The sequence below is a fragment of the Mesorhizobium sp. B2-6-1 genome (assembly GCF_006440475.1).
GTDB lineage: Bacteria > Pseudomonadota > Alphaproteobacteria > Rhizobiales > Rhizobiaceae > Mesorhizobium.
The window spans coordinates 341,359-399,029 of record NZ_VFUH01000004.1; the positions used below are offsets into that span (position 1 = coordinate 341,359).

Here is a 57,671-nt window from a genome sequence, read left to right on the forward strand (position 1 = left end):
CCTTCCAGGTCGGGTTCGAAATCATGGACGATGGGATAACCCGGCGCCGCGGCCTCGACCTCGTGCAGCGTGCCGCATTGCGGACAGATGAACTCGCGGATTTCCATCCATTCGGGATCCGGCAGGTCGCTGTTGGGATAGATCTCGCGCAGCGCCTCCTCGCTGTCGCGCACGATGATCGAAGCCTTCAGCTTCCAGTTCTTGCGGTAGTCGCCGAAGGAATGGCCGCATTCGCAACGGGTTACCCGCTCATCGCCGCTCTGGCAGATGAAGAGGTGGTCGCCAACAGGGAGCAGTATCGGATCGCTCCAGCCGACACGGTCCTGCAAAACCGCGACATATTTGAAGAACCGGTCGTCGTCCTTGTAGGCGCTCATGACGCGGCGCGTCTGCGGCCAAGGCAGGGTGCCCGCGACCAGATCGGCGATGACTTCCTTGCTGTATGAGGTCATGGTCCCTACTCCACGCCGAAGGTCGATTTGGCATCGACATCCCAGAAGCTTGAAAAATCCCTGGTGAAGCGCGGCGAAAGCTTGATGGCGCTGGCATACATCTTCTTCACCTCGGGCGCGAAATCGGCCGCCTTCACCCGCTCGCGCTCCTTGGCCATCCACTCCGAGACCGGCCTGGCCCGAGCGAGCCGGCGCGACCGCATCTCGGCGCGGTGGCGCTTGGTGGCTTCGAGATTGCCGACGGGATAGCCGTCCTCGTCCTCGTCAAGCACGATCCCGAAGACATTCTCGGCAGCTTCCCTGGTGAGATAGCCGTTCTCGACGTCCGATGCCGTCTTGAGCGGGTCGCGCTCCAGCACGTCGCCATAGCCGCCACCGCCATTGTAGGAATGGGTGAACACGTCGCCGGTTTTGTGGGGCGCGGTGATATAGGGCCCTTCCATCGTCACGTGCTGGCCTTCGAGCCGGACCTCGAGTTCGGAACGATAAGGATTGGTGCCGGTATGGTGCGCCAGCGGCGCGCCCTTTTGTGCGAGCTCGAAGATGTTGCTGTCGCGCACCGCACGGTGTTTCTGGCAGGTCGGCGCCGGATAGCCGCCGCAGAGCCCGCCATTGTCGAAGACGCGCGAGGAGTGTTCCGAGGTGACCAGCCGGAGATGGTCGGTCTTGCTGACCAGCCAGGTCGACAGGAAGGCGCAGCCGCCGCGATATTTGCCGGCGCCGCCGGAATTGGCAACGATCGAGCGGCCGATATAGACCATCGGCATGTTCTGTTCCCAGATCTCGATGTTGCCCATGTCGGATTCAGGGTTCCAGCCGACATAGGCGGTGTCCAGCCCGTCCTTGATGGCAAGCGCGCCGGAACCGGCGGCCGCGCATTCGAAATGCGCCATGCCGAACAGCGTGCCGTACTGGCTGGTTCCCCCCATCTCGATCATCGGGCTGTTGACCTGGCCGACGAAGGCCTCCTCGACGAAGCCGCGGGCGATGAATGATCTCGACAGGAGCCGCTGGAAGACGCCATAAGCCGGCAAGAGCAGCGCCCAGGACGTGGCGGTGGCCACCATCTCATTGTCGGGATTGGTCCAGGTGCCATGCGGCAGCTTGAGCTCCGTTGCCATCCAGGCGCCGTCATTGACCAGGCCTTCGAAATTCATGTGCTGGGTCAGCGTCACGAACATGCCGCCATCCATGCCGGCCGGCGTGCAGTTCATGGAATGGTAGCCCCAGGGCTGCGTGCCCTCGAAATCCATGATGATCTTGCCGCCCGTGGTGATCTCCATTTCGATCGGAATGTTGTAGAGCCAGTCGGGGTCGCCGAGCGGCTGGTAGCCCGGCTTGCCCTTGGTGACGTGACCGTAAAAAGTATGCCCCCGATAGATGCCGGGAACGGTCAGTTGCCGCGTGCGGGCGAGTTGCGCGCGGCGGCCCTCCTCGATGAATTCCTTGGACACCTTCATCCAGTAGTCGAGGCCGATCTCGTCGATCAGCGCCTTGACGCTTTCGCGCATGTCGATGCAGGAGGCGACCTTGGCCTTCTCGTCCAGCACCCAGTAGATGGGCATGCGCAGATTGCGCTCGCAGCGGATCACGTAGTCGCGCCGCAGTTCGTCGTTCTGGCCGACTTTTTCGGCACAGACGAACAGGCCTTCGGTGAAGCGCTCCTGGGCCAGCGCCACGTCGCCGCCCGGCGTGATGCCGCCGGCCTCCAGCTCATGGCAGACGGCGCCGGCCCAGCCGACGAGCTTGCCCGAGTGGAAGATCGGCACCACGTCCATCACGTCGGGCACCTGCACCGTGCCGATGAAGGCGTCGTTGTTGGCGAAGATGTCGCCGTCGACGATGCGGGGATTTTCCTCGTAGCCCTGTCTGATCATCCATTTGATGAAGCGGCTCATCGTGTGCACATGCACCATGATGCCGTTGGAGAGCGCGATCGCGTCGCCCTCGGGCGTGTAGATGGCGACGACCATCTCGCCGACCTCGCGCACGCCGGGCGAAGCCGAGATGCGACGCGCCATCTCGCGCGCCGAGACGCAGTAGGCGCGCAGCTTGGTGTGCAGCGTCTCGAATTTCAGCGGATCCTGGTTGCGCAGTTCGAGATCGGTAATGCCGTCATAGCAGCCGGTCTCGTCCATGAGCCGTTCGGATTCGATCAGCCGCTCGCGGAGGCGCAGGGCGGAGGCGGGTTTGTCCAGCATGGCGTTCGCCCTCTCAAGCGTGGGAGTAGTGGAGCAGCGTCCATTCGTCGACGAAGACACGGTCCCGCGGATGGACGACGAGGGTGGTGGCGGGGTGTTCGATGATGGCCGGGCCGGTCACCTCATGCCCCGGCAGCAGAAGATCCATCTCGTAGAGATCGGCCTTGTGCCAGCGGCCGCCAATATAGGCCTCGCGCACGCCCTTGTGCGCGGATGCGGGGTTTGAGGGGCCGAGCGGCCGCTTGAGCAGCACGGGCTTGACCTTGTCGGCGGTGGCGATCAGGCCGAGCTCGGTGATCGAGAAGCCGGCTTCGCCATAACGCGAGACGCGATGGTTGACCTTGGCGTAGACCGCCTCGAACTCGTCGATGACCTTGCACATGTCGCCGGCCGAATTGATCGCCGAGAGCGGCGCCATCACCTCGACGTCCTCGAGCTGGCCGGTATAGCGCATCATCAGGAACGGCACCGTCCTGATCTTGTCCAGCGCATGACCGTCGGCCACCATCTCGTCGACCGCGGCCCTGGTGAGATCGTCCCAGACCGCAGTCACTCTGGCACCGAAGGCCAGCAGCTCGGCCTCACTCGCCCGCGCGCCGATGTCGATCTGGGTCGATACCGAATGCCGGCGCATGAAATCCGCCGTGGTGCAGCCGAACGCGGAGAAGGCGGCGGCGAACTGGAAGGTGATGATATCCTTGAAGCCGATGCCCCTGGAGCAGCCGGCCAGATGCAGCGGCCCCGAGCCGCCATAGGAAAGCAATGTGAACTCCGAAGGGTGGATCCCCTGGCCGGAGATGACGCGGCGCAGCGCGTTGTTGGCGTCGGCCTCCAGCATATCGATCATGCCTTCGGCGGCTTCCTCCACGCCGACGCCGAGCTGGCTGGAGCACTTTTCCTCGAAGGCCTTGCGCGCCTTCTCGACCTGCAGCACGACCTTGCCGCCGAGGAAATAATGCGGGTTCAGCCGGCCAAGGATGGCGTCGCAATCGGCGATGGTCGGCTCGGTGCCGCCCCTGGCGAAGCAGATCGGGCCGGGATCGGCACCGGCGCTTTCCGGCCCGAGCGAAACTTTCTTCGTCAGCGGATCGACTTTGAGGATCATGCCGGCGCCGGCGCCGATCGTGTCGAGATGCAGCGTCGGCACATTGAGCTTGAACCGGTCCATCAGCGGCTCGTTCTCGATCCGGGTCTGGCCGCGCGTGATGACGCCCATGTCGAAGGAGGTGCCGCCCATGTCCGAGCAGATCAAGGAATCATTGCCGATCAGCTTGCCGACATAGGCCGCGCCCAAAATGCCGCCGATCGGGCCGGAGATCATGGTTTCGTGCAGGCGCGGATGGTTGATCGAGGTGAGGCCGCCGAAGGAGAGCAGCGTCTGGACGCCATATCTGAAGCCGTATTTCTTCGAGACGTCCTCGATCCCCTTGAGCTGCTTGCGGCCGCGCGAGGTGGCGTAGGCCTCGATCAGCACCGAGTTCAGCCGCGACTGCTCGCGGATGACCGGGCGCACCTCATGGCTGCTGTAGACGAGGATGTCGGCTCCGGCGGCGGCGATCTCCTCGCGGCAGATCTCGGCGATGCGCTTCTCATGCACCGGATTGACATGCGAGAAGATCGTCATGATGCAGACCGCCTCGACCTTGTCGGCGATCAGCTTTTTCGCCGCGGCACGGACCTCATATTCGTAGAGCGGCAGGATGATGTCGCCGAACTGATCGATGCGCTCGGTGACGCCGTGAGTGCGGCGGCGCGGCACCAGCGGATCGGGATGATGATGTGTCACAGCGTGCAGCCGGTCGGCATAGGAATAGTCGGCCCAGGCCTGCAGGCCGCGACCCATCAGGATCATGTCCTCAAGGCCCTTGGTGGTGATCAGGCCGAGTTTCCTGCCGGTGCGCGACAGCAGCGTGTTGAGCATGCCGGTGCCGGAATAGAGCACCACATTGACGCCCGAAAACAGGGCCTCGAGCGAGATGCCCCAGGCGTCCGCCGCGTCCTCGGCCGAGGCGAGGAACCCCTCGGCCTCGTTCTTCGGCGTCGTTGCCGACTTGCCGATCTTGAAGCGGCCGTCCTGATCGACAAGGATGGTGTCGGTCATGGTGCCGCCGGCGTCGATGCCGATGACGATGGGATTGGTAGAGATATGGTCCACGGGTCGCCTTCCCTTGCCGAGCATGACCACAGGCTAGATTCGCGGGACCGGATCGCGCCATATGCCTAAAGGCACAATGACGGGCGGGAGCTCGTCGCCGAAAAAGAGGCATGCGCATGGGCAACATCTGGGCGCCGCTCGCCATGGCGATCGCCGCCACCGGCACCGACAGGCATGTCGACTGCCTGATCGACCTGATCGGCGCCGACATCGCGCATGACCTGGTGACGGTGACGCGCTACTCGGCGACGCAGACGCCGCAATTCGTCAAGCACCGGCGCTTCTCCGACGAGATGGTGCGGCGCTATCTTGATAATTACTACGTGTTCGACCCCTTCTACGCTTCCTGGCGGCGCGAGCGCCGGCTGGGCATCATGCCGCTCAAGCGACTGGCCGACGACGAGGCGAAACGCGGCCAGTACATAGCCGGCTTCCTCGCGCAATCGGAGATCTGCGATGAAGTCGGCATCATGCTGGCCGATGGCGGCGACTGGTGCCTCGGCATTTTCCTCGATCGCTCGACGACGGCGTTCAAGGACAGCGAGATCGCCCTGCTGACCGAGCGGCTGCCGGTGTTCGAGGCGCTGCACGCGCTCGACATCAAGGCGCGTGGAAGCGATTTCTCGCGCAGTTCGGCGCCCTCCAGCCCCGGCGCCTCGCCGCGCCAGCAGCCCACAATTCCAGCGAGCCTGTGGCCGGAACTGTCGCTCAGGGAAAGGGAGCTCGTGCAACTGATCCTGGCCGGCCATCCGACCGCCAACATTGCCGAGCGGCTCGGCATCACCGTCGGCACGGTCAAGAACCATCGCCGGCGCATCTATGAGAAACTCGACATCACCACCGAGCGGGAATTGTTCCTGCAGTTCTTCCTGTACCGCTCGGACAAATAGGCCTGGCGCTGGTGCAAGCGCTGGACAGGCAGATCGAGGGGAGCCCGGCATAACGCGCCTCAGGGATTGGCCCAGACGATCGAGGTGCATGCCGGCTTGAACTTGGCCGGCGGCGACCTCACAGTCACCCCCGAACATGGTTTCGCCGAGCGGAGCCGATTTGCGCCAGGACAGGGGAAAATGAGATGCCGACGATTTTCGCGGAACGGTTTGCCGGACGCTCGGCGGTGATTACGGGCGGCGCATCCGGCATCGGCCTCGCCGTCGCACAGAGGCTGATCCAAGAAGGCGGGCGCGTTTCGGTTTGGGACCGCGATCCCGCCCAGATCGAAGCGGCCAGGGCTTCGATCCCAGCGCTGCATGGCCAGACCGTCGATGTCGCCGACCCGGCGGCGGTGGATCGGGCGGCGCGGTCGACGATCGAGGCGCATGGCGGGGTCGACATCCTGATCACCAGCGCCGCCATCACCGGTCCCAACATGACCGCCTGGGACTATCCGGTGGAGGACTGGCGTCTGGTCATCGACATCAACATCAACGGTGTCTTCTACTGCAACAAGGCGCTCGTCCCGCACATGCTGGAGCGCAATTACGGCCGCATCGTCAACATCGCCTCGATCGCCGGCAAGGAAGGCAATCCCAACGCTTCCGCCTACAGCACATCCAAGGCCGCGGTGATCGGCCTGACCAAATCGCTCGGCAAGGAACTGGCCAAGACCGGCATAACCGTGAACTGCGTCACGCCGGCGGCGGTGCGCACGGCGATCTTCAAGCAGATGAGCCAGGAGCATATCGATTTCATGCTCTCCAAGATACCGATGGCGCGCTTTGGCGAGCTCGACGAGGTGGCGGCGCTGATTTGCTGGATCGCCTCGGAGGAATGTTCGTTCACGACGGCTGCCGTCTTCGACGTCTCCGGCGGCCGCGCCACCTACTGATGTGGTGCGGCGCTTTCCGGCTGGCGGCAAGCCACTACAATTGCGCGTGAGGAAGCAACCAACGGAGCTGGACAAGCGTACAGTGGCCGAAGCCGGAACCCGGCAACGGCAACAATGAGGGCGAAGACATGACCAGGCGTGACAGTTCGGCCCGCGCGCAATTCCTGCACCTTTCCCCGGCAATCGCGACGACCGGACCGGAGCTTGCCGCATTTGCTTAAGGTCGAGCCTGCCATCCTGTCGGACGACGACCTTCTGGATCGTTTCCAGCGCGCGGCCTTCGGCTATTTTCTGGAAAACGTGAACCCCGCAAACGGGCTGGTCGCCGACACGTCGCGGTCGAATTCACCGGCCAGCATCGCGGTCGTAGGCTTTGCGCTCTCTTGCTATCCGATCGGGGTCGAGCGCGGCTGGATGGAGCGGGAAGCAGCGGTGGACCTGACGCTCGCCGCGCTGCGTTTCTTCTGGACCAGCACGCAAGGCAGTGGCGCTGATGTCACCGGCCACAAGGGTTTTTACTATCATTTCCTCGACATTCGCACCGGACTTCGGGTGTGGCGCTGCGAACTGTCGATGGTGGATACGGCATTGCTGATGGCCGGCATTCTCGTGGCGGGCGCCTATTTCCGGGGCGACAATGACGAGGAAGCCGAAATCCGCCGGCTGGCCGAGGCGCTCTACCGGCGCGTCGACTGGCGATGGGCGCAAGGCAGCAGTCCGACGTTGCGACAGGGCTGGAAACCGAAGAGCGGCTTTCTCCACTATGGCTGGGAAGGCTACAATGAGGCGACGATCCTCTATGTCCTGTCGATGGCCTCGCCCGACAGCCCGACGTCCGACGACAGCTACGCGGGCTGGACGGCGACCTATCAGTGGGAAAACATCTACGGCTACGACGTGCTTTATGGCGGTCCGTTGTTCATGCACCAGTTCTCTCATGCCTGGATCGATTTCGCCGGCATCCGCGATGCTTTCATGCGCGAGAAGAATTCGGACTATTTCGAAAACAGCCGCCGCTCGACCTACCTCCACCGCGACTATGCTCGGCACAACCCCCATGGCTATGACGGCTACGGAGAGAACCTCTGGGGGCTTTCGGCCGGGGACGGACCGGGCGGCTTTCGCAGCAGCATACAACGGCGGCGGCGCCGGTTTTCCGGCTACGTCGCGCGCGGTGCGCCTTTCGGGCCGGACGACGGCACGATCGCGCCGTGGTCCTATCCGGCGTCGCTGCCTTTTGCGCCTGATATCTGCATGGCGGCGCTGCGCCATCTCGCGGATCGCTACCCCCAGGTGATCGACAATTTCCGGCTGCCGAGCGGCTTCAACCCGACGCTGGCCAACCGGCGAAAATTTGGCCGCGACGGCTGGGTGTCGGAAGGCCATTTCGGCCTCGACCAGGGCATCGTGGTGATGATGATCGAGAACCACCGCTCGCGCCTGTTGTGGGAGCTGATGCGTTCCAACCAGTACATCCGCCGCGGCCTTAACAAGGCGGGGTTCACAGGCGGATGGCTGTCGCAGCCGGCAAGCCCGGATGGCCGCGATGTCGCTTGAAGGGACGAAAGCTGCCGGTTTTCCGGCCGACCACAATGATGTCGAGCTGGTCAGGGGCGCCCATCCGCCGCATTGGCGAAACCCGCCGCCCACCGGACCATACAATCTCGTCGTCGTCGGCGCCGGGCCTGCCGGCTTGACTGCCGCGACCGAAGCGGCAAGCCTCGGCGCGAAAGTGGCGCTGATCGAACGCGGGTTGATCGGCGGCACGTGCATCAACACCGGCTGCATCCCGTCCAAGTCGATCATCCGTACATCCAGGCTCTATGCCGACATGCGCGATGCCGAGAATTTCGGAGCCGATGCGCCGGACCATCTTCGCGTCGATTTCCAGCGCGCGATGACCAGAATGCGGCGCATCCGGCAACGGATCAGCCATGCCGACAGCGCAGAGGCGCTTGCTGCGCTGGGCATCGACGTTCATTTCGGCGAAGCCCGGTTCGAGGGAAGCGATTGCGTGACCGTCGCGGGAACCACGCTGCGCTTCCGCAAGGCGCTGATCGCGACAGGCGCGAGGCCGGAGTTTCCATCCATTCCCGGCCTGGTCGAGGCCGGCTATCTCAGCAACGAGACGATGTTCGACCTTGTCGACTGCCCGAAGCGGCTGCTGGTCATCGGCGGCGGGCCGCTTGGCTGCGAGACAGCGCAGGCCTTCTGCCTGCTCGGTGCGAAGGTCATCCTGGCGCAGAGCGATCCGATGTTCCTGCCCGGCGAGGAACGCGACGCCGCGCAGATCCTTTCGGAAGCGCTGGCGCGCGAGGGGGTCGAGGTCCGACTGAACACCGAAGTGGTGGCGGTGCGCAGGGACGGCGACAAGAAGCTCGCCGACCTGGTGCGGGACGGCGACACGACGACCATTTCCGTCGACGAGATCATCACCGGCATAGGCCGCTCGCCCAATGTCGACGGTCTTGGCCTCGACGAGGCGGGGGTTGCCCACGATGCCAAAGGCATCAAGGTGGACGACTATCTCAGGACCTCAAACCCGCGCATCTATGCGGCGGGCGATGTCTGCCTCGACTACAAATTCACGCATACCGCTGAAGCAACAGCCCGCATGGTCGTGCAGAACGCCCTGTTTCTCGGGCGCAAGAGGCTGAGCGAATTGGTGGTTCCGTGGTGCACCTACACCGATCCGGAAATCGCCCATGTCGGCCTCTATCCGGTGGAGGCGCGCCGCGACGGCATTCCGGTCAAGACCTATACGGTGCTGATGCACGATGTCGCCCGCGCGGTGATGGACGGCGAGGAAGAGGGTTTCGTCAAAATCCATGTCAGGGAAGGATCAGACCGCATCCTCGGTGCGACCGTGGTCGCCGCCCATGCTGGCGAGATGATCAACGGGGTGTCGCTCGCCATCAGGTCGGGCATGGGATTGCACGCGCTGGCCGACGTCATCCATCCCTTCCCGACACAGGCGCAAGGCATCAAAATGGCCGGCGACGCTTACCGGCGAACGCGGTTCACCCCTTTGTGGAGGCATCTGGCGGCACGCTGGCTGGCGTGGTCCAGGCGATGACACTTGTGTCCCGTCGGCGTTGGCGCGGGCTTCAGCCGTGCAGGTCCCGCGAAATCGGCGGGCCGACCGAAAAGCCGGTGAAGGTGACCTCGAAGCCTTCGCGCTGCGGCGAACAGCACATCATGCCGACATCGACCGCCTTCGAGACCGGGAAGTAGGCGAGCCGCACCGGCTTCCAATGACCGTCGGAGACATCCAGGTACTGGACGCGGATGGTCTCGGCATGGCGGGTCAACCGGATCGCAACGCCATCCGGACCGGCCGGAATGGTGGCCAACGACCAGTCCGAGGCATCGTTGGTGACGACGACCGAAAAATACATGACGCCGTCGGTGTATTCGATGCCGGCCTTGATCCAATGCGTTTCGCTGAGGCGGAGCATCAGCCCCGCCTGGTCGTAGAGCACCTCATAGCGTCCGTTGACGGTGACTTCCGCGGTGAAATCGCCCTCTACGCGCTTGTAGAGGAAATGGCCGTTGTCGCGCCAGAAACCGTAAAAGGTCTCGCGCCAGAAGTCCGTCTCCTTGCCGGTGCGCACATGAACCGCATCGCCGTCGATGGAATGATGCGGCGGCGGATTGAGCCAGGTCAGATCCTTGTCTTGAACTGTCATCGCCTTGTCTCTTGGTGCACGCGAAGGCTTCGCCGGCCCGGTCAGCCGGCGCCCCGATCAGCCTGCGCCCCGATCAGCCTGCGAATGTGTAGGCGGTCTTCACGGTGGTGTAGAATTCCATGGCGTATCGGCCCTGTTCGCGCGGACCGTAGCTCGAGCCCTTGCGGCCACCGAAGGGAACATGGAAATCGACACCCGCCGTCGGCAGGTTGACCATCACCATGCCGGCCTCCGAATTGCGCTTGAAATGCGTGGCGTGCTTGAGGCTGGACGTGCAGATGCCGGACGTCAGTCCGAATGGCGTATCGTTGGCGACGGCGAGCGCCTCGTCATAGCCCTTGACGCGGATGACGCTGGCGACAGGTCCGAAAATCTCCTCTCGCGAGCTGCGCATGGCGTTGGTGGCATCGGTCAGCAGCGCCGGCCGCAGGAAGAAGCCCGGCGTCTTGCGGTCAAGCCGCTCGCCGCCGAAGGCGAGCGTGGCGCCTTCCCTGACGCCGATGGCGATGTAGTCTTCGTCCTGCTTGAGCTGCGTCGCATCGACGACGGGACCGATCTGGGTCTGCGCGTCGAGCGCATCGCCGACGACCAGTTTGTCCATCCGTTCCTTGAGCGCTTCGACGAAACGGTCATGAATGCCGTTCGTCACGATCAGCCGGGACGAAGCCGTGCAGCGCTGACCGGTCGAGAAGAAAGCGCCGTTGATCGCGCAATCCACAGCCGTAGCGAGGTCGGCATCATCGAGCACCACCAGCGGGTTCTTGCCGCCCATTTCGAGCTGGAACTTGCGCATGTGCTCGACGCTCGCCGCGGCGACGCGCTTGCCGGTGCCAACCGAGCCGGTGAAGGTGATGGCGTTGATGTCCGGGCTGTCAAGCATCGCCTGGCCGACCACCGAGCCCTTGCCCATGACGAGGTTGAGCACGCCCTTGGGCAGGCCGGCACGGTGCAGTATGTCGACGATGGTCCAGGCGCTCTCGGGAACGAGATCCGCCGGCTTGAAGACGATGGTGTTGCCGTGGGCAAGCGCCGGAGCGATCTTCCAGGCGGGAATGGCGATCGGGAAGTTCCAAGGGGTGATGATGCCAACCACGCCGACCGCTTCGCGCGTGATCTCGACACCGACGCCCGGCCGCACGCTAGGCACGACTTCGCCCGAGAGGCGCAGTGTCTCACCGGCGAAGAAATCGAAGATCTGGGCGGCTCGAATGGTCTCGCCAATGCCTTCGGCCAGCGTCTTGCCTTCCTCGCGCGCAAGGTTGCGGCCGATCTCGTCCTTGCGCGCCAGGATCTCGTCCGACGTCTTCTTCAGCACCGCGTGACGGACCAGCAGACCCGAGCGCGACCAGGCGGGAAAGGCCGCCTTGGCCGCGGCGATCGCCTGTGCCGCATGTTCGACACCTGCGGAAGCGTATTCGCCGACGATGTCGCCGGTATCGGACGGGTTGATGTTGCGGGAGCCGGCATCGCCGACCCACTCGCCGTCGATGAGGTTCTGTCGAAGCGGTGCCATGTCGTGTCTTTCCTGCTGGTTCGCCGCGCGGCGGCATCTGTGTGATTGTATTTGCCAGACAATTGCGCTGCGGGAAAGCACGCTTTGCGCGGACGGCCGCGACAAAGTCTCTCGGTTCGCGGCCCCGCGCGACCTGCTGCCCGCGTCGCATCGTCCTTGGCCCAACAGGTTCGGCGACACATCGTTCCAATCACCACGAAACGGGTCTGTACATGTATGTCCATAGTCTTGATTTGCCCGGGGCGGCGTGTCATGCGTCGTGCCGATGGAAGCCACCGACACGACAACCCAGCGCGCCGGCGCCACCGGCAACATCAAGGTCACCCGGGAAGACTGGCTCAAGCTCGCGCTTGAAACGTTGATTTCGGACGGCGTCGAAAGCGTCCGTGTGCAGACGCTCGGCCAGAAGCTCGATGTGTCGCGTTCCAGTTTCTATTGGTACTTCAAGAGCCGCCAGGACCTGCTCGACCAACTGCTGGATTATTGGCGGCAGACCAATACAAGGTTCATCGTCGAACGCGCCGCGCGGCCTTCCGCGACCGTCATCCGCGGGGTGATGAGCATCTTCGAGTGCTGGGTGGACGAGAAGCTGTTCGATCCGCAGCTGGATTTCGCGATCAGGGCGTGGGCCCGGCGATCGCCCGTCATCAGGCGGGCTCTCGACGACGCCGACGAGGAGCGCGTCGACGCCATTCGCGACATGTTCAGGCGCCACGGCTATGACGAGGAAGACGCCTTCGTGCGCGCCCGCGTGCTCTATTTCATGCAGATCGGCTACTACTCGCTCGAGCTCGATGAACCGATGAGCAGCCGTCTGCCGCACGTCGCGTCCTATCTGCGCAGCTTCACCGGCCAGGAGCCCACGGCACAGGACGTCGAGGATTTTTCGCGCTATGTCGAGGAAACGCTTTCGCGCAGCCGTTAGCGACAGCCGCGCTTTTACATCACGGCACGAACTAGACATATATGTACAATAGCGTTACGCCTCAGCCCATTGAACCAACCTCCTCCAGCACGCCATGACCAGACGCTATTCCGCTTTGTCGCTCTTCAGGGAAGGCCTCGCCGGCCAGACCGGCTGGGAGCCGGCCTGGCGCTCGCCCGAGCCGGAGCCGTCCTACGACGCGATCGTCATCGGCGGCGGCGGCCACGGGCTGGCGACGGCCTATTACCTGGCGAAGAATCACGGCATCGCCAGAGTAGCGGTTTTGGAAAAGGGCTGGATCGGCGGCGGCAATACCGGCCGCAACACGACCGTGGTGCGCTCCAACTATTACTATCCGCAGAGCGTCGAGCTCTATGGGCTGGCGCACCGGCTCTATGAGGGACTGTCGAAGGACCTCAACTACAACGTCATGCTGTCGCAGCGCGGCATGGTCAGCCTGTGCCACTCGACCGCCGAAATGGAGACCGGGGCACGCACAGTCAATGCCATGCAGATCAACGGCATCGATGCGGAGCTGTTTTCGCCCCAGGATGTGCGCCGGGTGGCGCCGATCTACAATTTCACGGCCAATGCGCGCTTTCCCGTGTTCGGCGGCATCTGGCAAAGCCGGGCCGGCACCGCGCGCCACGACGCGGTCGCCTGGGGTTATGCACGGGCCGCGAGCCGACTCGGCGTCGACATCATCCAGAACTGCGAAATCACCGACTTCATCGTCGAGGGCGGCCGCTGCCGCGGCGTCCAGACGACGCGTGGCGCCATCCGCGCGGACCGCATCGGCATGGCCGTGGCAGGACATTCCTCGGTGCTGGCGGCCAAGGCCGGCTTCCGCCTGCCGATCAATTCCTATGCGCTGCAGGCCTGCGTAACCGAACCGGTCAAGCCGATCCTCGACACGGTGGTGCTGTCGCCCGGCACGGGCGTCTATGTCAGCCAATCCGACAAGGGCGAGATCGTCATCGGCGGCGGGCTCGACCGCACTCCCTCCTATGCCCAGCGCGGTAACCTGCCGACGCTGGAGGGGGTGATCGCGGGGCTGTTGGAAATGTTCCCGATCTTCGGCCAGCTGAAGCTGATGCGGCAATGGGCCGGGATCGTCGACGTCGTGCCGGACTCCTCGCCGATCATCGGTGAATCGCCACTGCCCAATCTGTTCCTCAATTGCGGCTGGGGCACGGGCGGCTTCAAGGCGATCCCCGCCGGCGGCACGCTTCTGGCGAACCTTTTGGCAACGGGCAGGCACAACGACATCAGCCGCCCCTTCGATCTCGACCGCTTCGCCAGCGGGCGGCTGATCGACGAAGCGGCCGGTTCCGGCATCGCGCATTGATGCATGTCGCGCAAAAGCGCCGAGCGGCCTTAGGGCAACGACATGCATAAGACGACGACTGAGGTTTGCCATGCAGCTTTTCCCTTGCCCGTTCTGCGGCCCGCGCGACGAGACCGAATTCCACTATGGCGGCGATGCCGGCAATGTCAGGCCTGATGGCGCCGAGGTGCCGATCGAGCACTGGGCCAACTACCTCTATCTGCGCTCCAACCCAAAAGGCGCGGCGCGCGAGATCTGGGTGCATATGAACTGCGGCGAATTCTTCGTCATGGAGCGTGACACCGTTACGCACAAGGTGCTGTCTTCGGCTGCCCTGGGCGGGGAGCACGCGGCGTGACCGCCTCGCGCCTTAGCACGGGTGGCAGCGCCATCGACCGCTCGCGCCCGATCCGCTTCAGCTTCGACGGCGCCACCGTACAGGGATTCGCCGGCGACACCATCGCCTCCGCGCTGCTGGCCGCCGATGTCGCGGTCGTCGGCCGCAGCTTCAAATACCACCGGCCGCGCGGCATCTGGGGCGCGGGCGTCGAAGAGCCGAACGCGCTGGTGGATATCAGCGGCCCGCAGACGACGCCGAACACGCGTGCGACGACCGAGCCGGCGCGCGACGGGCTGGTGGCCAAAAGCGTCAACGCGACACCCAATGCGCTGGCCGACCGCAACGCCTTCCTCGACCGCTTTTCCCGCTTCATTCCGGCCGCCTTCTACTACAAGACCTTCATGTGGCCGGACTGGCACATGTTCGAGCCACGCATTCGCGCCATGGCGGGACTGGGTCAGGTCGACAAGGACTGGACGTCGCCCGGCCCGGCCGACCAGATCAACCACCATTGCGACGTGCTGGTGATCGGCGCCGGACCGGCCGGGCTGGCAGCGGCAAGGCTGGCGGCCGGCGCAGGCCGGTCCGTCATGCTGGTCGACGACCAGCAAAAGCCCGGCGGATCGCTCGGTCACCGCGCTGGCGAGATCGACGGCAAACCGGCCGCCGTCTGGGTCGAGGAGACGGTTGCGGGGCTTTCCGCCGGCGGTCACCTGGTCCTGCCTTCGACCACCGCATTCGGTATCTATGACCATAATCTGGTCGGGCTCAACCAACGCCATTTCGACGGCCGGCCGGACACGCTGTGGCGGGTCAGGCCGCGCCGGATCGTGCTGGCGACGGGCGCCATCGAGCGGCCCCTGCCATTCGCCAACAATGACCTGCCGGGCATTCTCTCGGCGGACGCAGCGCTCAGCTATCTCAGGCGCCATGCGGTGCTGGCCGGCCGCCATATCGTCGTCGCCGCAAACAATGACAGCGCCTATGAAGTGGCGGAGGCGGCCGCCGAGGCTGGCGCCGACGTCACGCTTGTCGACATCAGGCGCGACGGTATGCCCGCCGCGCCCGCCAAGGTGCGGATGCTCAAGGGCTGCGCGCTCACCGCCGCGGCCGGCAAGCTGCGCGTCGAGGGTGTGATGCTGGACGACGGCACCAGGCTCGACGCCGATTGCGTGCTGGTGTCGGGCGGCTGGACACCGACCATCCATCTCTTCGGCCAGGCCAAGGGCAATCTCGCCTGGAGCGAGGCGCGCGCGGCCTTCCTGCCGGGCGACCCGGTCGAGGCCATAGCGGTGGCCGGAGCTGCCGCCGGCGCGGTTTCGTTGTCGGAGGTATTCGCCGGTTCGCAGAAAGCCGTCGCGTCGCTCGGCCCGACGAAGGCAGCAGTGCCGCGCAGCAGCGGAACGGAGGCGACCAGCGGGATAGTAGCGGCATGGCCAACGCCGGGTTCGAAGGGACGCATCTGGATCGATTACCAGAACGACGTGACGGTGAAGGACATAGAGCTGGCGGCGCGCGAAAATTTCGTCTCGGTCGAACATCTGAAGCGCTACACGACGCTCGGCATGGCGACCGACCAGGGCAAGACCTCCAACCTGCCGGGCCTGGCGCTGATGGCCGGGATCACCGGCCGCACGGTGCCGGAAGTCGGCACCACGACCTATCGTCCGCCGTTCACGCCGGTTCCGCTGGCGAGCTTCGCCGGCGCGCGCAGCGGCGAACTGATGGCGCCGGTTCGGCGGCTGCCGCTGGAGAGCGTGCATCGTGCCAGCGGCGCCGTGTTCCAGGAGTATGGCGGCTGGCTGCGCCCGGCCCACTACGGCGGCGGCGGCGATACGGATCGCTCGATCCAGGACGAGGCGCGCCGCGCCCGCCAGTCCGTCGCATTGTTCGATGGCTCGACGCTGGGCAAGATCGAGGTGATCGGACCCAAGGCGGCCGCGTTCGTCGATTTCGTCTATTACAACACGATGTCGACGCTGAAGCCGGGCCGCTGCCGCTACGGCTTCATGTTGTCCGAGAATGGCGTGGTCTTCGATGACGGCGTGCTGGTGCGGCTGGACGAGCATCGCTTCGTCGTGTCGTGCTCGTCCTCGCACGTGGCCGCCGTGCATGCGCGACTGGAGGAGTGGCGCCAGGACCGGTTCGGGCGCGGCGCGGTCTACATCCACAACGCCACCGCGGAAATGGCGACCCTGACCGTTTCGGGACCGAACGCCCGGAAACTGCTCGAGACGGTTGATCTCGGCCTTTCGCTCGAGGATGGCGAGCTGCCGCACATGGCGGTCGGCCAGGGCAGCTATGACGGCGACGAGGTGCGCATCACCCGCGTCAGCTTCACCGGCGACAGAAGCTACGAGATCTCCATCCGGGCCGATCGCGCGGAGTCCTTGTGGGCGCGCCTGCGCGACGCCGGGCAGGCGTTCGATGCGGTTGTCATCGGCCTCGAGGCGCTGATGATCCTGCGCGCCGAGAAAGGCTTCATCGTGATCGGCAAGGACACCGACGGCACCAACCTGCCGCACGACCTCGGCGTCGAGGGCCCGCGGGCAAAGCGCCAGACCGAATTCATCGGCCGCCGCTCGCTGTTCACCGAAGAGGCTTCGCGCGGCGACCGCATGCAGCTGGTCGGGCTGACGGTGCCGTCCGGCGAAGCGCCGCTGCCAACCGGTGCGCATGGCATCAAGCGCAGCGGCGGCAAGCTGCGCAGCCAGGGCTTTGTCACATCGAGCTACCGGAGCCCCACGCTTGGCCGGCCGGTTGCGCTCGGCCTGATCGAGCGCGGCGCGGCCCGCCACGGCGAAACGATCGAAATCCAGCATCTCGGCAAGGCGATGACGGCGACGATCACCTCGCCATGCGCCTTCGACCCGGCAGGAGACCGGCTCAATGCGTGATCTCGCCCAAAAATGGCCGGTAGCGCCGGACTGGCAGTCGGCAACCATCAGTGCACCGGGTCTCGAGGCGCGCACGATCCCGGGCCTTCACCAATTGCTGGTCAGCGGCAACCTCGACGCCTGGGCGCGGAGATCCGGCATGGATGGCAACGGCGTGGGCGCCTTTGGCAGCGCGCAAGGTGACCGCTATGCGGCGCGTCTGGCGCGCGACCGCCTGCTCGTCGTGTCGAGCACACCGCTCGCCATCGCCGCGGGTTGGCACGCGGAAGGTTTCGCGGTGACGGCGATCAGCGCTGGACTTCATGTGTTCGAGGTCAAAGGCTCGGCCATCGACGCTTTCATCGCGCGCGGATCAACGCTCGACCCAAACAAGGAAAGCGCCAGTGCCGCACTTTCCTTCGCCGGCGTCAGTGCCATCGTCTACCGCCACCGGGACAGGCTGCGCATCCATGTCGATCGCGGCCTGGCATCCTACCTGTGGACGTGGATGGAAACGGCTCTCAGAGCGTGAACGACCAGAACAGGCAGGCCAGCGTGGCCGCCGCGAAGACGACGAAAAACAGACTGCGCAAGAGCACGTTGCGGCGAAGCTCGTTCATGACGAAGTGGCAACCGACGATAGCCGCCGCAAACAGGAACCGCCAGTTCAGCAGCGCCCATAGGGCGTCGCGCTGGCTGAATGCCCATCTGGCGACGAGACAGCCTACGATGGAGGCAAGGAGCACGATCACGGTCCAGAAGATGGCATCGGCTGCATGGGTGAGCACGATGCTGGCGGCTCTGATCGGCAGGATCATCATCAGCAGCGCGCTGAAGAAATAGACGGCGGCGAGTGGTATGAACATCCCGGCATCGGCAATGCCGTCGAGGCGCCTGACGCCGATCGCACCGTAGGGGTAGCCGTGCCTGGCCACCACCAGGCTCAAGGCCATGAGCAGCGCTGTCAGCACCGCGACCAGGGCGAAGGACGTGAGGGCTTTGCTCATGACGGTCCCGTTCAAAGCGAATCAAACAGGAACCGTTTTAGTCAATGGCCGCATATTGCGTAAGCACCGGCGCGCCCGACGGCAGCGAAATCGGCAGGCAGCCCAGCATCAGTGGAGCGGGCGGCCAGAACGAAACCGCCGCGTCGACCGCCTGAGCGGCGCGCTTCAGGCTGCGGCGGGCAGCGATGTCCAACAATTCCGAAGCTGAATCCGGTTTCTACAACCCCGAAATTTGGAAAAGTGACTGTTTGGTGGAGCCAATCGGAATCGAACCGACGACCTCTTGAATGCCATTCAAGCGCTCTCCCAACTGAGCTATGGCCCCACTTCCGGCAGTCAACCGGCGCCGTTTCCGGCGAAGAGATCCGGCGCGGGTTGGAGACCGCGCCGTTAGTGCAGGCGGCTTCTAACCCCGCCCTTCGTCAATATCAAGCCTTCATCAGCGGCTTTTTCTTCACAAGCTGCGAAAGCCGGCAAACGCTTGCGTTCCCGGCCTTGTCAGACCTCGTCGTCGTCGTCGCCGACGCCGATCATGTCGGCGACATCGTCGTCCTCTTCCTCTTCGTCGGCGAGGAACGTATCGTCCTCGTCGTCGCCCAGGTCGACATCATCCTCGTCGTCGCCGAGATCGGGCAGATCGTCGCCCTTGACGTCTTCGTCAGCCTCTTCGAGCGAGACGACTTCTACGCCCTCCTCGTCCTCGGCGTCCACTTCCTTCTCGGCCACTTCCTCTTCCTCCTCGAGGGCGGCGATCTTGCCTTCCTCGAAATAGGAACGCGGATAGGTCTTGCCGGTATAGGGCGAGACGATCGGGTCCTTGTTCAGGTCGTAGAATTTTCGACCCGTTTCAGGGTCGATACGCTTTGTGCCAAGTTCGGTTTTTGCCACGGCAAGCCTCGTCGATAAAAGAGTGGTCCCCTTAACCACTGTTTGCAGCGCTGTCAAAGCCAAAAGCCGGCGTCACAAAACCATGCGTTGGAAGGCCTAGCGTCAAGCGTCGACCATGGGGGATGACCATTTCGGCCCACCGTGATACGAGACCGCCGCAACAAATGAAAAGCGCCGGCCCGCCGGCATTCCGTCCAGGGAAATTCCATGTCTCACGCCGCCGCCTCCAAGCCGGCCACCGCCCGCAAATGTCAAGCGCTTTCCGGTACGGCGCGCGTGCCGGGCGACAAGTCGATCTCGCACCGCTCCTTCATGTTCGGCGGGCTCGCCTCCGGCGAGACCCGCATCACCGGCCTGCTCGAAGGCGAGGACGTCATGCGCACCGGCGCCGCCATGAAGGCGATGGGCGCGCATATCGAGAAGCGCGGCGACGAATGGGTGATCCGCGGCACCGGCAACGGCGCGCTGCTGCAGCCGGAAGGGCCGCTCGACTTCGGCAATGCCGGTACCGGCTCGCGGCTGACCATGGGGCTGGTCGGCACCTATGACATGGAAACGACCTTCATCGGCGATGCTTCCTTGTCAGGCCGGCCGATGGGCCGCGTGCTGGAGCCGCTGCGCCAGATGGGCGTGCAGGTGCTGAAGGCAACGCCCGGCGACCGCATGCCGATCACGCTGCATGGGCCAAAGCATGCCGCCCCGATCACCTATCGCGTGCCGATGGCCTCCGCGCAGGTGAAATCGGCGGTGCTTCTCGCCGGCCTCAACACGCCCGGCATCACCACCGTCATCGAGCCTGTCATGACGCGCGACCACACCGAAAAGATGCTGAAAGGCTTTGGCGCCAATTTGTCGGTCGAGACCGACGAGCGCGGCGTGCGCCATATCTTCATCGAGGGCCAGGGCAAGCTCACCGGCCAGACGATCGCCGTGCCGGGCGACCCATCCTCGGCCGGCTTCCCGCTGGTGGCCGCGCTGATCGTGCCGGGTTCCGAGATCGTGATCGAAAACGTGCTGATGAACCCGACCCGCACCGGGTTGCTTTTGACTTTGCAGGAGATGGGCGGGCAGATCGAGATCTTGAACCCGCGTAACGCCGGCGGTGAGGATGTCGCGGACCTGCGCGTGCGTTACTCCGAACTCAAGGGCGTCACCGTGCCGGCCGAACGGGCGCCGTCGATGATCGACGAATATCCGGTGCTGGCGGTTGCCGCCAGCTTCGCCGAGGGCGAGACGCTGATGCAGGGGCTGGAGGAACTCAGGGTAAAGGAATCCGACCGGCTGTCGGCGGTAGCCAATGGGCTCAAGCTCAACGGCGTCGACTGCACAGAGGGTGAGGCATCGCTCGCGGTGCGCGGAAAGCCCGGCGGCAAGGGGCTCGGCGGCCACCCCAATGGCCCGGACACGACCGTGCAGACGCATCTCGACCACCGCATCGCCATGAGCTTCCTGATCATGGGGCTGGCGACCGAGAAGCCGGTGACCATCGACGACGCCAACATGATCGCGACAAGTTTCCCGGAGTTCATGAGCCTGATGACGGGGCTTGGGGCGGAGATCGGGTGAGAGTTGATGGGTTGGGGCCAAACTGAAATGCCGGCAGGACAGCGCCCCCCTCTGTCCTGCCGGACATCTCCCCCACGAGGGGGGAGATCAGCCGTCACAGCGGCCTTCGCAAATCGCCCGCGTTGCAGAAGTGAGCGAGGCGTCGGAACTGCCAATCTCCCCCCTTGTGGGGGAGATGTCCGGCAGGACAGAGGGGGGCGCGACGGATCGCAAGCTCTCTCCGGACCGCTACGCTGTTCGGTTTCAGGTATGCTGGCCTGCCAATGACACACGTCTTCACCATCGCCATCGACGGTCCGGCCGGAGCCGGCAAGGGCACCCTCGCCCGGCGTCTGGCCGATCACTACCGACTGAACCTGCTCGACACCGGCCTCACCTACCGTGCCGTCGCCCATGCCTTGCTGCGGCTTGGCTTGCCGCTCGACAATGTCTCGGCGGCCGAGACGGCCGCGCGCCAAGTCGACCTGGCGAAGCTCGACCGGGCCGTCTTGTCGGCGCATGCGGTTGGCGAAGCGGCCTCGAAGGTCGCGGTGTTTCCAACGGTGCGGCGCATCCTGGTGGAGAAACAGCGCGAGTTTGCCAAATCCCCTCCGGGTGCCGTGCTCGACGGTCGCGACATCGGCACCGTGGTGTGCCCCGATGCCGACATCAAACTCTATGTGACCGCGAGCGCCGAGGTGCGGGCAAGGCGCCGGCTGGCGGAGATCGAGAGCATCGGCGGCACGGCTGATTTCACCGAAATCCTCGCCGATATCCGGCGCCGCGACGAGCGTGACATGGGCCGCGCCGACTCGCCCTTGAAGCCTGCCCCCGACGCGCACTTGCTTGATACCAGCGAAATGGCTATAGAAGCCGCGTTTCTCGCGGCCAGAACTGTCATCGACGACGTGCTGTCCAAGGGAAACAAGGCCTGATCCGGGTTTTCCCTCGAGTTTCCGTTGCTGGAGGCAAAGGAAATACCCATATCGGGCACGAACCAGCCTGCCAGCATTCTTCATGCGCCGGACTTGCCGCCTTAAGCGGCCAAGGGCTCTTTGCCCGGAACGCCGGCAGGCCAACGCAACGCTAACCCACGGCGCACGCCCCGCTAAAGATGCGGGGTATTCCAGGAGAAACAATGTCTGTAGCAAATCCCTCTCGCGACGATTTCGCGAGCATGCTCGAAGAATCATTCACCGCCGGCCATTCCGGCGAGGGCCAGGTTGTCCGGGGCACGATCACCGCGATCGAAAAGGACATGGCCATCATCGACGTCGGCCTCAAGGTCGAAGGCCGCGTGCCGCTGAAGGAATTCGGCGCCAAGGGCAAGGAATCCACCCTCAAGGTCGGCGACACGGTCGAAGTCTATGTCGAGCGCATCGAGAACGCGCTTGGCGAAGCCATGCTGTCGCGCGAGAAGGCTCGCCGCGAAGAGAGCTGGGTGCGTCTCGAAGAGAAGTTCACCAAGGGTGAGCGCGTCGAAGGCGTCATCTTCAACCAGGTCAAGGGCGGCTTCACCGTCGACCTCGACGGCGCCGTGGCGTTCCTGCCGCGCAGCCAGGTCGACATCCGCCCGATCCGCGACGTGTCGCCGCTGATGCACAACCCGCAGCCTTTCGAGATCCTCAAGATGGATCGCCGCCGCGGCAACATCGTGGTGTCGCGCCGCACCGTGCTCGAGGAGAGCCGCGCCGAACAGCGTTCGGAAATCGTGCAGAACCTCGAAGAAGGCCAGGTGGTCGAAGGCGTGGTCAAGAACATCACCGATTACGGTGCGTTCGTCGACCTCGGCGGCATCGACGGCCTGCTGCATGTCACCGACATGGCATGGCGCCGCGTCAACCATCCGACCGAGATCCTCAACATCGGCCAGACGGTCAAGGTGCAGATCATCCGCATCAACCAGGAAACGCACCGTATCTCGCTCGGCATGAAGCAGCTCGAGAGCGATCCGTGGTCGGAGATCGGCACCAAGTTCCCGATCGGCAAGAAGATCAAAGGCACCGTCACCAACATCACCGACTACGGCGCGTTCGTCGAGCTGGAGCCGGGCATCGAAGGCCTTATCCACGTTTCGGAAATGTCGTGGACCAAGAAGAACGTGCATCCCGGCAAGATCCTGTCGACGACGCAGGAAGTCGATGTCGTGGTGCTCGAAGTCGATCCGGCCAAGCGCCGCATCTCGCTCGGTCTCAAGCAGACGCTGGAGAACCCGTGGGAGGCTTTCGCTCGCAGCCATCCGGTCGGCAGCCAGGTCGAGGGCGAGGTCAAGAACAAGACCGAGTTCGGCCTGTTCATCGGCCTGGAAGGCGACGTGGACGGCATGGTGCACCTTTCCGACCTCGACTGGACCCGTCCGGGCGAGCAGGTGATCGAGGAGTACAATCGCGGCGACATGGTCAAGGCGCAGGTGCTCGACGTCGACATCGAGAAGGAGCGCATCTCGCTCGGCATCAAGCAGCTGGCCCGCGACACGGTTGGCGAAGCGGCGACTTCAGGCGAGCTGCGCAAGAACGCCGTCGTCACCTGTGAGGTCATCGGCGTCAAGGATGGCGGTCTGGAAGTGCGGCTGGTGGAAAGCGGCATCGAGACCTTCATCAAGCGCTCCGACCTTTCCCGTGACCGCGACGAGCAGCGCCCCGAGCGCTTCACCGTCGGCCAGAAGGTCGACGCCCGCGTCATCGCCTTCGACAAGAAGACCCGCAAGCTGCAGGTCTCGATCAAGGCGCTGGAAATCGCCGAGGAGAAGGAAGCGGTCGCCCAGTACGGCTCGACCGACTCCGGCGCCTCGCTGGGCGACATCCTGGGCGCCGCGCTGAAGAAGCAGGGCAGCTAATCGCCCTTTCGCACAGGCCCGAAACAAAACCCCGCCGGAGCGATCCGGCGGGGTTTTTCTTTGTCGGAAACTCGGACGCAGCCCGAGGATCGTCGGAATCAACTATGCGCCTTATGCGCGACCGTAGAGCGGCACCAGCGTGCCGCTCATCGCCTGGTTGGCGGGCGAGGCAAGGTAGGCGATGGCCTCGGCCGCCGCTTCAAGGCTGACCCATTTGCTGAAATCGGCATCCGGCATGTCGGCACGGTTGGCCGGCGTGTCGAGCGTCGAGGGGGCCACCGCATTGACCAGGATGCCCTGGTGCTTCAGCTCTTCCGCCATCGCCACCGTCATCGCCGCGACCGCTGCTTTGGAGGCGGCATAGGCGACCATGCCCGAGCCGCGGCGCGGATCGAGCCCGGCGCGTGCCGTGACATTGACGACGCGGCCGGCGGTGCCCGCCGCCAGCATCGAGCGCACCGCCGCACGGCTGCACAGGAACGCGGTGCGGGCATTGGTATCCATCATCTCGGCAAAGGAGGCGGATTCGATCTTCTCCACAGGCGCCTTGGCAAAGCCGCCGGCCAGATGGATCGATCCCCACAGGGCGGGAACCTGGGCATAGAAGGCTTCGACCTTGGCGGAGTCCGACAGGTCGACATTGTGTGCCAGCCTGACGTTCTCGTGGGTGGTGAAAGGGAAATGCGAAGGTGCCGCGGCATGGGCGTTCGGCACATGGCAGACCGCGCCCTCGCCCAGCAGCTTGCCGACGACCGCGCCGCCGAGCGCACCGGTCCCACCGGTCACAACGATGTGCCTGCCCCGAAGTGTTTCCGTCATCCTGGACCGCTCCTGTCTTTTTTTGATTATGTCGCTTGTTTCGCCGCGCCGACGCGAAGCGTCGCGCCTTTCGTGCGATCACTCAATTGATATCTCGACATGGCAGCCGTCGCGTCTTTGCATGTGTCGGGCAGCGGCGATTGTTGCCGCGCAAAAGCCAAGCCGGCGAATGACCACGATGCAAGTAGGAAAATCGACGCCGGCGTGAAGCTTCACTCGACCGTGATTTCGATGACGCGCGGCAACCCCGTTGCCCGGGCGCGCTTCAGCGCGAGTGGTAAGGCGCCGGTATCGGCGATCCGTTCGGCGCCGATGCCATAGGCCTCGGCCAGTTTGCAGAAATCCGGCGGTGCCGGGGACACGCCGACGGGTTCCACGCCGACGTCGAGCATCGAAGTCTCGATCTCGCGATAGCCCCTGTTATTCCAGACGACGAAGATAACGGGTGCCGCGGCATCAAGCGCCGCGCCAAGCTCGGGTAAGGTGAACTGGAAGCCACCGTCGCCGGTGAGGCAGACGATCGGCGCGTCTGGCATGGCGAGCGCCGCGCCCACCGCCGCCGGCGGGCCGTAGCCCAGCGCGCCGAAGCCGGTGACGGCGTTGAACCAGCCGCCCGGCCGGTCGTGATCGTAATAGAGGTTGGCGGCGTAGACGGGCTGGGTGGAGTCGCCGACGATGATCGCGCCCGGCAGGGCGTCGCGGATGGCTTCCACCGCGTGGACCTGCGCCGCATGGACGGGGGTCAGTTCGGCGCGAGCCGCCTTTCGCGCCGCCGCGGCGCGGTTCTTCCCGTCCTGCCTGCCCGCGTCGACCGAGCCGAGCGCGGCAAGCAAGGCTTCGATCGCCTCGGCGCAGTCGGCCTGGATGGCCACCGTCGCCGGACGGCGCGCCAGCTGATCGGCGCCGATGTCGATGCGGATCAGATTGGCCGGCAGGACAAATCCGCCATCGCCATAGCCGTCATAATCGGTCGGGCCGAACTCGGTGCCGGCGGCAATGACCAGATCGGCCTCGCCCATCAGCGCGCGGATGGCTTTCAGGCTGGGACTGGCCGGTACGCAGAGCGGATGGCGGTGGAGCAGGCCGCGCGCATTGGTCGTCTCGACGACCGGCGCGCCCAGCCTTTCGGCCAGGCGCCGCAGCGCATCCTCGGCGCGCTTGGCGCCGCCGCCGGCCAGGATGAGCGGGTGCCGAGCCGCCGCACAAAGGCTGGCCGCCGCGGCGATGGCCGTCGCCCCGGCAGCCGGTGGCGCGGCATTGCTCAGCACCGCCGCGATCCCATCGGCAGGCTTGACCATGACGTCGGTCGGAATCTCGATATGCACCGGGCCCGGCCGCGACGAGGAAAACAGCGCGAAGGCACGGGCGAGCGCGCCGGGCAGTTCGCCGGCCTCGGTGATGCGTTGCGAAAACAGCGCCACCTTTTCCATCATGCCGCGCTGGTCCGGCAGCTCGTGCAGGAAGCCCAGGCCCTTGCCAAGCGTCGGCGTGGCGTTGACGCCCGAGATTACCAGCATCGGCACCGAATCGGCGCGCGCCTGTGCCATGGCGGTGATGGTGTTGGTCAGACCCGGGCCGGTGATGACGAAGGCGACGCCCGGCCGGCCGCCGGCGCGCGCATAGCCGTCGGCCATGAAGCCCGCGCCCTGCTCGTGGCGCGGCGTGACATGGCGGATCCTCGAACGCGCCAACCCGCGATAAAGCTCGACCGTGTGGACGCCGGGAATACCGAACACGGTGTCGACGCCATGCGCCTCGAGCAGTGAAATCAACGCTTCGCCAATGGTGGTCATTAGTGTTCTCCCCTTTCCGGCTCGAGGCCGAGCTCGGCTTCGACAGCCTTGATCCCAATCGCCGCCAATTCGCCGGGCGAGAACATCTCGCCGGCCAGGCAGCCTTCGATCCAGAGTCCGTCGATGATCGCGTTGATCGCGATGGCATGGTGGCGCAACTGGCTTGCGTCCGGCTTGCACTGTTCGGCGGCGAGCACTTCGGCCACAACCGCCTCCACCTCGTTGCGAAAGCCGAGATAGCCTTCGCGGTGGGCACGGGCCAGGGTCGGATCCGCACCGGCGCGGCCGATGAAGGTTGCCCAGAGCGAAAAAACCCGCGCGTCGATGATCGGCGCGTTGAGGTTGGCGGTGACGAAAGCCGCAAGGCGTTGCCGCGGCGAGGCATCTTCCATGACCAATGCTGCTTTCGCCTGCTCGGTCATGCGGCCGACCAGTGCCGTATAGGCCTCCTGCAGCAATTCTTCCTTGCCGGGGAAATAGTGCCGGATCAGCCCGGCGGTAACGCCGGCCCGCAATGCGATGGTGCGCAAGGTGGCGCCCTGCAGCCCATGTTCGGCCACGCTGTCCAGAGTCGCCTCGATCAGATCCTGCCGCCGCCGCTCCTCGCCCTCGCGACGGAACTTGCGGCGGGATGGCGCATTCATTGGCGCAGGATCGGCCGCGTCAGGCATGTCGGCCCACCTTCGCAGGCGATGCAGAGCGCATCCGCCTCGAAGACTTCAACCATGCAGCCGACGGCCTCCATCGCGGCCTTGGTCTTGGGAAAGCCTGCAACGGCAATGACATTGAGCGGGCTGGTCGGCAGTACGTTAAGGCTGAGGCCGTTGGAAGCAGCGAACTCCTCGGCATCGCCTTCGACCAGCCGGATGCCGCGTGCCTTCAGCATTTGATAGAACGGGGCCGGCAAAAGCGGCGAATAAACCAGCGCGAGGTCGTCCGCCAACGGGCTGATCACCGACATCAGATGCAGGCACGCCTCTTCGCCCTGCCACAGCGGCAGATCAAAGCCGTAGACGGAAACGCCCAGCGGCGTCAGCAGGTTGGAAACCTGCTGGATGCCTTCCTGGTTGGAGCGGACACCGCGCCCGATCGCCAGCGTGCGGGCGTCTACCCAGACACAATCACCGCCTTCGACCTGACCGGGAGCCTCGACGCGGCCGAGGATCGGAATGCCCAGCCTTGTGTAGGTTTCCTCATGCAGCGAGGGCTCCCTGGCGCGTAGTGGCTTACCCATGGACAGGATCAGCGCGCCGCGACCGGTCATCAGCGATGGGTCGTGCGTGAACACCGAATCCGAAAGTCCGTCGGCCTTGTCTTCGATCCATTCGATTTCAGCGCCGGAAGCCGCTACCAACTCAGCAAGGGCCGCGTGCTGCGAGGCAGCTTTCGCCGGATTGAACCCCGGGCCATAGTGCCAGGCAGATCTGTCGGCGTCGCGCATGGCGTTGGCCGCCGACCGCATCAGCACGCGCCGCAGCGTCGCCGCCATGGACTGTGATCCGAAAGCGCTCATCGGTGCCCTTTTTAGCTGAAAAAAATCGAGAAAATTTCATGAAAGGCTATTTATACACTTGCACAACAAGGCCGCAAGTGCCGTAATGAGCGGGATTGACGGGCTCGCGCAGTTGGGTCCATGCTGAAGTCTGGAGCGGGGCAGTACAGCGTATGTTGATTAGCCGGGTAGACGTTCGACGAGCTGCCATCGACTACACGGAGGTCACCTGTTGAGCACGGCGGGAGTTGCCGCAGCCCCATCCGGTGAGGCGCAAAATGGCGCCGCCGAAGCCATCCACGTCGAGAACCTGCACAAGAAATTCGGTGAGCTGCACGTGCTGAAGGGCGTCTCGCTGTCGGCGCGCGACGGCGAGGTCATCGCCATCATCGGCGGTTCGGGCTCAGGCAAATCGACGCTGTTGCGCTGCATCAACTGCCTGGAGAATCCGACCAGCGGCATCATTCGCGTCAATGGCGAGGAGATCAAGCTGAAGGCGGACAGCCACGGCCATACCGTGCCGGCCGACCGCAGGCAGATCGAACGCATCCGCTCCAAGCTCGGCATGGTGTTCCAGAATTTCAATCTGTGGAGCCACATGACGCTGATCGAGAACGTCATCGAGGTTCCCGTGCATGTGCTGGGCGTCAAGCGCGACGCGGCGATCGCCCAGGCCGAAAAACTGCTCGTCCGCGTCGGCCTCGCCGAAAAGCGGGATGTCTATCCGGCCTACCTGTCGGGCGGCCAGCAGCAGCGCGCCGCGATCGCTCGCGCATTGGCGATCAATCCGCGCGTCATGCTGTTCGACGAACCGACCTCGGCGCTCGACCCCGAACTGGTCGGCGAGGTGCTTAGAGTGATCGGCGATCTGGCGCGCGAAGGCCGCACCATGGTGCTGGTCACCCACGAGATGAAGTTCGCGCGCGAGGTCGCGACGCATGTCGTCTATCTCTACAATGGACTGGTCGAGGAGGAAGGCCCGCCGGAGCAGATCTTCGGCGCGCCCAGATCCGAAAGGCTCAAGCAATTCATTCGCAACATCGGCTAGCAAACCGAGGGCGGAAGAAAACCGGGAACCAACAACAAACTGGGAGTCGTGAAATGAAGACTGTTCTGAAGACGTTCGCCGCAGCGCTGCTGCTCGGCGTCGCCGCCATGGGCGTAGCCAAGGCCGATCCGGTCAAGATCGGCATCGCCGCCGAGCCGTATCCGCCGTTCACCTCGCCGGATGCTTCGGGCAAATGGGTCGGCTGGGAGATCGAGTTCATCGACGCCGTCTGCGCCGAGGAGAAGCTCGACTGCGTCATCACGCCCGTCGCCTGGGACGGCATCATCCCGGCGCTGACCACCAAGAAGATCGACCTTATCGTCTCTTCGATGTCGATCACCGACGAACGCAAGAAGACGATCGACTTCTCGGATAAGTACTACAACACGCCGACGGCGATCATCGGACCGAAGGACCAGAAATTCGGCTCCGCGCCGGACGATCTCAAGGGCAAGATCCTGGGCGTCCAGGTATCGACCGTGCATGCCGTCTACGCCAAGAAGCATTTCGGCGCCACGGCATCCGAGATCAAGGAGTACCAGACGCAGGACGAGGCCAACAACGACCTTGCCGCCGGGCGCCTCGATGCGGTCCAGGCCGATTCCATCGCGCTTGGCGAGTTCCTCAAGACCGACCAGGGCAAAGCCTGCTGCGACCTGAAGGGCATGGTGGCTCCGGACGACGAAGTGCTCGGACCGGGCGTTGGCGCCGGCGTGCGCAAGGAAGACACCGAGCTGAAGGAAAAGATCAACGCCGGCATCAAGGCGATCCGCGCCAATGGCAAGTATGACGAGATCTCGAAGAAATACTTCGATTTCGACATATATGGTGGCAGCGGCGCGCAGTCGAACTGACGTGGCGATGCCATGCAGCCGGACTGACGCGGCGGTGCCACGCAGTCGGACTGACGACCATCGCATGGGCTGGAAGACAAGGCACTGACGCCAAGTCCTCCAACCCGACCTTTCCCACGCACCCTTGCCGCCGGCGGCTTGCGCCGGCGGATTGAGCCAGCAATCCGGGGGCGAAGCTGATCGATTCATTTCTTCCGGCCTCTGCGGCCGGCATCATCGAACTCCTGTCGCCCGCGCCCGTCGGCTGGGGCGGGACGCTCATGCTTGGGCTGCTGCATTCGCTTGAGATCGCCGTCGGCGCCACGATCGTCGGACTGTTGATCGGAACCGGCGGTGCCTATGGCAAGCTTTATGGCGGCCCCGTGGTGCGCGACCTGCTGGCGGTCTACACGACCATCGTGCGCGCGGTACCGGAACTGGTGCTGATCCTGCTCCTCTACTACGCCGGTACCGACCTGATAAACCAGATGCTGACCGCCATGGGCTATCAGCGCGTCGACATCAGCGGGCTGGTGGCCGGCATCGCGGTGCTCGGTTTCGTCCAGGGTGCCTACTCGACCGAGGTCATACGCGGCGCCATTCTTGCCGTCCCGCAAGGCCAGATCGAAGCTGCCCGCGCTTACGGCATGTCTCCCGGCCTTCTCTTGCGGCGCATCACGTTGCCGGCAATGCTGCCCTTCGCCATTCCAGGTCTCGCCAATCTGTGGCTGATCGCCACCAAGGATACGGCGCTGCTGGCCGTGGTCGGCTTCTTCGAATTGACGTTGGCGACGCGGCAGGCGGCGGGCGTCACCAAGGCCTATCTGATATTCTATCTCGCGGCCGGCATGCTCTATCTGGCCGTGACGCTGTTTTCGAACCTCATTCTTGGTCGCGTCGAGAAATGGGCGCGGCGCGGCATGCCTTCGATCAAGGAAGCACACTGATGGCGAGGGAAGCGGCCATCATCAACAGCGCGGCTCGCGCCTCGCTCTGGCTGCAACCGCATCGCATCGTCCTGATCCTGATTGCGCTCGGGCTGGTGCTGTCCGCGGCGTTCTTCATGCGCTGGGACTGGCTGCCGCAATATTACGGCCTGGCCCTGCTCGGCATCTGGCGCGCGTTGTGGATCCTGGCCGTCACCTGTCTGTTGGGCTTCCTGATCGCCGTGCCGGTCGGATTGGCACAGGCTGGCGGCCCGATCTGGTTCGCGGCGCCGGCGAAGGTCTTCTGCACCGTCATCAGGGGAACGCCGCTGCTGTTGCAGCTGTGGCTGCTCTATTACGGGCTGGGTTCGTTGTTTCCGCAATATCCGTGGATCCGCGAATCCTGGATGTGGCCCTATCTCAGGCAGGCATGGCCTTACGCCGTCCTGGCGCTGACGCTCTCGTTCGCGGGTTACGAGGGCGAAGTGATGCGCGGCGCCTTTGCCGGCGTGCCGAAGGGGCAGCTCGAAGCCGCACGTGCGTTCGGCATGAGCCGCTGGAAGATCTTCCGGCGTATCTGGCTGCCGCAGGCCTTCTACCGGGCGCTGCCGACGCTGACGGGGGAAACCGTGCTGCAGCTGAAATCGACGCCGCTGGTGGCTACCATCAGCGTCATCGACATCTTCGCCGTTTCGTCGAAGGTCAGACAGGACACTTACCTCACCTATGAGCCCTTGCTGCTGCTTGCCTTGATCTATATGGCGATCACCGGCATTCTGGTCTTCGCCTTCGGCAGGATCGAGGCGCGGATTCCGAACAAGATCGGCTAGGGACCTAGTGAGTAGGGATTGGTGAGTAGGAAGTGGCTAGCCGCCACCACCCATTGCTGACTACTCACTACTCACCACTCACTAAAGGCAGTCGCCATGCAACTCAGTCTCGAACAGGCAACCGGGCTGTGCCGCATGGCGGCGCTGGGTGCGGGCGCCAACGAGGAAGCGGCGCAATCGCTCACCGCCTCGATCATATCGGCCGAGGCAGAAGGACTCTCGACCGTCGGATTGTCGCATTTCATCGACTATCTCGAAGCGCTGGAGGCCGGCCGCATCGACGGCAATGCCGAGCCGGTGATCACCCGGCCGGCGCTCGCAGTCTATCTTTCCGATGCGCAAGGCGGGCTGGCGCATACCGGCTTCGACCGCACGCTCGACGATCTCGCCAAGGCGGCAAGACTGTTCGGCGTCGCCATCTTTTCGCAGAAGAATGCCTATACATGCGGCGCCCTCGGCTACTTTACCGGAAGGCTGGCAGCGCAGGGGCTGGTCTCCTTCGCTGCCACCAACGGTCCCGCCGTGCTTGCCGGTTCGGGCTCGGTCAAGCCGGTCTATTGCACCAACCCGATGTCCTTCGCCGCACCCGCCGCCGACGGTCCGCCGCTGGTCATCGACCAGTCGTCGAGCGCCACCGCCTTCGTCAATATCCGCAAGGCGGCCGAGGACGGCAAGAAGATCCCCGAAGGCTGGGCGCTCGATGCCAGCGGCAATCCCACTACAGATCCGGCCGCAGCCATGAAGGGGGCCATGCTCGCCTTCGGTGGCCAGCGCGGCGCCAACATCGCGCTGATGGTCGAGGTGCTGGCGGCGGGTCTGTCGGGGGCAAACTGGTCGCTCGATGCGCCCTGGTTCACCGGCGGCCCGGACAATCCCGGCACCGGCCTGTTCGTGCTGGCCGTCGAGCCCAAGCTGCTCGATCCGGATTTCGAGCAGCGGATGAAGGATCAGCTCGACCGGCTGCGCCGGCGCTACGGCGTGCACATACCGGGCCGCTCCCGGGCCGAGGCGGCGGAGAAGGCCGCGGCACGGGGCATCAAGGTCTCCAAGGCCGTGGTGCAGCGCATTTCCGAATTCGCCGAGCGCTATTCGGCCTGAAATAAATTCTTCTTTTCAGCTCATCAGCTGCCGGCGCCTGCCCGCGGCATGGCCATGCGTGTTTTTTTCGCGCGCGGTCTGAACCTTTTCGAGCGTCGGGGCGACCAATGCCTGTCCAGGGCAGGATGAGCTTGCCCGATTCAGACCGGGGGAACAGCAAGTCACATCGAAACCTGCTCCACGCCAAGGCATGCCCTTCGCGTCCCGGAAAGCCCAACCTCAATGAAAGGATACCACCATGACCAGCACCAAGACAACCATTCTGACCGCAGTCCTTCTCCTCGGCTCGTTCATGGGCGCGACCCAAGCGGCCAACCTGAAGGCCGCGCCGGTCAAGCCGTCCAGTCCAGGCGTCATTGCCGCGCCGGGCGGCGGCGCTACCGAGGACCACTATTGCAAGAACGGTCACGCGAAATTCGCCAGTTGCAGCGCCGATTTCATCGCGGCCTGCAAGAAGGTCGGTGGCACCATGTCGGATGTCCAGGGCTGGGGTGGGCGTACTTGCTTCACGCCCTCCTGATACCGTCTCAGGTCAGGCCGCTCCGTCGGCCCCTGGCTTCGCATGGATGTCATCCGGAAAACCCCGCCTCGGCGGGGTTTTCTGCGTCAGGCAAGGCGTTCTGAAGCGCATTTGTCCTGATGCAATTCCCAAGCTGTTTTTCCTGGGAAAGCCGCTTCACAGCGACGACGCGTCACCCTTTGCGTTTGACGCGAAACGGATTATGAAACGGCTTCAGCCAAGCTTTCGAGCGCCGGAGCCAGCCATGACCGAAATCCTGCAGACCCCCAAGCTCGTCGTCATTTTCGGCGGGTCGGGCTTTGTCGGCCGCCACGTGGTGCGGGCCTTGGCCAAGCGCGGCTATCGCATCAGGGTCGCCTGCCGCCGGCCCGATCTCGCCGGCCATTTGCAGCCGCTCGGCAATGTCGGCCAGATCCAGCCCGTGCAGGCCAATGTGCGCGTGCGCTGGTCGGTCGATCGCGCCGTGCAGGGCGCCGATCATGTCGTCAACCTGGTTGCCGTGCTGCATGAGAGCGGGCGGCAGAAATTCACGGCCGTGCACGAATTCGGCGCTCGCGCCGTGGCCGAAGCGGCACGCGCAGCGGGCGCCGGCCTGACCCATATTTCGGCCCTGGGCGCCGACCTGGAAGCCGCATCCAACTATGCACGCACCAAGGCGCTTGGTGAAAAGGCCGTTCTGGAGACGATCAAGGACGCCGTGATCCTGCGGCCGTCGATCAATTTCGGACCGGAAGATAGTTTCTTCAACCGCTTCGCCAACATGGCGCGTTATTCGCCGGCACTGCCGCTGATCGGCGGCGGCCACACCAAGTTCCAGCTGGTCTATGTCGGCGACGTCGCCGAAGCGGTGGCGCGCTCGGTCGATGGCAAGGTCAAGGGCGGTCAGATCTACGAGCTTGGCGGCCCGCAGGTGCTTACTTTCAAGGAAAGCATGCAGGAAATGCTCGCGGTGATCGAGCGCAAGCGCCTACTGGTTCCGGTGCCGTGGTGGGTGGCGAACCTGCAGGCGTCGATCCTGGGCCTCTTGCCCAACCCGCTGCTGACCAAGGACCAGGTGCTGCAATTGCGCGAGCATAATGTCGTGTCGGAGGAGGCCGCCAAAGCCAACCGCACGCTCGCCGGCCTCGGCATCCAGCCGCATGCGCTCGGGACGATCCTGCCAAGCTATCTCTGGCGTTTTCGCGCGGCCGGCCAGTTCCAGCGCAAAACCGGCGGTCTGAACATAGGCCGACGGCGGGCGATTACAGGCGCGAAGTGATCCGCATGGGCAGCCCGCCTTGCGGCTGGGTGGTCAGCTTCTGGACTGGCCACGGCCTGGTTTGCGCGATGGAATCGAAGCGGAAACGCGACAGCAGGACGGCGAGCGCGATGATCGCTTCCTGCATGGCGAAGCTGGCGCCGATGCAGACGCGCGGCCCGGCGCCGAACGGCAGATACTGAAAGCGGTCGATCTTTTCGCGGTTGCCCGGATGGAACCGCTCCGGCATGAACGCGTCCGGCCTGTCCCACAGCTTCCTGTGACGGTGGACGACCCAAGGCATGACCAGCACGGCCGCGCGCCCCGGGATGTGGAGATCCCTCCAGTTCTCCGGCTCGATCGGCTCGCGGTTGATCGACGGCGCCGGCGGATAGAGCCTGAGCGCCTCGTCGAAGGCGGCGCGGGTGAGCGGCATGGCGTCCAGCCATCTGGTCGGATCGGGCTCGCGCGCCAGCACGGCATCGATCTCGCGCTCGATCTTTTCCCGCTCCCATGGCGCCTCGGCCAGGCAATAGAGCGTCCAGCCCAAGGCTCGCGCCGTGGTCTCATGGCCGGCACCGATGAAGGTGATGATGTTGTCCTCGACTTCCGAGCGTGTCAGCCCGTCCGGCCCCTCGGCCTTGAGCAGGAGGGTCAGGAAATCCTGCGGCACGGCATCGGCATCGCGCCTGAGTCTCTGTTCGCGTATCTTGACCGTATTGCTGACGATCTTGCGGAAATAGGCCATGGTCTTGCGGCCGCGGATGCGGGTAAGCCGCGGCAGCCATTCGGGCGCGCGCAGCAGGTCTAGCGGATCGACGCGGCCCATGGTCTCGAACAGCCGGTCGATCTCCTTGGCGAAACTGCCCGGCTCCCCCGCGATTTCCCCGGAGAACAGCGTCTCGGCCAGGATGTCGTAGGTCAGCAGCGTCATGTCGTGGGCAATGTCGGAGATGCCGCCATCCTCGTAGCGGGAGGCGAATTCAAGCGTGCGCTTGAGCATCGGTCCCGCGAAACCAAAGATGTGACGCGGCGTGAACACCGGCGCCATCGCCTTGCGCGAACGCTTCCAGACCTCGCCTTCGGCCGTCAGCAAGCCGTCGCGCAGGATCGGCCGCAGGATGAGCTGGCGCACCGTCGCCATCTTGTAGTTCCTGGCATTGTCGACCAGGACATGGCGAATGAGCCCCGGGTCATTGGCGATGACCAGCGGTCCACCGACGCCGTTCACCGAGATCCAGGGCTCGTTGTAGGTCGGCTCTCCCCACAGCTCGAGCGGGTTGCGGTAGACGATGCGCATCATCTCCAGCGTCGAGGGCGGCGATGTGCGCGGCCTCGGCGCCGGCGGAACGAAGGGGGCGGGCTGAGTGTCCATGGCTGCTCCGCTGGCAAGCGCGTCGCGCTAGTCCTTGCCTCCGTTCGATGTAGTGACTGACGCACGGCGCGTCCATGTGGCCTGACGATAAAAGCCCGTGCCCCGACGGGACGGAGCGATGCTCCCATCATCCGATTGTGACCGCTCGCCAAACGGCGCGGTCTTGTCCATGACGGCGCTCTGCCGTAGGTCACGGTCACCAACAGATACCGTCAATCGAAGGAGCCCGCCTTGAAGCACCAGTTGAACATCATCATCGGCAGCACCCGGCCGGGCCGGGCCGGGCCGGTTTTCGCTCACTGGCTGGAGCGGTTCGCGCGCGAGCACGGCAAGTTCGAACCGGTGCTGACCGACATCGCCGCCTTCGATCTGCCGGTGCTGGACGAGCCGCACCATCCCAGGCTCGGCAACTCCCTGAACGATCATACCAAGGCCTGGTCGAAGGCCGTCGATGCCGCCGACGCTTTCGTCTTCGTGGCACCGGAATATAATTACTTCGTCGCACCGGCCATCGTGAACGCGATCGACTATCTCTCGCGCGAATGGAAATACAAGCCCGCCGCCATCTTCAGCTATGGCGGCGTTTCCGGTGGCCTGCGCGCGGCACAGGCGCTCAAGCCGCTGCTGACCTCCGTCGGCGTCATGCCGGTTCCGGAAGGCATCGCGCTGCCGCTGTATCAGAAGCTGCTGGGAACCGATGGCTCCTTCGAAGCCAGCGAGCAGGTGCAGGGCGGGGCAAGAACCATGCTGGAGGAACTGCTGCGCTGGAGCGAGGCGCTGAAGCCGATGCGCGCCGGCTGATGCAAGCCGGCTCGCACGCGCCGTAAACAGCCGGAATGTCGGCAAACGACCGAACCGTGGGCGGTTCGGCCTGCGTTTGCCATGCGCTTTGCTGCCGGTGCTTTTTGATCGCGCTCATCGCGGCGGCGGAAGGCACTTGCGCAAGCTCTGGCGGCTGGCGACCCTGCCAATGCCGAGCGGGCAGAAGGGGCAGCCGGCGCCAAGATAGAAGTTCACGATCAAAATTCCTGCGCGACCGGCTGGCTAAGGACAAAGCCTCTCGCCAATAGCTGGCCAACGGTGCGCTTTTCCGCCCGGAAATGCCTGCAAACCTTGGAAAAACCACCTTTAACGCCTATATCTAGGCCATATTGAAAGCGCGATTCGGGGGCGATTTTTCGCGCTCCACCAGCCGCCTCTAGACAACAGGTTTTCATGAGCGACCAGACTGAGAACGCCAACGGCGCCGAAGCCGAATACGGCGCAGATTCCATCAAGGTTTTGAAGGGCTTGGATGCCGTCCGCAAACGGCCCGGCATGTATATCGGCGACACCGATGACGGTTCGGGCCTGCATCACATGGTCTATGAGGTCGTCGACAACGCCATCGACGAGGCACTGGCCGGTCATGCCGATCTCGTCACGGTGACGCTCAATCCCGACGGTTCGGTCACCGTCATCGACAATGGGCGCGGCATTCCCACCGATATCCATCCCAGCGAAGGCATTTCGGCAGCCGAAGTGATCATGACGCAGCTGCATGCCGGCGGCAAGTTCGACCAGAACTCCTACAAAGTGTCCGGCGGCCTGCACGGCGTCGGCGTCTCTGTGGTCAACGCCCTGTCGGCCTGGCTGAGGCTCAAGATCCGCCGCAATGGCAAGATCTTCGAGATGAGCTTCACACACGGCAATGCCGACGCGCCGCTGAGCGTCACCGGCAGCTACGAACAGGACAAGCAGCCCGGCACCTATGAAGGCCGCAGCGGCAGCGAGATCACCTTCTTTCCGTCGTCCGAGACCTTCACGATGGTCGAATTCGATTTCGGCACGCTGGAGCATAGGCTGCGCGAGCTTGCGTTCCTGAATTCGGGCGTGCGCATCGTGCTGACCGACGCCCGCCACGCCGACGTCGTGCGGCATGAGCTGCACTATGATGGCGGCCTGGAGGAATTCGTCAAATATCTCGACCGGGTCAAGAAACCGCTGATCGACAAACCAATCGCCATCAGGGCCGAGCGCGACGGCATCACCGTCGAAGTGGCCATGTGGTGGAACGACAGCTACCACGAGAATGTGCTGGCCTTCACCAACAACATCCCGCAGCGCGACGGCGGCACCCATCTCGCCGGTTTTCGCGGCGCCCTGACGCGTCAGATCACCGGATATGGCGATTCCTCGGGCCTGACCAAGAAGGAAAAGGTCTCGCTGATCGGCGACGATTGCCGCGAGGGGCTGACGGCAGTGCTGTCGGTCAAGGTTCCCGACCCGAAATTCTCCTCGCAGACCAAGGACAAGCTGGTCTCCTCGGAAGTCCGGCCCGTGGTCGAAGGGCTGGTCAACGAGGCGCTCGGCACCTGGCTCGAAGAACATCCGAGCGAAGGCAAGGTCGTGGTCGAGAAGGTGATCCAGGCCGCGGCGGCGCGCGAGGCCGCGCGCAAGGCGCGCGACATCACCCGCAAGACCTCGCTGGGCGTCACCTCGCTGCCCGGCAAGCTTGCCGACTGTCAGGAACGCGATCCGGCGAAGTCCGAGATCTTCATCGTCGAGGGCGACTCGGCCGGCGGCTCCGCCAAGGGCGGCCGCTCGCGCCAGAACCAGGCCATCCTGCCGCTGCGCGGCAAGATCCTCAATGTCGAGCGCGCCCGCTTCGACCGCATGCTCAGTTCCGACATGATCGGCACGCTGATCACCGCGCTCGGCACGTCGATCGGCAAGGACGAATTCAACGCCGACAAGCTGCGCTACCACAAGATCATCCTGATGACCGACGCCGATGTCGACGGCGCGCATATCAGGACGTTGCTGCTCACCTTCTTCTTCCGGCAAATGCCGGAATTGATCGAACGCGGCCATCTCTATATCGCCCAGCCGCCGCTTTATAAGGTGACGCGCGGCAAGAGCTCGCAATACATCAAGAACGAAAGCGCGTTCGAGGAATTCCTGATCGGCTCGGGACTGGAAGAAGCCTCGCTCACGCTCGGCTCCGGCGAGGTTCGCGCCGGACAGGACCTGCGGGCGGCGATCGACGATGCGCTCGCGGTGCGCCAGCTGATCAACGGCCTGCACACGCGCTACAACAGAGGCGTCGTGGAGCAGGCGGCGATCGCCGGCGGGCTCAATGCCGACGTCGTCGCCGATCTTGGCCGCGCCAATGCGATGGCGGAGCGGATCGCGCAACGTCTCGACATCATTGCCGAGGACACCGAGCGCGGCTGGACCGGCCGGATGTCGACTTCGAATGAGGGTATCGGCGGTTATGTGTTCGAACGCACGGTGCGCAGCGTCAAGGAATACGCCCATCTCGATATGGCGTTGATCAATTCAGCCGATGCGCGACAGCTCGACCGCTACGCGCAGCGGCTCAGCGACGTCTATGGAGCGCCGCCCGTGCTGCGCCGCAAGGATGTCTCGGAACCCATCTCGGGACCGTTGGCACTGCTCAACGCGGTGTTCGCGACCGGCCGCAAGGGCCTGACCATGCAGCGCTACAAGGGCCTGGGCGAGATGAACGCCGAGCAGCTTTGGGAAACCACGCTCGATCCGAACGTGCGTTCGCTGCTGCAGGTCAAGGTAAACGACGCCACCGACGCCGACAGCCTGTTCTCGCGGCTGATGGGCGACGAGGTCGAGCCGCGGCGCGAGTTCATCCAGGACAACGCGCTGTCGGTGGCCAATCTGGACATTTAATCCGGAGTCATCCCGGGACCATTGGCGCGCGTCGGTCGCGCCAGTGTTTCCGTTGCGAGATTCATTCGAACCGCCGGAACGGAAGCTTCTTTCCAGCATTGTGACAGTATCGATCACAATTCCTGGCGAAGGAGGCTCCCATGGGACGCGGCATCTTGCTCTGGTTACTCGGGGTTCCAATCCCGATCATCCTTCTCATCATGCTTTTCGCGCGATAGGGGGCTGTCATGCAGTCCACCCTGTCGATCACGGATGATCCCGGCGCGGTGGAATCGTCCGCCACCGCTATCAGCTGGGGTCCGATCATCGCCGGTGCCTTCGCCGCCTCGACATTGACCTTCATCCTGATGCTGCTCGGCTCCGGCCTGGGGTTGAGCATGGTCTCGCCATGGTCGGGCTCAAGCGCCTCTATCACCAGCTTCGCGGTTTCGACCGCGGTCTGGCTGATCGTCGTGCAATGGCTGTCATCCGGCCTCGGTGGCTATCTTGCCGGCCGGCTGCGCACCAAATGGGTGGGCGTGCATACCGACGAGGTTTATTTCCGGGATACGGCTCATGGCTTCCTGGCATGGGCGCTGGCGACGCTGCTGGTCGTCGGCGTACTCGGCTCGGCGCTGTCGGCGGCTGTGGGTTCCGGCGTCCAGGCTGTATCCAGCGTGGCCGCCGGCGCCGCCCAGGGCGCTTCGGCCGGTGCATCGGCCAATGCAGGCGGGGCATCGACGGACAATGCCACATCCTATCTGGTGGACTCGTTGTTCAGGCCGGCGGACGCGGCGAGACTGGCGGCAGCCAATCCGCAAAACGACGCGGCGGCGGCGGCGCAGGCATCGCGCATCCTGGTCGCCAGCGCTGCGGCTGGCGAGGTTTCGCCCGAGGACAAGACATACCTGTCGCAGCTGGTCGCGGCACGCACCGGCCTGTCGGAAGCAGACGCCAAGACGCGTGTCGATACGCTGCTGGCAAAGGCGCAGGACGCCAAGGCCAAGGCCCAGCAGGCGGCCGATACCGCCAGGAAGGCGAGCGCCACATTTGCGCTCCTCGGCGCCCTGTCGCTGGTCATCGGCGCCTTCATCGCCAGCGCCGCGGCCGCCCTCGGCGGCAGGCAGCGCGACGACGAGGAGGCTGTGTTCCTGACCAGCCGTTGAACATCGTCTGAAATCCGCATGAAGAAGCCCGGCGAGCCGGGCTTCTTCATGCGGACGATGTGACCGGGTCAGTGATCCATGGCCTTGACGATTTCCTCGGTCATCTTCTTGGCGTCGCCGAGCAGCATCATGGTGCCGTCCTTGTAGAACAGCGTGTTGTCGATGCCGGCATAGCCGGAGCCGAGCGAGCGTTTGACGAACAGGCAGGTGCGCGCCTTGTCGACGTCGAGGATCGGCATACCGTAAATAGGTGAGGACTTGTCATCCCGCGCGGACGGGTTGGTGACGTCGTTGGCGCCGATGACATAGGCGACGTCGGCCTGCGCGAATTCGGAATTGATGTCCTCGAGCTCGAACACTTCGTCGTAAGGCACGTTGGCTTCGGCCAAGAGCACGTTCATGTGGCCCGGCATGCGGCCGGCCACGGGGTGGATGGCGTATTTGACGTCGACGCCATTGGCCTTGAGCTTGTCGGCCATCTCGCGCAGCGCATGCTGCGCCTGCGCGACCGCCATGCCGTAGCCCGGCACGATGATGACCTTCTGTGCGTTCATCATCAGATAGGCGGCATCGTCGGCCGAGCCCTGCTTGACCGTGCGCTCGATCCCATCATCAGCGCCCGCGGCTGCGGTCTCACCACCGAAGCCGCCGAGGATGACGGAGATGAAGGAGCGGTTCATGCCCTTGCACATGATGTAGGACAGGATGGCACCCGACGAGCCGACCAGGGCGCCGGTGATGATCAGCGCCAGATTGCCGAGCGTGAAGCCCAGAGCCGCGGCCGCCCAGCCGGAATAGGAATTCAGCATCGACACCACGACCGGCATGTCGGCGCCGCCGATGGGGATGATGAGCAGCACGCCCAGCACCAGCGATGCGGCAACGATGAGCCAGAAGACGAGCTTCGATTCGGTGGTGACCAAAAGCACGATCAGCACGACCAAGGCGATGCCAAGCGCGATGTTGATGAAATGGCGGCCGCCGATCATTATCGGCTTGCCGGACATGCGCCCGTCAAGCTTGAGGAAGGCGATGACCGAGCCGGTGAAGGTGATGGCGCCGATGGCCACACCCAGGCTCATTTCGACCAGCGCCTGGGCGTGGATGTCGCCCGCCGTGCCGATGCCGAAGCTTTCCGGCGCATAGATGGCGGCCGCCGCCACCATCACGGCGGCAAGGCCGACGAGCGAGTGGAAGGCGGCGACCAGTTGCGGCATCGAGGTCATGGCGATGCGCCTGGCCGTGACGGCGCCGACGCCGCCGCCGATGGCAAGGCCGAGCACGATCAGGCCGAAGCGTCCGGCCGATGGCGTGGCCAGCGCCAGCGTGGTGGCGATGGCGATGCCCATGCCGATCATGCCGTAGAGATTGCCCTGCCGGCTGGTGGTCGGGTGCGACAGGCCGCGCAGCGCCAGGATGAACAGGATGCCGGAGACCAGATAGAGGAAGGAGGCGAGATTGACGGTCACGTCACTTGTCCTTCTTCTTGTACATTGCCAGCATGCGCTGGGTGACGAGGAAGCCGCCGAAGATGTTGACCGACACCAGCATCAGCGCGACGAAGCCGAAGCCCGCGGCGACGCCGGAGGCGGCGATGCCGACGGCAAGCAGCGCGCCGACGACGATGACCGAGGAGATGGCGTTGGTGACGGCCATCAGCGGCGTGTGCAGCGCAGGCGTCACCGACCAGACGACGTAATAGCCGACGAAGATCGCCAGCACGAAGATGGCCAGGCGGAAGACGAAGGGATCGATGGCGCCGCCCGACAGCGCCTGCGCGGCGTCGCCGGCCGCCTCGGCGCCTCCGGGAGCATTTGCCAGGTTCTGCACCGCCAGCCGGACGGCGGCACTTGCCTGGTCGAGCTGGTCGAGGGCTTTCTGCAAGGTCTGATCCATCACGCGGTCCCTTTCGGCTTGGGCGAGGGCGACTTTGGCGAGGGCGACTTTGGCAGCGAGGGCTTGGATGCGGCGGCTTGCTTGGGCGCGGCTTTCCTAGGCGCGGCTTTCTTGGGCGCCGAAGCATCGGCGACCATTGTGCTGGCCGGTATCGCGGGGGGCTCGATATATTGGCCCTTTGGCGGCTGCTGGTCGGCCTTGGCGAAGGCCGGATGGACGATCTTGCCGCCGTCGGTCAGCATGGTCGCCTTGACCAGGTCGTCATCGCGGTTGATGGCAAGCGTCTTCGTCGCCTTGTCGACCAGGGTCTCGAGGAAAGCAAAAAGGTTCCTGGCGTAGAGCAGCGAAGCGGAGGCCGCGACGCGGCCCGGCACGTTGAGATGGCCGACGATCTTGACGCCGTTGGCCGTCGTCACGACCTTGCCAGGCACAGCGCCCTCGACATTGCCGCCGCGCTCCACAGCAAGATCGACGATCACCGAACCAGGCTTCATCGAGGCGACCATGTCAGCCGACACCAGCCTCGGCGCCGGGCGGCCGGGGATCAGCGCCGTGGTGATGACGATGTCCTGCTTGGCGATGTGCTCGGCGGTCAGCGCCGCCTGCTTGGCCTGGTATTCCCTGGACATCTCCTTGGCGTAGCCGCCGGCGGTCTCGGCCGCCTTGAACTCTTCGTCCTCGACGGCGAGGAACTTTGCGCCAAGCGAGGCGACCTGTTCCTTGGCGGCGGGGCGCACATCGGTCGCGGTGACGACCGCGCCGAGCCGGCGCGCTGTGGCGATCGCCTGCAGGCCGGCGACGCCGACGCCCATGATGAACACCTTGGCGGCAGGAACAGTGCCGGCCGCCGTCATCATCATCGGCAGCGCCCGGTCATATTCGGCAGCGCCGTCGATGACCGCCTGGTAGCCGGCAAGGTTAGCCTGCGAGGACAAGACGTCCATCGACTGGGCGCGCGTGATGCGCGGCATGAATTCCATCGCAAAGGCGGTCACCCCGGCCTTGGCCAGTGCCGCGACGGCGGCATCGTTGCCATACGGATCCATGATGGCGATGACCGCAGCGCCTGACTTGTAGCTTTTCAGCTCCGCATCGGTCGGCCGGCGCACCTTCAGCACCACGTCGGCCTTGGCCACATCGCCGGCCTCGCCGATCGAAGCGCCCGCCTTGGCGAACTCCTCATCGGGAATGCGCGATCGCGTGCCGGCACCGGCCTCCACAACCACTTCAAGACCCAGGCCGGCCAGCCGTTTCACCGTATCGGGCGAAGCCGCGACGCGCGGCTCGTTCGCATCGAGCTCACGAGGGATGAAAACCGTCTGTCCCACCGCATGATCCTTTCGGCTGGAACCTGTTTGCGCAAAGTGTCGGCCGGGGCGTCCGGCGACGTCAAAGGCAATGGGGTTTTGGAAAGACTATCGCAGAATGAAGGCGCCGACGGCCATGATCAGGACGAACAGGATAGTCGCCGAGAAGAAGCCGCCCGCGAAGAAACCGAAAGCCATCGCCAGAAGTATGGCGCCGCAGAAGAGTGATCCGTATTTGGCCAGCATGAGGAAGCCCGCATAGGTGCGGTCGTGCTCGGCATAGTCCATCTTCGCGCCCAGTTCGACAGGACCGGTCGGCGTGTGCTCAGCCATAGGAATACCCCTTCGAAGACATCTTTCAGGCACATAGCGAAAAGCCGCGCCGAGAGCAATGGCGCTATTGCCGCATCGCAGCCGACAACTGCCTCAAGGGAAATTTGAAGCAAAGCGCCCCTGCGTTCGGCAGAATCGCCGAACCGCTCCGGCTGCTTGTTTTCGCGCAATCCCGGACGAAGCCGGCTGGCGCGTCAACCGCGCTGTCCGTCTTTAGCCGGCGAGGTGCGGAAACAATCCAAGCAGGCCGGCTATGATCAGGTAGAGCGCGACGATGTAGTTCAGCAGCCGTGGCATGACCAGAATCAGCACCCCGGCGATCAGCGAGATAAGCGGCGTGAGCGCGAGCTGGGAAATATGCATGTCGGGGTCCTTTTGGCAGATACGTCGAAATGAAGACGCGGAGCGTCAACGCGCCGCCGTCATCAAAACGCGGATCTGGCCGGAAAGCTCCGGAGCTTTGCAAAATCAGGGGCCTCAGGCGGCCTCACGATAATATTTCGCCGTCGGCACGATAGACAAGGGCGTCAGCCGATTGATGGCCGGATTGGCGAACATCAACCGCTGTTCCATGGGCGTCGACCTGAAGAATGGGAAACGTTCGAGCGTCAGGCGCATATTTTCGCCGGCGGGGATTTCGAACAGGGCGATCCGGGTAAGAACGCCCGGAAACTCCTTAGCCTCGGTCCTCTGCACGGCATTGAAGTAACGAGAATAAAAATTGGAATGCTCGACCTTGACCGGCGTCAGCACAGAGTTCTGGCCAAAATAGAGCGAGGCCACCATGGCAAGCCTGAGTGTCAGAAACGGCAGCACTCCGGGTGCCGGCGCGGCATCAGGATCGGTTGCGAAGCGGGTTCCGTCGATGAAGGTTTCTCCGCGGGCAAGCCGCTCGATCAGTATTTCCGGATAGGCATCAACGGAGGGCGAATTCGGGTGCTCGATGGAAATGTAATGGAAGCGGATTGTGCTCACCAATTCGCCGTAGCAATAGACACCGAATCGGTAGGAATTGGGTAGATTGTCCCAGCGATCCTCGAACATGCCGCTGGCGAGCGGGCCGCACATGCCGGAGCGCAGATAGGACTTATAGCGAAGCCGGTAAATCGCTTCCAAATCCTCGCCCCCGGTAATGAGGCGATAATCGACATGCTCAAGCAGTTGCATCATCGATCGATTCAGCACCGAATCCCCGGCTGTGCTTACCCCGCCAGACGCATTCCTTGTAGCTGTTGCAGCATCCATCGTCTGTCCTCGAATTCGACCTACGATAGGCTATTCGAGTTGAAATGAGACACAAGCCGAAATTTAGATCTTGTTGATTTACATTCCGTTAACCTTAATGGCCGGGAGCCGCTTGAGAATATCTTACTGAGCAATCGTCCGAGCGATTGCCACTGAGAGGATGTGGATCATGCCTCCGATACATCTGCGTAGTGAGGAAGACCTTTCAGCAGCATTGCGCAAAGCCAAAATCACGGCGGAACCGTATCCTGTCATCGAACGATTGAGTTCGACATCAAAGAGCATCGTGCGACTCGCACGCGCGGGGAATCCAATCGAGCGAAGTCGAAAATTACGGCGCTAACGGACCGTCCGTTTACCGGTGCGACGCAGGTCAGCGGCGAATGGCCAGGTGACATTCGACATCGTCTCGATACCCGACGCACTGAGCGCGGCACCGAACAGGAAGCCCTGCACGAGATCCGGTTTCACTTGCAAGGCCAGGATCTTGAGCTGCTCAAAGGTCTCGACGCCTTCGACAGTCACCGAAAGTCCAAGCGGCCGCGACAGATTGACAATGCCCTTCAGCAGCTCCAGCGAACGCTTGCTCTGGGTGACGTCCATCAAGAAGGAGCGATCGATCTTGATCTTGTCGAGCGGCAGCTTGTGCAGATAGCTCAGGCTCGAATAGCCGGTACCGAAATCGTCAAGTGCGATGCGCACACCGATCTGCTTCAGTTCCTCGATGTATTGACGTGTCAGCGACTTGTCATCGAGCAGCGCCGTTTCGGTGACCTCGATCTCCAGCCGGCCGGCGGCAAGGCCGGAGCTGGCCAGAGCGTCGCGAACCTTCTGGATGACGTCCCGGTTGCGGAAATCCTTGGCGGAGAGATTGACCGAGACGCTGGTGTGGTCCGGCCATTTGGCGCATTCGGTGCAGGCTGCCTGCAGCACGAAGGTGCTGATCTCGGAAATGATGCCCATTTCCTCCGCCAGCGGAATGAAGATGCCGGGCGAAATCGGCCCGAGGTCGGGATGGTCCCAGCGGCACAGCGCCTCGCAGCTGGCGATGCGCATCGTGCTCATCGCCACGATCGGCTGGTAGACGACGCGCAGGGCCTTGCCTTCCACCGCGCTGCGCAGATCCGCCTTCATCAGCTGGCGGTCGCGGAACGCAGCGTCCATGGCGGCCTCGAACAGCCGCCAGCCGTTCTTGCCGAGCTCCTTGGCCTTATAGAGCGCCAGGTCCGCCTTGACGATCATGGCGTCGACGTCGGTATCCCTGACCCGCGACAGCACGGCGCCGGCGCTGGCCTGGATGCGCAGCCCGTGGCCGGCGACGTCCACCTCCCCTTGCAACGCTGCAAAGATCTCGTCGATCTGAAGGGTCAGATGGCTTTCATCCTCTATACGGTCGAAGAAAACCATGAATTCGTCGCCGCCGAAGCGGCTGACGGTGATGCCTTGTCCCGCAATGGCGGCAAGACGCTCGGCCACCGCGTAGATCAATCCATCGCCGATCGGATGCCCGAGCGTGTCGTTGACACTCTTGAAATCGTCGAGGTCGAGCACGGCAAGGCCGCAGAGGCGGTCACGGTCGCCTGACGCCATCGCCTCGCCGATCAGTTCGTGGAAATAGGCGCGATTGGGCAGGCCGGTGAGATTGTCATAGCGCGCCATGAAGCGGATCTTGTCTTCCGCCTCGACGCGCGCCGTCACGTCCTCGAAGGTGATGACCCCGAGTTCCTGGCTGCCTTCGCGGGCGGAGAATTCGTAGTGCTGGCCATTGGCGAGCGAAACCAGGACCTTACGGTCGCGGCCCTCGCGCAATGCACGCGTCAGCTGGGCTTCGATGTAGCGGCAGTCCTTTGGGGCCAGCATGCCGCCCACGACGCCGCGCATCAAGAGACCATGGATTGACCGCCCAAGCAGCGCATCGGCCGATTTGAGCGACATCAGATGCGCGGCCTCGGCATTGGCGACCGCCACCCGACCGTCCGGGCCAAGCATGACGAGGCCATGCGACATGGTATTGAGCGCGCGATCGAATCTGAGCGCGAGCTTCCTCGCTTCCTTGTGGCCGATGACGGCCGAGAAAAGCACATCGCGGACGTGGTCGGCGCTGTTGATCGTGACGAAAGTCAACGGGATGATCATCAGCCCGAGAATGACCGAAGGCACATCCATGCGCAGCAAAAGTGCAAGTGCTGCCGGACCAATGAAGGTCACGGAAAAAACCCGCACCATAATGGGAGAGCCGTAGTTCCGGCCAACAACCGTCACCAAGGTCGCGATGGCCAGCGACGTCGCGGCCAGTTCGGCAAAGGGATCGGGATAGACATAGATCGATATGAAGCACAGTGCGCCCAACGTGAGGCCCTGCACGCTGCCCTTGAGGATGTAGTTGCGCTCCCACCGATGCGCCTCCTGGACGTCGGCTATTACACCGCCTGCCTTCCGGAAGGCGCGAATGCCGAAATAGCGGTAAAGGCAGATGGACAGCAGAACAAAAGAGAAAGCCAGGAACAACGGATTGTTCGTACGCAAGTAGATCATTAGCCCGAGGATCCAGTAGCACACGCCACCGATCACCAGCATGTGGGCGTTGTCGAACAACGACCGCACAAACTGGATATAAACATCCGCTGGGATGTTTTCGGTCTTTGTTCTGCCCATGTCGTCGGCCCAACGCTAGGCCTCGTCATCTCACATCCGCCTTAAGAAAGGCTTAGAACAGCGGTTTTGGGCGGCTTGCCGAAGGCGCGCAAAGCAGGACAGACTGGGAGAATTGGGCTTTAGGTAAACAAGGCCATCACTCGGCGGCCTGGAGTTCCGCCCTCGCTGACGTGCCGGACAGGCGCTCGAGCAGTCTTTGGCGCTCGCCGGCCGCCTTTTGAGCGCTGGCTTGCCGAACATGGCCGTAACCGCGGATGAGTGCCGGCACCGAGACGAGGGCCGTGGCGGCCTCGATGGTGTCCGGCGCCAGCGAGTTGGCGACGCGTTGCAGGTCGGCCTCATATTGCGCCAGCAATTGCCGCTCCATGCGCCGCTCGGCGGTGTAGCCGAACAGGTCGAATGCTGTCCCGCGCAGGCCCTTCATCGCCGCCAGCATGCGAAACCCTTTCATCATCCAGGGACCGAAGCTCGATTTCCTCGGTTTGCCGTCATTGCCGCGACGGCCCAGAACCGGCGGCGCCAGGTGGAATTCGAGTTTTTCGTAACTCTGGAACTGCTTGCCGAGTTCGGCGGCGAAGGAGCCGTCGGTATAGAGCCGCGCCACCTCGTATTCGTCCTTGATCGCCATCAGCTTGAACAGGTTCCTGGCCGCCGCTTCCGTCACGGCGCTCGAACCGGGCGCTGCCTTGGCTTCGGCCGCGCGCAGGGCAGCGATCCTGCCGGCGTAGCGCTTGCCATAGGCGGCGTTCTGATAGGCGGAAAGGAAAGCGACCCGGCGGGCAATGACTTCGTCCAGCGTCTGGGCAATGGTGGCGGCTTGGCCGTCCTTGCCCGGCTGGACGAGGCCACGCACGAAGTCCGGCTGATGCGCGGCGCGGCGGCCCCAGCGGAAGGCGGCGATGTTCATCCCCACCGCCTCGCCGTTCAATTCGATCGCCTTTTCGACGGCTTGGGCCGACAGCGGCAGACCGCCATGCTGGAAGGCGAAGCCGAGCATAAACATGTTGGCGCCCAGCGAATTGCCGAACAGGACGGTGGCTGTGCGGGTAGCGTCGAAGAAATGCGCCCTGTCGTCGCCGGCAGCAGTGCGGATCGCCTTCTTCAAGCGCTCGATGGGCAGCGAGAAATCGGCCGAGCGGGCAAACTCGCCCGGCATGATCTCGGCAGTGTTGGCGAGGAAGATGGTGTGGCCCTCGCGCACCGCGGCCAGCACCTTCTTGGCGCCCGACACGACGAGATCGCAGCCGAGCACGAGATCGGCTTTGCCGGCCGAGACACGGATGGCGTGGATGTCATCGGGCGTGCGGGCGATGCGGACATGGGTGAACACCGAACCGCCCTTCTGGGCAAGCCCGGCCATGTCGATCATGCCGCAGCCCTTGCCTTCGAGATGAGCCGCCATGCCGAGCACGGCGCCGACGGTGACGACGCCGGTGCCGCCGACGCCGTCGATGATCGCCGCCCAGCCCTGTTCGCCGAGCGGGAATTCGGCGGCTGCTGGAACGCCGTCGAGCGGATCGGTCTTGCCGGCGATGCCTTCGGCCTTGCGGATCTTGGCGCCATGCACCGTGACGAAGGACGGGCAGAAGCCATTGACGCAGGAAAAATCCTTGTTGCAGCTCGACTGGTCGATCCGGCGCTTGCGGCCGAACTCGGTCTCCACCGGCTGGATGGAGACGCAGTTCGATTGGACGCCGCAGTCGCCGCAGCCCTCGCAGACCAGTTCGTTGATGAAGACCCGCTTGTCGGGATCGGGAAAGGTTCCGCGCTTGCGACGGCGGCGCTTTTCGGCGGCACAGGTCTGGTCGTAGAGCAGGATCGAAACCCCGCTGACGCCGCGCAGCTCGCGCTGGACGAGATCGAGATCGTCGCGGTGATGGATGGTGGCGCCGGCCGGGAACTCGACCTTGCCGGCATATTTGTCGGGTTCGTCGGTGACGATGGCGATGCGCTCGATCCCTTCGGCTCGCACCTGCCTGGCGATCATGTCCACCGTCAGGCCGCCTTCATGCGGCTGGCCGCCGGTCATGGCCACCGCGTCGTTATAGAGTATCTTATAGGTGATGTTGGCGCCCGACGACAGCGCGAAGCGGATCGCCAGCGTGCCGGAGTGGTTGTAGGTGCCGTCGCCGAGATTCTGGAAAATGTGGTCGCGCTTGGAAAAGGGCGCCTGGCCGACCCACTGCGCCCCCTCGCCGCCCATCGCGGTGAAGCCGACAGTGTTCCTGTCCATCCACAGCGCCATGAAATGGCAGCCGATGCCGGCCGCGGCGATCGAGCCATCCGGCACCTTGGTCGAGGAATTGTGTGGGCAGCCGGAACAGAAGAAGGGCGTGCGGGAGCCGATGTCCGACGCGTCTGCGAGCATGGCCTGGAACTGGCGCAGCTTCGCCACCCGCGCTGAAATCTCTTCCGACGGACCGATGGTTTTCACGATCCTTTCGCCAAGGGCAATGGCGATCTCGTTTGGGTCGAGCGCGCCCTTGGCCGGAAACAGCCAGTCGCCGCGCTCGTCCTTCTTGCCGACGATGACGGGCTGCGTGGCGGTGCCGTAGAGGCTCTCGCGAAGCTGCACCTCGATCAGCGAACGCTTCTCCTCGACGACGACGATGGTGTCGAGGCCGCGCGCGAACTCGGCAATGTGCTGGAAATCGAGCGGCCAGGGGCAACCGACTTTGAACAGCCGCACGCCGATGCGGCCGGCGGCCGCCTCGTCGATGCCGATATCCTCGAGCGCCTGGCGGACGTCGAGATAGCTTTTGCCGATGGTGATGATGCCGATCCTGGGATTGCGGCCGCCCGAATAGACGACGCGGTTCAGCCCGTTGGCATGGATGAAGGCCGACGCGGCGGCGCGCTTGTACTCATGCAGCCGCTCCTCCTGGCCGAGCATGTCGATCTCGTGGCGGATGTTGAGGCCGCCGGGCGGCATGTCGAACTCGGGATTAACGATGTTCAGACGCTCGATCGAGGCATCGACCGAGGCCGTCGATTCGATGTTGTCCTTGACGCATTTGATGGCCGCCCATGTGCCGGCGAAGCGCGACATGGCAAAACCGTAGAGCCCGTAATCGATTATCTCCTGGACACCGGCCGGGTTGAGGATCGGCACCATGGCGTCGACGAACAGGAATTCGGTGGCATGCGCGTTGGTCGAGGATTCGGCCATGTGGTCGTCGCCCATCAAAGCGAGCGCACCGCCATGTTTCGACGAGCCGGCCAGATTGGCGTGGCGGAAGACGTCGCCGGAGCGGTCGACCCCCGGACCCTTGCCGTACCAAACCGAAAAAACGCCGTCATGGGTGCCTTCGCCCAGCAGTTCCGTCTGCTGCGATCCCCAGCAGGCGGTAGCGGCGAGTTCCTCGTTAAGGCCGGGCTGGAAGACGATGTCGGCCTGGGCGAGCTGTTTTTTTGCCTTCCACAGCTGCATGTCGAGGCCGCCCAGCGGCGAACCGCGATAGCCGGAGACGAAGCCGGCCGTGTTCAGGCCCGCGCGGCGGTCGCGCTCGCGCTGCATCAGCAGCATGCGGATGACCGCCTGGGCGCCGGACAGGAAGATGCGTTCCTTCCCCAGGTCGAACTTGTCGTCGAGCGCGACGTCGTGCAGCGTCATCAGGCATTTCCTCTGCGGAGGCCGCGCGGGGGCAGGCAGCCAGCGTCGGGATCGGATGACGCATCCTTTCTCCCCTTGCAAGACAGGTCAAACGAAATCGGACGTGCCAGGCAACGCGCAACGAACGATCCGCCGTCATCCCTTGCCCGGTATGAAATCGCCCCGCGAGCAATGTCCGGCGTACGAAAATTTCGCTTGCCTTTCGGCTTGGCGGCGAGCGTCAGGTGCCCTTGGAGCAGTCGGGCTTCGGCTCGCCCGGCAGCTTGCCGTCGGGGTGGCCGACGAGATCGGGATTGGCGGTGTAGAGCTGGTCAATGACGAGCGGCCGATCGGGCAGGATGGACTGGTCTTCGGTGGACATCAGCGTGGTGTCGATCTTCTGCAGGACCGCGCCGTCGGAGCCCTTGATGGCGATGGCGATCGTATAAGGCTTGTTCTTGACGACGCAGGTCAAAGCCGGGCTCTCCAGCGTCACCTTATCGAGCTTGGGCCAGACCTTCTGCTCGACCACCAACGGCGCGCCGCCGGCCGGATCCTGGAAGCTGGCGACCGCGACCTGGCCCTCTCCCATCGGGCGCAGGGGCCGCAGCGTCACGACATAGGTCGCCCTGGCAAGACGATAGTTGAAGACGAATATCTTGCCCGAAATCTCGAACAACTTGCCTTCACCGTCCTTGGCGGTGTCGCGGCAGGCGCCGAGCGCCATCGCCGCGATCAGCGCCATGCCGAGCAGGGCTGAACGAGAGCTAATCCTGGACATTGTTGACCTCATTGGCCGCCCTGCGGCGGCGATAGTGGCGGCTTGCCTTCTGGCGGTTGCCGCAGACCGCCATGTCGCACCACAGGCGGCTGGAATTGCGGCTGCGGTCGACGAACAGCCAGGTGCAGTTGGGGCAGATCCTGAGCCTGGCGACCGTGTCGTTGCGCAGCAGCGACAGGGCGGAAACCGCCAGTGCCGCTTCGAATGCGATCGGCGTTGCCGGATCGCCGAACGGCTTTCCGGGCGCTACGATCTCGGTCCGGCTGCCGGCAAGACCGTCGGCGCAGGCCCCCAGCAAGCCTGAGAGATGATCGGTGGCGACGGCGCCCCTCAACACGGCGTGGCGAAACAACCGGTCCGTCGCCTCGCGGATCGCCAGCACGACAGGCGCGATTGCTGTCGGCGCGGAGACCGCCAGCCGCCTGCCGCCAAGCTCGGCGGCGCGAAAGCCGCTGGCCGCGTCCGCGAAGCGGGCGATCTCGCGCGGATCGTCAAAACGGTCGAAGGTCCTCTCGGGATCGGCACGCAGCACGACGGTGTTCGCCGTGTCGAGCGCGAGCAGGCCGCCGGTGAAGCGGTGCGGGGTCCAGGATACCGTCATGTCCGAAATCTAACCGATAAATGGCATTTGACAAGTTAGATTCGACGATGCAAGTCTGCCCTGAAGCGGGTGTTGCCGCTCTCTGTCTGGAGCGTATCGTCGTCCCAAAACCGCTATGCGCTTTGGGCGACATGCCCCGAGGATTTTCGCATGCTGTATCTGTTCCAGCAGGTCCTGAACGGGCTGCATTCAGGCGCACTCTATGCGCTGCTGGCGTTCGGCTATGTGCTGACCAACGGCATCCTGCACCGCACCAACCTGGCCTATGGCGCGCTGTTCGCCTTTTGCGGACAGACGATGATCCTGACCGCCGCCTTCGGCTACCAGGTGCTGTGGCTGACGCTGACGGCGGCGGTGGTGCTCGGCGTCGCAGCGGCTTTCCTCTACGCCGCGCTTATCAGCTGGGTCCTGTCGCGCAGCGTCTTCGAACCGCTGGCCGACCGCTCGCCCAACGCGATCGTGGTGACCACGCTTGGCATCCTGCTGGTTTTGTCGGAAGCAAGCCGCATCGCCGCCGACACGCATGATTTGTGGCTGCCGCCTATGCTGGCGCAACCTGTCGTTTTCGCGCAGAATGCCGGCTTCAAGGCGACATTGACGCTGATCCAGCTGCTCGATTGCGCCGTGGTGCTGGGGGCGGTGGCGCTTGCGGCTTGGGGCTTTGCCCATTCGAATTTCGGCCGGCGCTGGCGCGCCGTCTCCGACGATCCCAAGGCGGCCGCCATGTGCGGCGTCGACGTGCGCGCCGTGTTCCGCCACGCAGTGCTGTTCGGTGGTTTCTGCGCCGCGCTGGCCGGCGTCATGGCCGGCCTCTATTACGGCAATGTCAGTTTCGGTTCCGGCCTCGTCTACGGGCTCAAGATCCTGTTCGTGACAGCGGTCGGCGGCTATCTCTCGCCGCCGCGGGCGGCCCTGGGCGCTGCCGCCTTCGGCATGGCCGAGTCGCTGTGGGCCGGCTATTTCCCGGTGGAATGGCGCGACGCGTGGATGTACCTGTTCCTCGTCGCCATGCTGGTGCTGATCGGCGCTGGCCGCGACCAGACCAAGATCGTGTGATCCGCATCAGACTTTGGTTGCATGACGCATGCCGTCGATAAGCTTGTTTCGGAAACGAAACGACCGCCTTAAGGCTTTGATTTTCCCCACGAACCCTGCCGGCTGCCGGTTCCGGGTTCCCAAGCCGTGCGCCGTCTGCCTGCGCTTCGTCGGCTTCCTCGTCTCACAACCGCGTTGACAGCGCCGCTCCTGTGTTGACCCGTCCTGCCACGCACGGCATACGGTTAGGCCACAGCGGCGCGGCGGAAAACAAGGGGGAGCCGTCGCGCCTCGGCCAACAGGGAGGAATGCATGGCAGGGCTTCTCGCTCTATCCAGGACGATCGACCGTGTGAACGAGTTCATCGGCAAATGGATATCGTGGTTGATCCTGCTGGCAATCCTGGTGAGCGCCGCTAACGCGACCATCCGCAAGGTGTTCGACACCTCGTCGAATGCGTGGCTGGAGCTGCAATGGTACCTGTTCGGCGCCGCCTTCATGCTGGCAGCGGCCTATACGCTGAAGCAGAACGACCATATCCGCATCGACATCGTCTATGGCCTGTTCCCGCGCCGCGTGCAGCACTGGATCGACCTTTTCGGCCATGTCTTTTTCCTGATGCCGTTCGTGACGCTGATGGTGATCTATTTCGTCCCGTATGTGTCGCTGTCGTTCCGCAGCGGCGAAATGTCGAACAATTCCGGCGGGCTGATCATCTGGCCGGCAAAGGCGATCCTGCTGGTCGGCTTCTTCCTGCTAGCGCTGCAGGGCATCTCCGAGATCATCAAGAAGATCGCCATCATGCGCGGCGACATGGACGACCCCACCCCGTTCATATCGGCGCATGAGCAGGCGGAACTCGAAGCCAAGGCACTGGCCGACGAGGTGCGCTCGTGATCGAGTTCATCGCCCAGAACATGGCGCCGATCATGTTCGCCTCGCTGGTCCTCTTCCTGCTGATCGGCTATCCCGTCGCCTTCTCGCTCGCCGCCAACGGACTTTTGTTCTTTTTCATCGGCGTGCTGGTCTCACCCTATTCGGGCGGCTCGATCAATCTCGCCTGGCCGCTGCTGCATGCGTTGCCGGATAATTTCTACGGCAGCCGGGTGATGTCGAACGACACGCTGCTGGCGATCCCTTTCTTCACCTTCATGGGCATCGTGCTCGAGCGATCGGGGATGGCGGAAGACCTGCTCGATACGATCGGCCAGCTGTTCGGGCCGATCCGCGGCGGGCTTGCCTATGCCGTGATCTTCGTCGGCGCGCTGCTGGCCGCGACGACCGGCGTGGTGGCGGCATCGGTCATCGCCATGGGGCTGATCTCGCTGCCGATCATGCTGCGCTACGGCTATGACCGCCGGCTGGCGTCCGGCGTCATCGCCGCGTCCGGAACGCTCGCCCAGATCATCCCGCCGTCGTTGGTGCTGATCGTGCTCGCCGACCAGCTCGGCCGCTCGGTCGGCGACATGTATGCGGGCGCGCTGATCCCCGGCATCGTGCTGACCAGCCTCTACATGCTCTACATCCTGATCATGACGATCGTCCGGCCGAATTCGATGCCGGCGCTGCCGCTGGAAGCACGCACGCTCGGCCATGGCGTCGTGTCGCTGCTGGTGGCGTTGCTGGCGACGGTAGCGATCTCCTACGCGGCCTACCGCTATCTCGCACCGACCCATGGCGACAATGCCGACATCCTCGGCGCCAGCATCGGAGTGGCCGTGATCTATATCGTTGCGATCGCCGATCAGCGCCTGAAAATCAACATGATGTCGCGGCTGGCGCAGCAGGTCGTGATCGTGCTGATCCCGCCATTGGCGTTGATCTTCCTGGTGCTGGGCACCATTTTCCTTGGCATCGCCACTCCAACCGAGGGCGGCGCCATGGGCGCTGTCGGCGCGCTGGCGATGGCGGCGATCAAAGGCCGGCTGTCGCTCGACGTGGTCAGGCAGGCGCTCGCTTCGACGACAAGGCTGTCGTCCTTCGTGCTGTTCATCCTGATCGGCGCGCGCGTCTTCTCCCTCACCTTCTACGGCGTCAACGGCCACATCTGGGTCGAGCATCTCTTGACCTCGCTGCCGGGCGGCGAGGTCGGCTTCCTGATCGGCGTCAACATCCTGGTCTTCGTGCTTGCCTTCTTCCTCGATTTCTTCGAACTGGCCTTCATCATCGTGCCGTTGCTGGCACCGGCCGCCGACAAGCTCGGCATCGACCTGATCTGGTTCGGCGTGCTTCTGGGCGTCAACATGCAGACCAGCTTCATGCATCCACCCTTCGGCTTCGCGCTGTTCTACCTGCGCTCGGTCGCCGCCCGGGTGCCCTATCTCGACCGCTTGACCGGCAAGCAGATCGCGCCGGTGACCACGGGCCAGATCTATTGGGGCGCCGTGCCGTTCGTCTGCATCCAGGTGATCATGATCGGGCTCACCATCGCCTTCCCGCAAATGGTGATGCACTACAAGGGCACAGCGGTCGATTCCGGCACGATCGACTATACGGTGCCGGAGGTGCCGGGACTGACGCCGCTCGGCACGCCGCCGGCCGGGAGCGGAACCGCACCCGCCACTCGCGCCCCGCCGCCCGCCGCGCCTGCCGCGCCCGACCTGTCGCAACCGCCGAACTTCGGCGACACGGCGCCCGCCAAACCGGCGGCACCACAGCCGGATCTGTCGCAGCCGCCGAATTTCAACTGATGCCGGAGGTCGCAAAACCATGAAAGCGGTACGGCTGGAAGCGGTTGGCAGCATCACGCTGCGCGAGGTCGCCGAGCCGGTTCCCGGGCCTGACGATCTGCTGGTGCGCATCGAGGCCTGCGGCGTCTGCGGCACGGACCGGCATCTCTTCCACGGCGAGTTTCCCTGCCGGCCGCCGGTAACGCCCGGACATGAGTTCTCCGGCATCGTCGAGGCAATGGGACATTCCGTGAGCGGCTTCTCGATCGGCGACCGCGTCACCGGCGATCCCAACATCGCCTGCGGACGCTGCCGCCATTGCCATGCCGGCCGCATCAATTTGTGCAGCAATCTCAATGCCATCGGCATCCATCGCGACGGCGGCTTCGCCGACTACGTCGTGTTGCCGCAGAAACAGGCCTTCATCCTGCCCGCGGACTTGAAGCCGACGCACGGCGCCTTCTGCGAGCCTCTCGGCTGCTGCCTGCATGGCGTGGATCTGGCCGAGATCAAGCCCGGCTCCTCGGTCGCCATACTTGGCGGCGGCGTGATCGGCCTGCTCACAGTGCAACTGGCAAGGCTTGCAGGGGCGACGACCATCATCCTGTCGACGCGACAGGCATCACGGCGCGCACTGGCCGAGGAGCTCGGCGCGACGGCAACGGTCGACGCAAGCGCCGCCGACGTCATCGATGCCATCTCCGGGCCAGCGGGACTGGTGCCCGGCGGTGTCGACGTGGTGCTCGAATGTGCCGGTGTCCAGGAAACGGTCGAGCAGTCGCTGCGGCTGGCGAGGGCCGGCGGTACGGTCGTCATTGTCGGCGTGGTGCCGCAAGGCATGAAGGCGGCGTTCGAGCCCTTCGATCTTCTGTTTCGCGAGTTGAAGGTCCTCGGCTCCTTCCTCAACCCCTACACGCACCGCCGCGCCGCCGAGCTGATCGCTTCGGGCGCGATCGAGATCGACCGGCTGATCTCCAGGCAGGTGCCGCTGGAAGAGGCCGCCGCGGTAATCGCCAACCCGCCTGCCGCCGGCGAGGTCAAGGTGGTGGTGGTGCCGGACCGAGGCTGAGTGCCGCTGTCGCTTCGAACCCGTTCGACCCCCGGCCCTGCGGCGCAAGTTTCGACGCCTTCGACTATCGATGTTTCCAGCACCGACGCCCAACGAATAAACC

Annotated in this window: 49 protein-coding genes and 1 tRNA gene (1 of these 50 running past the window's edge); 26 read left to right on the plus strand and 24 right to left on the minus strand. The window is 64.3% G+C overall.

Annotated elements, in window-relative coordinates; genetic code table 11:
* The 3 genes in view from FJ443_RS12000 to FJ443_RS12010 are tightly spaced (at most 13 nt apart) and all read right to left on the minus strand, a layout consistent with a single transcriptional unit that may run on beyond the window.
* Positions 1–452: the 5' portion of an acetone carboxylase subunit gamma gene (locus FJ443_RS12000; RefSeq protein ID WP_140512904.1), read on the minus strand. It extends 64 nt beyond the left edge of the window; the window shows 452 of its 516 coding nt (coding positions 1–452); it begins with the start codon at positions 450–452; its stop codon lies off the left edge, out of view.
* 5 nt (positions 453–457) lie between these two features.
* On the minus strand, positions 458–2,653 hold the full coding sequence (locus FJ443_RS12005; RefSeq protein WP_140664164.1) for a hydantoinase B/oxoprolinase family protein: 2,196 nt from the start codon (positions 2,651–2,653) through the stop codon (positions 458–460).
* A gap of 13 nt (positions 2,654–2,666) precedes the next feature.
* Complete coding sequence (locus tag FJ443_RS12010; RefSeq protein ID WP_281405530.1) at positions 2,667–4,808, minus strand: hydantoinase/oxoprolinase family protein; 2,142 nt, start codon at positions 4,806–4,808, stop codon at positions 2,667–2,669.
* A 110-nt stretch (positions 4,809–4,918) separates the two neighbouring features.
* Here FJ443_RS12010 and FJ443_RS12015 point away from each other — a divergent pair, with 110 nt between their 5' ends.
* From FJ443_RS12015 to FJ443_RS12030, 4 genes are all read left to right on the plus strand, one after another.
* Positions 4,919–5,698, plus strand: a complete 780-nt coding sequence (locus FJ443_RS12015) for a helix-turn-helix transcriptional regulator (protein WP_140657800.1) — start codon at positions 4,919–4,921, stop codon at positions 5,696–5,698.
* Positions 5,699–5,883: 185 nt separating this feature from the next.
* Positions 5,884–6,636: an SDR family NAD(P)-dependent oxidoreductase gene (locus tag FJ443_RS12020; RefSeq protein ID WP_140512897.1), complete on the plus strand. Its 753-nt coding sequence runs from the start codon at positions 5,884–5,886 to the stop codon at positions 6,634–6,636.
* 213 nt (positions 6,637–6,849) lie between these two features.
* Positions 6,850–8,193: a glucoamylase family protein gene (locus tag FJ443_RS12025; protein ID WP_140664246.1), complete on the plus strand. Its 1,344-nt coding sequence runs from the start codon at positions 6,850–6,852 to the stop codon at positions 8,191–8,193.
* Positions 8,183–9,712, plus strand: coding sequence for a mercuric reductase (locus FJ443_RS12030; RefSeq protein WP_140523518.1), 1,530 nt, complete (start codon positions 8,183–8,185; stop codon positions 9,710–9,712). The genes FJ443_RS12025 and FJ443_RS12030 overlap by 11 nt, the downstream gene beginning before the upstream one ends.
* A 31-nt stretch (positions 9,713–9,743) precedes the next feature.
* On the opposite strand, the gene FJ443_RS12035 is transcribed toward FJ443_RS12030, so the two are convergent.
* Both FJ443_RS12035 and FJ443_RS12040 read right to left on the minus strand, forming a co-directional pair.
* The gene (locus FJ443_RS12035) at positions 9,744–10,325 is read right to left on the minus strand and encodes a DUF1349 domain-containing protein (RefSeq protein WP_140556896.1); all 582 of its coding nucleotides are present in this window, start codon (positions 10,323–10,325) and stop codon (positions 9,744–9,746) included.
* 73 nt (positions 10,326–10,398) lie between these two features.
* Positions 10,399–11,838, minus strand: coding sequence for an aldehyde dehydrogenase family protein (locus tag FJ443_RS12040; RefSeq protein ID WP_140664173.1), 1,440 nt, complete (start codon positions 11,836–11,838; stop codon positions 10,399–10,401).
* A 265-nt stretch (positions 11,839–12,103) separates the two neighbouring features.
* Here FJ443_RS12040 and FJ443_RS12045 point away from each other — a divergent pair, with 265 nt between their 5' ends.
* From FJ443_RS12045 to FJ443_RS12065, 5 genes are all read left to right on the plus strand, one after another.
* Positions 12,104–12,763: a TetR/AcrR family transcriptional regulator gene (locus FJ443_RS12045; protein WP_181169871.1), complete on the plus strand. Its 660-nt coding sequence runs from the start codon at positions 12,104–12,106 to the stop codon at positions 12,761–12,763.
* A gap of 94 nt (positions 12,764–12,857) precedes the next feature.
* On the plus strand, positions 12,858–14,111 hold the full coding sequence (locus FJ443_RS12050; RefSeq protein WP_140664175.1) for a sarcosine oxidase subunit beta family protein: 1,254 nt from the start codon (positions 12,858–12,860) through the stop codon (positions 14,109–14,111).
* A 70-nt stretch (positions 14,112–14,181) separates the two neighbouring features.
* Positions 14,182–14,448 carry a sarcosine oxidase subunit delta gene (locus tag FJ443_RS12055; RefSeq protein WP_140512890.1) on the plus strand — a complete coding sequence of 89 codons (267 nt, stop codon included), beginning with the start codon at positions 14,182–14,184 and terminating at the stop codon, positions 14,446–14,448.
* Positions 14,445–17,327 carry a sarcosine oxidase subunit alpha family protein gene (locus tag FJ443_RS12060; protein ID WP_140664178.1) on the plus strand — a complete coding sequence of 961 codons (2,883 nt, stop codon included), beginning with the start codon at positions 14,445–14,447 and terminating at the stop codon, positions 17,325–17,327. The genes FJ443_RS12055 and FJ443_RS12060 overlap by 4 nt, the downstream gene beginning before the upstream one ends.
* Complete coding sequence (locus FJ443_RS12065; protein WP_140664181.1) at positions 17,320–17,838, plus strand: hypothetical protein; 519 nt, start codon at positions 17,320–17,322, stop codon at positions 17,836–17,838. The genes FJ443_RS12060 and FJ443_RS12065 overlap by 8 nt, the downstream gene beginning before the upstream one ends.
* On the opposite strand, the gene FJ443_RS12070 is transcribed toward FJ443_RS12065, so the two are convergent.
* The 4 genes from FJ443_RS12070 to FJ443_RS12080 form a co-directional block, all read right to left on the minus strand.
* Positions 17,828–18,313: a hypothetical protein gene (locus tag FJ443_RS12070; RefSeq protein ID WP_140523500.1), complete on the minus strand. Its 486-nt coding sequence runs from the start codon at positions 18,311–18,313 to the stop codon at positions 17,828–17,830. The genes FJ443_RS12065 and FJ443_RS12070 overlap by 11 nt on opposite strands.
* A 37-nt stretch (positions 18,314–18,350) precedes the next feature.
* The gene (locus tag FJ443_RS31150; protein ID WP_181168359.1) at positions 18,351–18,506 is read right to left on the minus strand and encodes a hypothetical protein; all 156 of its coding nucleotides are present in this window, start codon (positions 18,504–18,506) and stop codon (positions 18,351–18,353) included.
* A gap of 56 nt (positions 18,507–18,562) precedes the next feature.
* Positions 18,563–18,638 (minus strand) — tRNA-Ala (locus tag FJ443_RS12075).
* 173 nt (positions 18,639–18,811) lie between these two features.
* On the minus strand, positions 18,812–19,201 hold the full coding sequence (locus tag FJ443_RS12080) for a TIGR02300 family protein (protein WP_140497238.1): 390 nt from the start codon (positions 19,199–19,201) through the stop codon (positions 18,812–18,814).
* A 207-nt stretch (positions 19,202–19,408) separates the two neighbouring features.
* Here FJ443_RS12080 and aroA point away from each other — a divergent pair, with 207 nt between their 5' ends.
* The 3 genes from aroA to rpsA all read left to right on the plus strand — a co-directional run bounded on the left by aroA (position 19,409) and on the right by rpsA (position 23,582).
* Positions 19,409–20,767 carry a 3-phosphoshikimate 1-carboxyvinyltransferase gene (aroA, locus tag FJ443_RS12085; RefSeq protein ID WP_140649465.1) on the plus strand — a complete coding sequence of 453 codons (1,359 nt, stop codon included), beginning with the start codon at positions 19,409–19,411 and terminating at the stop codon, positions 20,765–20,767.
* Positions 20,768–21,030: 263 nt separating this feature from the next.
* Positions 21,031–21,681, plus strand: coding sequence for a (d)CMP kinase (cmk, locus tag FJ443_RS12095; RefSeq protein ID WP_140512881.1), 651 nt, complete (start codon positions 21,031–21,033; stop codon positions 21,679–21,681).
* Positions 21,682–21,884: 203 nt separating this feature from the next.
* A complete protein-coding gene (gene rpsA / locus FJ443_RS12100) occupies positions 21,885–23,582 on the plus strand; it encodes a 30S ribosomal protein S1 (RefSeq protein ID WP_140497246.1) in 1,698 nt (565 codons plus the stop codon).
* A 111-nt stretch (positions 23,583–23,693) separates the two neighbouring features.
* Here the strand turns inward: rpsA and FJ443_RS12105 are convergent, their stop codons facing one another.
* The 4 genes from FJ443_RS12105 to FJ443_RS12120 all read right to left on the minus strand — a co-directional run bounded on the left by FJ443_RS12105 (position 23,694) and on the right by FJ443_RS12120 (position 27,707).
* Positions 23,694–24,401 carry an SDR family NAD(P)-dependent oxidoreductase gene (locus tag FJ443_RS12105; protein ID WP_140664184.1) on the minus strand — a complete coding sequence of 236 codons (708 nt, stop codon included), beginning with the start codon at positions 24,399–24,401 and terminating at the stop codon, positions 23,694–23,696.
* A gap of 212 nt (positions 24,402–24,613) precedes the next feature.
* Positions 24,614–26,194, minus strand: coding sequence for a 5-guanidino-2-oxopentanoate decarboxylase (locus tag FJ443_RS12110; protein ID WP_140664187.1), 1,581 nt, complete (start codon positions 26,192–26,194; stop codon positions 24,614–24,616).
* Positions 26,194–26,865 carry a TetR family transcriptional regulator C-terminal domain-containing protein gene (locus FJ443_RS12115; RefSeq protein ID WP_140497252.1) on the minus strand — a complete coding sequence of 224 codons (672 nt, stop codon included), beginning with the start codon at positions 26,863–26,865 and terminating at the stop codon, positions 26,194–26,196. Before FJ443_RS12115 ends, FJ443_RS12110 begins: the two co-directional genes overlap by 1 nt.
* On the minus strand, positions 26,835–27,707 hold the full coding sequence (locus FJ443_RS12120) for a dimethylarginine dimethylaminohydrolase family protein (protein WP_140556909.1): 873 nt from the start codon (positions 27,705–27,707) through the stop codon (positions 26,835–26,837). Before FJ443_RS12120 ends, FJ443_RS12115 begins: the two co-directional genes overlap by 31 nt.
* 211 nt (positions 27,708–27,918) lie before the next feature.
* Between FJ443_RS12120 and FJ443_RS12125 the strand changes: the two genes are divergently transcribed.
* The 7 genes from FJ443_RS12125 (at position 27,919) to FJ443_RS12155 (ending at position 34,199) form a co-directional block, all read left to right on the plus strand.
* Positions 27,919–28,734: an ABC transporter ATP-binding protein gene (locus tag FJ443_RS12125; RefSeq protein WP_140497256.1), complete on the plus strand. Its 816-nt coding sequence runs from the start codon at positions 27,919–27,921 to the stop codon at positions 28,732–28,734.
* 53 nt (positions 28,735–28,787) lie between these two features.
* On the plus strand, positions 28,788–29,588 hold the full coding sequence (locus FJ443_RS12130) for a transporter substrate-binding domain-containing protein (RefSeq protein WP_140512875.1): 801 nt from the start codon (positions 28,788–28,790) through the stop codon (positions 29,586–29,588).
* A gap of 260 nt (positions 29,589–29,848) precedes the next feature.
* Entirely contained in the window at positions 29,849–30,514 is a 666-nt protein-coding gene (locus FJ443_RS12135) for an ABC transporter permease (protein ID WP_140556911.1), read from the plus strand.
* A complete protein-coding gene (locus FJ443_RS12140; protein WP_140664190.1) occupies positions 30,514–31,323 on the plus strand; it encodes an ABC transporter permease in 810 nt (269 codons plus the stop codon). The genes FJ443_RS12135 and FJ443_RS12140 overlap by 1 nt, the downstream gene beginning before the upstream one ends.
* 96 nt (positions 31,324–31,419) lie before the next feature.
* On the plus strand, positions 31,420–32,421 hold the full coding sequence (locus FJ443_RS12145; protein ID WP_140564982.1) for an Ldh family oxidoreductase: 1,002 nt from the start codon (positions 31,420–31,422) through the stop codon (positions 32,419–32,421).
* Between the two features lie 238 nt (positions 32,422–32,659).
* Positions 32,660–32,941 carry a hypothetical protein gene (locus FJ443_RS12150; protein ID WP_140512869.1) on the plus strand — a complete coding sequence of 94 codons (282 nt, stop codon included), beginning with the start codon at positions 32,660–32,662 and terminating at the stop codon, positions 32,939–32,941.
* Positions 32,942–33,185: 244 nt separating this feature from the next.
* Positions 33,186–34,199, plus strand: a complete 1,014-nt coding sequence (locus tag FJ443_RS12155; RefSeq protein ID WP_140512867.1) for a complex I NDUFA9 subunit family protein — start codon at positions 33,186–33,188, stop codon at positions 34,197–34,199.
* Here FJ443_RS12155 and FJ443_RS12160 read toward each other — a convergent pair.
* Positions 34,183–35,553: a cytochrome P450 gene (locus FJ443_RS12160; RefSeq protein WP_140512865.1), complete on the minus strand. Its 1,371-nt coding sequence runs from the start codon at positions 35,551–35,553 to the stop codon at positions 34,183–34,185. The genes FJ443_RS12155 and FJ443_RS12160 overlap by 17 nt on opposite strands.
* A 231-nt stretch (positions 35,554–35,784) precedes the next feature.
* Between FJ443_RS12160 and FJ443_RS12165 the strand changes: the two genes are divergently transcribed.
* The 3 genes from FJ443_RS12165 (at position 35,785) to FJ443_RS12175 (ending at position 40,385) form a co-directional block, all read left to right on the plus strand.
* Positions 35,785–36,354 (plus strand): NADPH-dependent FMN reductase, encoded by a 570-nt coding sequence (locus FJ443_RS12165; RefSeq protein ID WP_140664193.1) that lies wholly within the window; start codon positions 35,785–35,787, stop codon positions 36,352–36,354.
* Positions 36,355–36,768: 414 nt separating this feature from the next.
* Positions 36,769–39,240: a DNA topoisomerase (ATP-hydrolyzing) subunit B gene (gene gyrB, locus FJ443_RS12170; RefSeq protein WP_140497274.1), complete on the plus strand. Its 2,472-nt coding sequence runs from the start codon at positions 36,769–36,771 to the stop codon at positions 39,238–39,240.
* A 227-nt stretch (positions 39,241–39,467) separates the two neighbouring features.
* A complete protein-coding gene (locus tag FJ443_RS12175; RefSeq protein WP_140497276.1) occupies positions 39,468–40,385 on the plus strand; it encodes a hypothetical protein in 918 nt (305 codons plus the stop codon).
* Positions 40,386–40,453: 68 nt separating this feature from the next.
* Here the strand turns inward: FJ443_RS12175 and FJ443_RS12180 are convergent, their stop codons facing one another.
* The 10 genes from FJ443_RS12180 to FJ443_RS12225 form a co-directional block, all read right to left on the minus strand.
* Complete coding sequence (locus tag FJ443_RS12180; RefSeq protein WP_140512860.1) at positions 40,454–41,854, minus strand: NAD(P)(+) transhydrogenase (Re/Si-specific) subunit beta; 1,401 nt, start codon at positions 41,852–41,854, stop codon at positions 40,454–40,456.
* 1 nt (position 41,855) lies between these two features.
* Entirely contained in the window at positions 41,856–42,281 is a 426-nt protein-coding gene (locus FJ443_RS12185) for an NAD(P) transhydrogenase subunit alpha (protein WP_140580588.1), read from the minus strand.
* Positions 42,281–43,609, minus strand: coding sequence for a Re/Si-specific NAD(P)(+) transhydrogenase subunit alpha (locus tag FJ443_RS12190; protein ID WP_140580589.1), 1,329 nt, complete (start codon positions 43,607–43,609; stop codon positions 42,281–42,283). Before FJ443_RS12190 ends, FJ443_RS12185 begins: the two co-directional genes overlap by 1 nt.
* Positions 43,610–43,696: 87 nt before the next feature.
* Complete coding sequence (locus tag FJ443_RS12195; RefSeq protein WP_140501115.1) at positions 43,697–43,921, minus strand: aa3-type cytochrome c oxidase subunit IV; 225 nt, start codon at positions 43,919–43,921, stop codon at positions 43,697–43,699.
* 213 nt (positions 43,922–44,134) lie between these two features.
* The gene (locus FJ443_RS12200) at positions 44,135–44,284 is read right to left on the minus strand and encodes a DUF3096 domain-containing protein (RefSeq protein ID WP_140501117.1); all 150 of its coding nucleotides are present in this window, start codon (positions 44,282–44,284) and stop codon (positions 44,135–44,137) included.
* A 114-nt stretch (positions 44,285–44,398) separates the two neighbouring features.
* Positions 44,399–45,166, minus strand: coding sequence for a hypothetical protein (locus FJ443_RS12205; RefSeq protein WP_140501119.1), 768 nt, complete (start codon positions 45,164–45,166; stop codon positions 44,399–44,401).
* Between the two features lie 339 nt (positions 45,167–45,505).
* On the minus strand, positions 45,506–47,821 hold the full coding sequence (locus tag FJ443_RS12210; RefSeq protein WP_140664196.1) for an EAL domain-containing protein: 2,316 nt from the start codon (positions 47,819–47,821) through the stop codon (positions 45,506–45,508).
* A 136-nt stretch (positions 47,822–47,957) separates the two neighbouring features.
* A complete protein-coding gene (locus FJ443_RS12215) occupies positions 47,958–51,434 on the minus strand; it encodes an indolepyruvate ferredoxin oxidoreductase family protein (RefSeq protein ID WP_140664198.1) in 3,477 nt (1,158 codons plus the stop codon).
* 220 nt (positions 51,435–51,654) lie between these two features.
* Positions 51,655–52,206 carry a hypothetical protein gene (locus FJ443_RS12220; protein ID WP_140558751.1) on the minus strand — a complete coding sequence of 184 codons (552 nt, stop codon included), beginning with the start codon at positions 52,204–52,206 and terminating at the stop codon, positions 51,655–51,657.
* Positions 52,181–52,795 (minus strand): CGNR zinc finger domain-containing protein, encoded by a 615-nt coding sequence (locus FJ443_RS12225; protein ID WP_140567812.1) that lies wholly within the window; start codon positions 52,793–52,795, stop codon positions 52,181–52,183. Before FJ443_RS12225 ends, FJ443_RS12220 begins: the two co-directional genes overlap by 26 nt.
* A gap of 150 nt (positions 52,796–52,945) precedes the next feature.
* On the opposite strand from FJ443_RS12225, the gene FJ443_RS12230 reads away from it, so the two are divergent.
* The 4 genes from FJ443_RS12230 to FJ443_RS12245 all read left to right on the plus strand — a co-directional run bounded on the left by FJ443_RS12230 (position 52,946) and on the right by FJ443_RS12245 (position 57,568).
* Positions 52,946–53,851 carry a branched-chain amino acid ABC transporter permease gene (locus FJ443_RS12230; protein WP_140558753.1) on the plus strand — a complete coding sequence of 302 codons (906 nt, stop codon included), beginning with the start codon at positions 52,946–52,948 and terminating at the stop codon, positions 53,849–53,851.
* A gap of 291 nt (positions 53,852–54,142) precedes the next feature.
* Entirely contained in the window at positions 54,143–54,727 is a 585-nt protein-coding gene (locus tag FJ443_RS12235; protein ID WP_140501131.1) for a TRAP transporter small permease subunit, read from the plus strand.
* Complete coding sequence (locus tag FJ443_RS12240; protein WP_181168458.1) at positions 54,724–56,520, plus strand: TRAP transporter large permease subunit; 1,797 nt, start codon at positions 54,724–54,726, stop codon at positions 56,518–56,520. The genes FJ443_RS12235 and FJ443_RS12240 overlap by 4 nt, the downstream gene beginning before the upstream one ends.
* Positions 56,521–56,539: 19 nt before the next feature.
* Entirely contained in the window at positions 56,540–57,568 is a 1,029-nt protein-coding gene (locus tag FJ443_RS12245) for a zinc-dependent alcohol dehydrogenase family protein (protein ID WP_140512844.1), read from the plus strand.
* Positions 57,569–57,671 lie beyond the last annotated feature (103 nt).

Coding starts and splice junctions, on each gene's coding strand:
- FJ443_RS12230 (WP_140558753.1), top strand. CDS start 52,946: ATGCTGTATCTGTTCCAGCAGGTCCTGAACGGGCTGCATTCAGGCGCA.
- aroA (WP_140649465.1), top strand. CDS start 19,409: ATGTCTCACGCCGCCGCCTCCAAGCCGGCCACCGCCCGCAAATGTCAA.
- FJ443_RS12185 (WP_140580588.1), bottom strand. CDS start 42,281: ATGGATCAGACCTTGCAGAAAGCCCTCGACCAGCTCGACCAGGCAAGT.
- FJ443_RS12235 (WP_140501131.1), top strand. CDS start 54,143: ATGGCAGGGCTTCTCGCTCTATCCAGGACGATCGACCGTGTGAACGAG.
- FJ443_RS12070 (WP_140523500.1), bottom strand. CDS start 18,313: ATGAGCAAAGCCCTCACGTCCTTCGCCCTGGTCGCGGTGCTGACAGCG.
- FJ443_RS12040 (WP_140664173.1), bottom strand. CDS start 11,838: ATGGCACCGCTTCGACAGAACCTCATCGACGGCGAGTGGGTCGGCGAT.
- FJ443_RS12205 (WP_140501119.1), bottom strand. CDS start 45,166: ATGGATGCTGCAACAGCTACAAGGAATGCGTCTGGCGGGGTAAGCACA.
- FJ443_RS12115 (WP_140497252.1), bottom strand. CDS start 26,865: ATGCCTGACGCGGCCGATCCTGCGCCAATGAATGCGCCATCCCGCCGC.
- FJ443_RS12130 (WP_140512875.1), top strand. CDS start 28,788: ATGAAGACTGTTCTGAAGACGTTCGCCGCAGCGCTGCTGCTCGGCGTC.
- FJ443_RS12145 (WP_140564982.1), top strand. CDS start 31,420: ATGCAACTCAGTCTCGAACAGGCAACCGGGCTGTGCCGCATGGCGGCG.
- FJ443_RS12035 (WP_140556896.1), bottom strand. CDS start 10,325: ATGACAGTTCAAGACAAGGATCTGACCTGGCTCAATCCGCCGCCGCAT.
- FJ443_RS12005 (WP_140664164.1), bottom strand. CDS start 2,653: ATGCTGGACAAACCCGCCTCCGCCCTGCGCCTCCGCGAGCGGCTGATC.
- FJ443_RS12175 (WP_140497276.1), top strand. CDS start 39,468: ATGCAGTCCACCCTGTCGATCACGGATGATCCCGGCGCGGTGGAATCG.
- FJ443_RS12140 (WP_140664190.1), top strand. CDS start 30,514: ATGGCGAGGGAAGCGGCCATCATCAACAGCGCGGCTCGCGCCTCGCTC.
- FJ443_RS12105 (WP_140664184.1), bottom strand. CDS start 24,401: ATGACGGAAACACTTCGGGGCAGGCACATCGTTGTGACCGGTGGGACC.
- FJ443_RS12155 (WP_140512867.1), top strand. CDS start 33,186: ATGACCGAAATCCTGCAGACCCCCAAGCTCGTCGTCATTTTCGGCGGG.
- FJ443_RS12245 (WP_140512844.1), top strand. CDS start 56,540: ATGAAAGCGGTACGGCTGGAAGCGGTTGGCAGCATCACGCTGCGCGAG.
- FJ443_RS12020 (WP_140512897.1), top strand. CDS start 5,884: ATGCCGACGATTTTCGCGGAACGGTTTGCCGGACGCTCGGCGGTGATT.
- FJ443_RS12150 (WP_140512869.1), top strand. CDS start 32,660: ATGACCAGCACCAAGACAACCATTCTGACCGCAGTCCTTCTCCTCGGC.
- FJ443_RS12045 (WP_181169871.1), top strand. CDS start 12,104: ATGGAAGCCACCGACACGACAACCCAGCGCGCCGGCGCCACCGGCAAC.
- rpsA (WP_140497246.1), top strand. CDS start 21,885: ATGTCTGTAGCAAATCCCTCTCGCGACGATTTCGCGAGCATGCTCGAA.
- FJ443_RS12120 (WP_140556909.1), bottom strand. CDS start 27,707: ATGAGCGCTTTCGGATCACAGTCCATGGCGGCGACGCTGCGGCGCGTG.
- gyrB (WP_140497274.1), top strand. CDS start 36,769: ATGAGCGACCAGACTGAGAACGCCAACGGCGCCGAAGCCGAATACGGC.
- FJ443_RS12225 (WP_140567812.1), bottom strand. CDS start 52,795: ATGACGGTATCCTGGACCCCGCACCGCTTCACCGGCGGCCTGCTCGCG.
- FJ443_RS12220 (WP_140558751.1), bottom strand. CDS start 52,206: ATGAGGTCAACAATGTCCAGGATTAGCTCTCGTTCAGCCCTGCTCGGC.
- FJ443_RS12160 (WP_140512865.1), bottom strand. CDS start 35,553: ATGGACACTCAGCCCGCCCCCTTCGTTCCGCCGGCGCCGAGGCCGCGC.
- FJ443_RS12055 (WP_140512890.1), top strand. CDS start 14,182: ATGCAGCTTTTCCCTTGCCCGTTCTGCGGCCCGCGCGACGAGACCGAA.
- cmk (WP_140512881.1), top strand. CDS start 21,031: ATGACACACGTCTTCACCATCGCCATCGACGGTCCGGCCGGAGCCGGC.
- FJ443_RS12200 (WP_140501117.1), bottom strand. CDS start 44,284: ATGCATATTTCCCAGCTCGCGCTCACGCCGCTTATCTCGCTGATCGCC.
- FJ443_RS12195 (WP_140501115.1), bottom strand. CDS start 43,921: ATGGCTGAGCACACGCCGACCGGTCCTGTCGAACTGGGCGCGAAGATG.
- FJ443_RS12030 (WP_140523518.1), top strand. CDS start 8,183: ATGTCGCTTGAAGGGACGAAAGCTGCCGGTTTTCCGGCCGACCACAAT.
- FJ443_RS12065 (WP_140664181.1), top strand. CDS start 17,320: ATGCGTGATCTCGCCCAAAAATGGCCGGTAGCGCCGGACTGGCAGTCG.
- FJ443_RS12015 (WP_140657800.1), top strand. CDS start 4,919: ATGCGCATGGGCAACATCTGGGCGCCGCTCGCCATGGCGATCGCCGCC.
- FJ443_RS12210 (WP_140664196.1), bottom strand. CDS start 47,821: ATGGGCAGAACAAAGACCGAAAACATCCCAGCGGATGTTTATATCCAG.
- FJ443_RS12135 (WP_140556911.1), top strand. CDS start 29,849: ATGCTTGGGCTGCTGCATTCGCTTGAGATCGCCGTCGGCGCCACGATC.
- FJ443_RS12215 (WP_140664198.1), bottom strand. CDS start 51,434: ATGACGCTGCACGACGTCGCGCTCGACGACAAGTTCGACCTGGGGAAG.
- FJ443_RS12050 (WP_140664175.1), top strand. CDS start 12,858: ATGACCAGACGCTATTCCGCTTTGTCGCTCTTCAGGGAAGGCCTCGCC.
- FJ443_RS12110 (WP_140664187.1), bottom strand. CDS start 26,194: ATGACCACCATTGGCGAAGCGTTGATTTCACTGCTCGAGGCGCATGGC.